The sequence below is a fragment of the Oxalicibacterium sp. genome (assembly GCF_057353965.1).
This window is the reverse complement of record NZ_JBMQZD010000001.1, coordinates 568819-624739: the sequence shown is the minus strand read 5'-3', so window position 1 is coordinate 624739 and position 55921 is coordinate 568819. Positions and strand designations below refer to the sequence as shown.

The window sequence follows — 55921 nt, the reverse complement described above, 5'->3', positions numbered from 1 at the left end:
CGACCGTTTCGCCAACGGTCTGACACGTCCGTTCTTCGGTTGGGTGTCTGATCGTATCGGACGCGAGAATACGATGTTCATCGCATTCGGCATGGAAGGCGTGGCGATGACGTTGTGGCTGATGACGACGGATAACCCGGTGCTGTTCGTGCTGTTGTCGGGCGTGGTGTTCTTCGGCTGGGGAGAGATTTTTTCGCTGTTCCCGTCGATCCTGACCGATACTTTCGGCACCAAGCATGCGACGACGAACTACGGTTTTCTCTATATGGCACAGGGTGTGGGATCGGTCATCGGCGGTCCGCTGGCGGCGATACTGCATGACGCGACCGGTTCGTGGACGCCGGTTTTTGCAACTGTGATCTGCATGGACTTTGCCACGGCAATTCTGGCAATGGTCGTATTGAAGCCGTTGCGCAGAGGTTTTCTGGAACAAACCAGAAAACTCGCCGGGCGATAGACGACACGGTTAGCCATTGCATGCCTGGAGGAAGGATGTTTTCTCCTCCAGGCAACATTCGGAAAGTTTTGTTTTCGTCCTCTCTCCGTTCGCGGAGAGATTGGTTTTTTTATTGATTTTTTAAGGTTTGAAACATGCTTAATACGACCCACGCTACTCGTGGTATGGCGGTTGCGCCACATTCACTTGCATCGCAAGCTGCCTTGGCAGTTCTGAGGGAAGGCGGCAACGCCATTGAAGCAATGGTTGCAGCAGCGTCGACCATTGCCATCGTTTATCCCCATATGAACGGTATCGGTGGCGATGGGTTCTGGGTAATTTCCGAACCGGGTAAACCGGTCTTGGCGATTGAAGCATGCGGTGTCGCGGGCGCCGCGATATCACAAGAGTTCTATAGCAGCCGCCAGCTGACCAGCATTCCCATGCGTGGCCCGATTGCGGGTAACACGATGGCCGGCACCATCAGCGGCTGGCAGGAAGCGTTGAACATCAGCGCGGGCTGGGGCGGCAAGCTGCAGTTGTCCGACTTGCTGAAAGACGCAATCCATTATGCGGAAGAAGGCATTGCCGTCACTGCATCGCAGTATGCGAGCACCAGTGCCAAGCTGGATGAATTGGTAGTGCAGCCGGGTTTCAAGGAGACCTTCCTGGTAGACGGCAAGATACCGTCTGCAGGTAGCCGTTTCGTGCAGCCGCGCCTGGGCAAGACGTTGCGCAGGCTGGCTGCGGACGGATTGGACAGCTTCTACCGCGGCGCATTGGCCGAAGACATTGCAAAGGATCTGGCAGAGATCGGCAACCCGATTACGCTGGAAGACTTCCGCGCCTATCGCGCGCGTACCTGCGAAGCGATTCATCTGGATCACAGCGTAGCGGATATTTACAACACGGCGCCGCCGACGCAAGGCGTGATTTCGCTGATCATTCTGGCGATTCTGGACAAGCTGAATCTCAAGCAATATCAGCAGGACAGCCCGGAATACATTCATCTGGTGGTAGAGGCGACCAAGCAGGCCTTTGCCATCCGCGATCAGTACGTTGGCGATCCTGCCTACATGAAGGTCGATCCGCAGTCGCTGCTGACGGAAGAGTTCCTTGCACCGTATGTCGCGAAGATCAGCATCGACAAGGCACAGCCATGGGGCAAGGGTAAAGGCCCTGGCGACACGATCTGGATGGGTGTGATCGACGGCGAAGGACGCGCGGTCTCCTTCATTCAAAGCATCTATCATGAATTTGGCAGCGGTGTCGTTCTGTCACGCACCGGTATCAACTGGCAGAACCGCGGCTGCTCGTTCTCGCTGGACCCGGAGCATATCAATTGCCTGATGCCGGGGAAAAAACCGTTTCACACGCTCAATCCTGCATTGGCCCGTTTCAAGGACGGACGAACCATGGTGTATGGCACGATGGGCGGGGACGGCCAGCCGCAGACTCAGGCTGCCGTATTTACCCGTTACGCCATCTTCAACCAGTCTATCCAGCAGGCGATTACCGCGCCGCGCTGGCTGCTGGGCCGTACCTGGGGGAAAAGCTCGGAGTCTCTGAAAGTGGAGAGCCGCTTTACCGAAGGTGTCATTCGCCGTTTGCGCTCCCTGGGACATGAAGTGGACGTGCTGGCTGACTTTGACGAAATGGTCGGCCATGCAGCCGCAATCGTGCGCGATCCGTCGGGGGTGTTCGAAGGTGGATGCGATCCGCGCAGCAACGGCGGCGTTGCCGGGTTCTAAACCGGCATGAGGAGCATGGGGTGATGTAGCGCGAAGCGTTACATCCCGCCCATGAAGTGCAGCGTCTTGCGCGTGTATTCCTCGACGTAGTCGATCAGCTTGTCTGCCGCATCGCGTGCGCCGGGTTCGTCGTTGGCGGCGATGGCGCGTGCGATGCCGGCGTGCAGTGTTGCCACGCGTTGCAGATCGCCGAACCGCTTGAAGTGCAGATACCAGAAACGTCGTGTCTGCGCCTCGATCGGGCCGATGGCGTAGGCGAGATATTTGTTCTGTGCGGTATCGATGCACAGGCCGTTGAATTCCCGATCCGTTTCGATGAACAGTGTGCCGTCGTCCTGCCGTGCGGCACGATCGAAGTCGTCTGCCAGCCTGAGGAAGGTCTGGCGTTGATCGTCCATCGCCAGACGCGCGGCACGGCCGGCGATGATCTTTTCCAGTTCGCGTCGTACTTCGATCATGTTCAACTGATCGGCCAGATCGATCTCGGATACGATGACACCGGAGCGCGGCAGAATCTTCACGTTGCCTTCGATGGCCAGGCGCTGCAGCGCTTCGCGCAACGGTGTACGACCGAAACCGAGCGAACGGTTCAACGCCTTCTCGGAAATCTTGCTGCCCGGCGGCAGCTTCAGCGTGACGATCATCTCTTCCAGGATGCGATAGGCCATCTGGGCCTGGTTCTCGCCATTCCCTTCCATTTCAGATTGCAGTGCCTGTATCTGTTCTTCCGTGATCATGTGCTCAGCCCCGATATTCCGCTCCGATTGTCGTCGCTGTTGATGGACGGTATCGATTATACGTTTGCCGCCGGAACAAGGGCTTTTTTGATGCAGGAAGAAATATCTGTCGTACGAATAGCGAATGGAAGTCGTGCTGCTTGCGATGCGCAGATCGCATCAGGAAGCGGCCGGGTAGTTTGACGGGAGAAGCTGGGTCTGGTCCCGCCGACAGGAATCGAACCTGTATCTAGCGCTTAGGAGGCACTCGTTCTATCCATTGAACTACGGCGAGACGCGGGGAGACGGGCGGCGTTGCTCGTCGTTTCCGTCCGGGATTATAGCCGATGGCATGTGCAACGACGGTATGGAATGCGCGTGTGGAATGACGTGTGCGGTCGCAGCTGCGCTGCGCGACCGGTACAATGTGAACTTCGTTGTCCAATCGCGTGTCATGCGCGCCTCTTTTCCTTTCTTATGGCAGTCATTTCCCTTTCCGATGCGCAGCTGGCGTTCGGCCATGTTCCTCTGCTCGACCATGCCGAGTTTTCCCTTGAAGCAGGCGAGCGCGTCGGCCTGATCGGACGCAACGGCACCGGCAAATCGTCGCTACTGAAGATCATCGCCGGCAGTTCGCGGCTGGACGATGGCTTGCTGGTCATGCAGCAGGGCATCAAGATCGCCTACGTCGAGCAGGAGCCGCAGTTTGCGCCGGACAGTTCCGTCTTCGACGCGGTAGCTTCCGGCATGGGCGATCTGCAGGCGTTGCTGGCCGAATACGATGGGCTGACGCAACAGTTCGGCAGCGGCGATGACGATGCATTGATGGCGCGCATGCATGACATTCAGGTCAGACTGGATGCAGCCGATGCCTGGAATCTGAACCACAAGGTGGAAGCCACGCTCGATCGTCTGAACCTTGTCGGCGATGCGGCGATGGGCACCTTGTCCGGCGGCATGCAGAAACGCGTGGCGCTGGCGCGCGCCTTGGTTGGTGCACCGGATGTATTGTTGCTGGACGAACCGACCAACCATCTGGATTTCACTTCCATCATGTGGTTGGAGGGATTGCTGCGCGAATTCAGGGGCAGCGTGCTCTTCATCACGCACGATCGTCGATTTCTGGATAACGTGGCGACCCGCATCATCGAACTGGATCGCGGCCGGCTGCTTTCCTTCCCGGGGAATTTCAGTACCTACCAGGCGCGCAAGGAAGAGTTGCTGGCGAACGAGGAGGTCGAGAACGCCAAGTTCGACAAGCTGCTGGCGCAGGAAGAAGTGTGGATACGCAAGGGCGTGGAAGCACGCCGCACACGCAACGAGGGCCGCGTGCGCCGGCTGGAGGAATTGCGCCGCATCCGTGGCGACCGGCGCGAACAGCAAGGGCAGGTCAAGCTGGATATCGCGACCGGCGATCGCTCGGGCAAGATCGTGGCGGAACTTGAACATGTGAACAAGGCGTTCGGTGACAAGGTCGTCGTGCGCGATTTCAGTACAACCATTCTGCGCGGCGACAAGGTCGGCCTGATCGGACCGAATGGCGCCGGCAAGACGACGCTGCTGAAGATCATCCTCGGCGAGGACGCGCCGGACAGCGGCACGGTCAAACAGGGTTCGCGCCTGCAGATCGCCTATTTCGACCAGATGCGCGCGCAACTGAACGAAGAAGCCAGCCTGGCCGACACGATTGCGCCGGGCAGCGATTGGGTCGAAATCAATGGCCAGCGCAAGCATGTGATGACGTACCTGTCCGACTTCCTGTTCGCGCCGGAGCGGGCGCGTTCGCCCGTGAAGTCGCTATCGGGCGGTGAACGCAACCGCCTGCTACTGGCGCGCTTGTTTGCCAAGCCGGCCAATGCGCTGGTGCTGGACGAACCGACCAACGATCTGGACATCGATACGCTGGAATTGCTGGAGGAACTGCTGGAAGACTACAAGGGAACGGTTTTCCTCGTCAGCCACGACCGAACTTTCCTCGACAATGTGGTGACGCAGGTGATCGTTGCCGAAGGCGACGGGCGCTGGCAGGAATACATCGGCGGCTACAGCGACTGGGAACGCGTGCGGCCGGCAACGCCGGCGGCAGTCACGTCACCGAAACCGGCTCCCAAGGCAGAGGCAAAACCCGCGGCACAGGCGACTGCGCCTGCCGCGAAGCCGAAGAAGCTCAGCTACAAGGAGCAGCGCGATCTCGAACAGTTGCCGACGATGATCGCGCAACTGGAAGAAGAGCAGAAGGGCATCACGGAAAAGCTTGCCGATCCGGCCTTGTACACGCAACAGCCGGATGAAGTGAAACGCCTGAATCAGCGTTTCGAAGAAATCGATGCGTCGCTGCTGGAGATGCTGGAGCGCTGGGAAGACATCGAAAAGCGCGCAAAAGGATAACGGCATCAAGCCGGCAGCATGCCGGCACCTGCGAACGGCGGTACAGGATGATTCAGTTCATCCTGTCGATCGCATCCCGCAGTTCCGGCAGTCTTGCCTGTACCTCTGCCGCATCCATCGCATACGGGCGTTGTGCGAGATAGGCCTCCAGATCCTGCAATGCCGCCTGCGGGCAATCCAGATGCGCGAATGCCAGTCCGCGATCGCGGCGCTCGGTAATGTCGTGCGGCAGCAGGACCAGCAGTCTTTCCTGCACGGACAGTAAATGCTGCCAGCGTTTTTGCTGCATGAACAATGCCTTCAGGTTGCGCAGCATGCGTACCAGGATGTCGCGCGGCGTGGCTGACGACAGATAGGCGCCGAGCTGGAAGTCGTCGGGAAATTCCTGTTGCAGGATGTAAGGTTCGACGCGCTCTTCCAGTTCCTCGCGCGACAGGCTGGTGCCGTTGAACGGGTCCAGCACGACCTGCCCGGATTGCACCGACAGTTTCATCAGGAAGTGGCCGGGGAAGGAGATGCCCTGCACATCCAGATCGATCTGCCGCCCGAGTTCCATGTACACGACGGCCAGCGAGATCGGAATGCCGCGTCGCGTGTGCAGCACGCGGTGCAGATAGCTGTTGTCGGGATTGTAGTAATCGTTGACGTTGCCGCTGAAGCCGAGCTCGTTGTAGAAGTACTGGTTCAGTACGCGCAGCTTTTGCAGATTCGATGCATCGGCCGGCAGTCGCTGGCGCAGGCGGTCGGCAAGCTCGTCGATTTCGGTCTGGGGCTCGTCCAGATCGAGATTCGGATAGACGTCTTGTGCGATCGACAGCGCGGCCTCGAAGAGCGGGATGCTGTCGTCCTGTTGCACGAGCATGGCAAAGTATTCAAGGGACTGAGTCGTCATATGCCTCCCATTCGATGAGAACGCCATGTCAGTCACATGTTACGCGATCAATTTGCAATGCGCTTGAAATCCCGAAAACGAAATCCCATGGCCAGCAACGCGCCGAAGTAGCTGATCCCGCAAGCCGCGAGAACCAACACCAACGCGCCGACACGCTGGAACGGCACCGCGTGTAACGCTACCCAGTCGAACTGGGCCGCCGTCCATGATGCGACGCCGGCCATCAGTAGCAATGCACCGGCCAAGCGAATGAAGAAGATGCGCCAGCCAGGCAGTGCCGTATAGATGCCACGGCGACGCAGGCCCCAGTAGAGGAAGCCTGCATTCAGGCATGCGCCCAATCCGATCGACAGCGCCAGCCCGGCATGCGCGAACCATGGAACGAAAACCAGATTCATCAACTGCGTGGCGATCAGCACGCCGACGGCAATTTTGACCGGTGTCTTGATGTTTTGTTGGGCGTAGAAGCCGGGCGCCAGAATCTTGACGAGAATCAGGCCGAGCAGCCCGACACCGTAGGCAACCAGCGCCTTCGACGTCATCGCAACCGACAGCGCATCGAATTTTCCGTAATGGAAGAGTGTCGCCGTCAGCGGCTGCGAAATCGTCGCCAGCCCGACAGCGCAGGGCAGCGCCAGTAAAAAGGTCAGCCGCAGCCCCCAGTCGAGCAGCGCCGAATATTCTTCCTTGTTGCCTTCGAAATTCGCCTTCGACAAGCTGGGCAGCAGGATGGTCCCGAGCGCCACGCCCAGCAGTGCCGTGGGAAATTCCATCAGGCGATCCGCATAAGACAGCCACGACACACTGCCGCTTTGCAGCCGCGAGGCGATGTTCGTATTGATCATCAGACTGATTTGCGCGGCAGAAACGGCAAAAACGGCTGGCCCCATCTTGCGCAAAACCTTGCGCACGCCCTCATCGCGCAGGCTCGTCAGCGGATTTATCGCGAGCCGCGGCAACATGCCGATGCGCATCAAGGCGGGAATCTGGATGGCCATTTGCAGAATGCCGCCGATCAGCACGGCAATCGCCATCGCATAGATCGGTTGTTGCAGGTGCGGCGCCAGAAAGAGTACCCCGCCGATGAAAGTCAGGTTCAGCAGCACGGGTGTGAATGCCGGAATCTTGAATTCGCGCCAGGTGTTCAGAATGCCGCCGGAAAGCGCGACGAAAGCCATGAAGCCGATATACGGAAACATCAGGCGCGTCATCCAGACGGAGGCATCGAATACTTCCTTGTTGCCCTTGAGTCCGGTGGCGATCAGATAGATGATGACTGGTGACGCAACGATGCCGAGCAGGCAGGTCGCCAGCATTGTCCATATCAGGACGGTTGCCACATGATCGACCAGGTTCTTGGCGGCTTTTTCGCCTTGCTGGCTTTTGTATTCGGCCAGAATCGGGACGAAAGCCTGGGAAAAAGCACCTTCGGCGAACAGGCGGCGCAACAGATTGGGAATGCGGAAGGCGATGTTGAATGCATCGGTATAGGCCGACGCGCCGAATGCACGGGCAAACAGAATCTCGCGGATCAGTCCCGTCACACGAGAAACCATGGTCATGCCGGAGACTGCTGCAAGCGTTTTGTGCAAGTTCATGGAGCGCGATTATAGTCTGTCGGCCGCCGATGATGGCAGCTTGGAGGTCGGGCGACCGGAGCAGTCAGGATCGAAGAATAATGATTTTTTGATATTTTTCCTGCATTTCCCTTCGAGGAAGCGCGGAGCGGCAGGGAAGCAACATTCATTTGCCCGATCTGCAAAATGCCGCTATAATCCAATGCTTTACCGAATTCCGTCTCACTTACGGATGCGTACTTTGCAAATGCGTGCAAATGCGTGTCGACCAGTTTTAGGATAATTTATTCATGGCAAATACCGCACAAGCACGCAAACGCGCTCGTCAGGCAGTCAAGCTGAACGCTCACAATTCCAGTCAGCGTTCCACCTTGCGCACCGCTATCAAGGCTGTTCGCAAGGCAATCGATGCAGGCGACAAGGCTGCAGCTTCCCAGGTTTTCCTGGCTTCCGTGTCGACGATCGATCGTATCGCTGACAAGAAGATCATCCACAAGAACAAGGCAGCTCGCCACAAGAGCCGTCTGGCAGCTGCCCTGAAAGCACTGGCCTAAGCAATTTTGCTCTGATCGCCATCCGGCGATCGGTACATGAAAATCCCGCCTGATGTAATGCATCAGGCGGGATTTTCTTTTGGTGTTTTCAGAAGAAATTGCCAATCAACGTGCCGGCGGCAATCCGTCGATGATGGCACCGGGTTTGATATTTCTGCTCTTGAACCAACCGGCATTCATTTCCAGCGCGTAGTACACCTGCCCTTTGGAACAATGCGATTCCAGTGATTGCGGTTTCATCTCTTCAATGTTTGCAATCCGTCCGTTGCGGTCAATGAAGGCGACCGAAAGCGGGATCAGCGTATTTTTCATCCACATGCAGGCACTGGCCGGTGCGCCGAACAGGAAAACCATGCCTTCGTTCGTCCCCATACTTTCGCGAAACATCAGCCCCTGCTCGCGCTGTGCCGCGCTGGCAGCCACTTCTGCATGAATGACATTCATGCCGGCCGTCAGCTGAATGACAGGGAATTTCGTGATTTGCTGGGCAAATGCGGTAGGAAGCGCAACGGCTGCGAGTGCGAAGGCTGTTGCATATGCACCAAAAAATTTTTTCATGAGTGACGGTTGCAAGTTGAAGGGCATCGGCGAGTGTAAAGGAAAAGCGTGATCTCCGTTTTGAGGTGCGGGCGCATTATTTTCGGACGGAAGGGGAATCGAATCCAAGTTCCGCTACCGAAATTTCCCGCCATTCGCCGGGCCACAACGGGTGTGTCTGTAGCGAAACGGGGCCGATGCCGATGCGAATCAGCCGCAAGGTGGGAAAGCCGATCGCACCAGTCATGCGCCGTACCTGTCGATTCTTGCCTTCGGCCAGTGTAATCGCCAACCAACTGGTGGGGATGTCGGCGCGCGCACGAATCGGCGGATTGCGCGGCCATAGCCAGCCTGGTTCTTCGACGCGTCGGGCATCGCAGCCTTGCGTGACGAAGTCACCAAGATCCAGCGGCGCGCGCAGTCGCGTGAGCGACGCGGTATCCGGTATGCCTTCCACCTGGGCCAGGTAGGTTTTCGTCTGTTTGTGATCGGGGTGGCTGATCTGATGCTGCAATTTCCCGTCGTCCGTCAGCAACAGCAACCCTTCGCTGTCGGCATCGAGCCGGCCGGCGGGATAGATGCCGGGGATGTCCAGGTAGTCGGCCAGGGTGTCGCGCGTGGGGTGCGGCGAAAACTGGCTCATGGTCTGGAAAGGTTTATTGAACAGAATCAGGTGCATGGGCGCAATGATAGGTGGGATGCAGGCAGTCGAATATTCCATTGCCATAAAAAAACCCCGCCTTGGCGGGGTTTTTGTAAGCCACAACAAATCAAGGAGTTTGAATGTTGGAAGCTTGCTTGCCTTTAGGGCCTTGCGTGACTTCGAACTGGACTTTCTGACCTTCTTTGAGCGTCTTGAAGCCGTTCATCTGGATTGCGGAAAAGTGTGCAAACAGATCTTCGCCGCCGTCGTCCGGCGTGATAAAGCCGAAGCCTTTAGAATCGTTGAACCACTTGACTGTACCTGTTGCCATAAAAAGCGTCTTTCTTGATATAGACTTAATCACACGAGCCGCAAAAGTAAGAAGCCTCGCCTAACCGTTGCCCCTTCTTAGAACTTGCTCACTTCTTTTTTTATTGACACCGCAGATGTTGTCAAGGATGTCAATAGATTCATTCTTTACGTAAAAAATGTAAAAGTCAAGAAGTTTTGATGGCGATTTTACAAGTCTGTTTCGACCTCGAAAGTATCCCTAAAACGACTGTCCCGCCCCTTGATTTTGGCTCGTCTAGCGTCATCTGCATCGACAGAAGAAAACGCGTAAGATTTGAACTGACGATTTATTTCTTCGCTCTTCCGGGCATTGTGCGTCTGGGCGAACGTATTAGAATAAGCCTATGACAATCAAGCATGACGAAGGAACGGTTCTTCAGCGGCAGGAGCAGAAACTCAAGCCGCCGTCGATGTACCAGGTGTTATTGCTGAACGATGACTACACGCCGATGGAATTCGTCGTGATGATTCTTCAGGAATACTTTAATAAAGATCGTGAGAATGCGACGCAAATCATGCTCATGGTTCACCGCGACGGAAAAGGGATTTGTGGCGTTTATCCAAAGGATATTGCGTCTACAAAGGTTGAGCTGGTTTTGAACCACGCCCGAAAGGCGGGACACCCCCTGCAGTGCGTGATGGAGGAAGTATGATTGCGCAGGAATTGGAAGTCAGTTTGCACATGGCGTTTGTCGAGGCAAGACAGGCGCGTCATGAATTCATTACCGTCGAGCATCTGCTGCTGGCATTGCTCGACAATCCGTCAGCGGCGGAAGTCCTGCGCGCCTGCGCCGTCAATATCGACGATTTGCGCAAGACGCTGACGAACTTTATCAACGACAACACGCCAACCGTGCCGGGCACGGCTGAGGTGGATACGCAGCCGACGCTGGGATTCCAGCGCGTGATTCAGCGCGCGATCATGCACGTGCAGTCTGCGTCCAACGGCAAGAAGGAAGTGACCGGCGCGAATGTGCTGGTCGCCATCTTCGGCGAGAAAGATTCGCACGCAGTTTACTACCTGCACCAGCAGGGCGTAACGCGGCTGGACGTCGTCAATTTCATTTCCCACGGCGTACGCAAGGATCAGCAGCCTGATGCGCAGAAGGCATCGGAAGGCGCGGAAGATGCGGCACCGGTCGAAGGCCAGCAGAAGGAAAGTGCGCTCGACCAGTTCACCCAGAATCTGAACAAGATGGCCGCCGAAGGCAAGATCGATCCGCTGATCGGTCGCGAGGGCGAGGTTGAACGTGTGATCCAGACGCTGTGCCGCCGTCGCAAGAACAATCCGCTGCTGGTCGGCGAAGCCGGTGTCGGCAAGACGGCGATCGCGGAGGGGTTGGCATGGCGCATCACGCAGGGCGATGTTCCTGAAGTGCTGCAGAATGCAGTCGTTTATTCGCTCGACATGGGTGCCTTGCTGGCCGGTACAAAGTATCGCGGCGATTTCGAGCAGCGCCTGAAGGCCGTTCTGAAACAGCTGAAGGACAATCCGAGCGGCATCCTGTTCATCGACGAGATTCATACGATCATCGGTGCCGGCTCGGCGTCGGGAGGCACGCTGGACGCATCCAATCTGCTGAAGCCGGCATTGTCGAACGGCCAGCTGAAATGCATCGGCGCGACCACGTTCACCGAATTCCGTGGCGTATTCGAGAAGGATCATGCGCTGTCGCGTCGTTTCCAGAAGATCGACGTCAACGAGCCGAGCGTCGAACAGACCGTGCAGATACTGCGTGGCCTGAAGTCGCGTTTCGAGGAACATCACGGCGTCAAGTATTCGTCTTCCGCACTGAGTTCGGCGGCGGAGCTGGCTGCGCGCTACATCAACGATCGCCATTTGCCCGACAAGGCGATTGACGTGATCGACGAAGCCGGCGCGGCACAGCGCATCTTGCCGAAGTCGAAGCAGAAGAAGACGATCGGCAAGTCCGAGATCGAGGACATCATTTCGAAGATTGCGCGCATCCCGCCGCAAACTGTCAACCAGGACGATCGTTCGAAACTGCAGACCATCGAGCGCGACTTGAAGAACGTCGTGTTCGGACAAGATCCGGCGCTGGAGGCATTGGCGTCGGCGATCAAGGTCGCGCGTGCAGGCTTGGGCAAGGCGGACAAACCGATTGGCGCTTTCCTGTTCTCTGGTCCGACGGGTGTTGGTAAAACCGAAGCTGCCAAGCAGCTGGCCTTCATCATGGGCATCGAGCTGATTCGCTTCGACATGTCGGAGTACATGGAACGCCATGCGGTGAGCCGTCTGATCGGCGCGCCGCCGGGATACGTTGGTTTCGACCAGGGTGGCCTGTTGACCGAGGCGATCACGAAGAAGCCGCATGCGGTGCTGCTGCTCGACGAGATTGAAAAGGCGCATCCGGATATCTTCAACATCCTGCTGCAGGTGATGGATCACGGCACGCTGACCGACAACAACGGTCGCAAGGCGGACTTCCGCAACGTGATCATTGTCATGACGACCAATGCCGGCGCGGAAAGCCTGCAGAAGCGTTCGATCGGCTTTACCGAGAAGAAAGAAGCCGGCGACGAGATGGCCGACATCAAGCGGATGTTCACACCAGAGTTCCGCAATCGTCTGGATGCGATTATCAGCTTCCGTGCGCTGGACGAGGAAATCATCCTGCGTGTGGTCGACAAGTTCCTGATGCAACTGGAAGAGCAGTTGCACGAGAAGAAGGTCGAGGCGATCTTCAGCGAGAACCTGCGCAAGTTCCTGGCGCGCAAGGGCTTCGATCCGTTGATGGGTGCGCGGCCGATGTCGCGCCTGATCCAGGACATGATCCGCAAGGCGCTGGCCGACGAATTGCTGTTCGGACGTCTGGTTTCCGGCGGCAAGGTGACGGTCGATCTCGACGACAAGGAACAGATCAAGCTGGACTTCAGCGAAAGCGATACGACGCCGCCGACGGCTGCACCGGAAACGGTGGAAGTGGAATAAGCGCCAGCCAGACTGTTCACATGCAAAAAAGCCCAAACATCGTTTGGGCTTTTTTATTACCGGCCACCAGTCGTGGTGCGGTGAATACGATGGGGCGATTACCGTCCATGCAGGGAGGCCGCGCATTCCCGCACCAGAGCCGGACCTTGATAGATCAATCCCGTATAGAGCTGGACCAACGAGGCTCCTGCCTCGATTTTTGCTTGAGCGTCGTCACCGGAAAGAATGCCGCCGACGCCAATGATAGGTAGCGCATCTCCCACTTCCTTCTTCAATGCACGAATCACGGCATTCGAGGCTTCGAAAACCGGTGCGCCGGAGAGTCCGCCGGTTTCTTCGGCATGTTTCAAGCCCTGCACGGCTTCGCGACTGATCGTGGTGTTGGTGGCGATGATGGCATCCATCTTGTGATGTAGCAGCGCTTGCGCGATCGTCTGGATTTGTTCGTGATCAATATCCGGTGCAATCTTCAGCGCGATCGGCACGTAACGTTTGTGTTGATCGGCCAGGCGCTGTTGCGCATCCTTCAGACGGGAGAGCAAACCGTCGAGTTCGGATGCGCCTTGCAGTTGTCGCAGATTCTTTGTGTTCGGCGATGAGATGTTGACGGTCACATAGCTTGCATACGGATAGACCTTCTGCAGGCAGATCAGGTAATCGTCGACCGCGCGTTCGATCGGCGTATCGGCATTCTTGCCGATGTTCAGGCCGAGCACGCCTTCCTTGTTCTGGTAGAAGCGCGAAGCCTGGACATTGGCAACGAAGGCGTCGACGCCGCCATTGTTGAAGCCCATGCGATTGATGATCGCCTTTGCGGCTGGCAGACGAAACATGCGTGGCAGCGGATTGCCCGGTTGCGGGCGAGGCGTGACTGTGCCGACTTCGATGAAGCCGAAGCCCAATGTTGCCAAGCCGTCGATGTAGGCGCCATCCTTGTCCAGTCCCGCAGCCAGTCCGACCGGATTCGGAAAGGTGATGCCCATCACGGTGCGCGGATCATCGGTCGGGCGCGTGAACGAGGATGTCAGGCCCCACGATGCGGCGCGGCGCAGAGCCGGCAAGGTCAGATTGTGAGCTGCTTCCGGATCGATGGAAAACAGGAAGGGGCGAGCAAGGGAATAGAAAAATTTTTCGGACACGATGTATGCGCCATCAGGCGATGAGCAAGGCGGCTACCGGGCGGCTTGCCGTAAAGTCGGCATTTTAACGCGGACGGACCCGATTCAGTCCGGCAGCAGAGGCTGCCATTCTCCCTGCCGTAGCGCTTCCAGCGGCTGGAAGTTGATCTTGTACGACATCTTGGGGCTTTCCGCGATCCAGTAGCCGAGGTAGATGTAAGGCATGTTCAGCAGACGTGCCTGCTCGATCTGCCACAGGATGTTGTACGTACCGTAGGATGCGCCGGGAAATTCCGGATCGTAGAAAGTGTAGACGGACGACAGGCCGTCGCCGAGCACGTCGATGATGCTGATCATGCGCAGGGTATCGTCTTCCCCGTCGCGGAATTCGACCAGGCGCGTATTGACCTTGCTTTGCAGCAGAAACTGCGCATACTGCTCGCGGCTGTCCTGATCCATGCCGCCGCCTGCATGGCGCGCCGTCTGATAGCGCAGATACAGGTCGTAGTGTTCCGGCAGATACAGCAGCTTGGTAACCGAAGCCTGCAAGTCGCTGTGCCGAGCCCATGCACGCCGCTGACTGCGGTTCGGTGCGAAGTCATCGACACGAATGCGAACCGGCGTGCATGCCTGGCAGCCGTCGCAATAGGGACGATAGGTAAAGATGCCGCTGCGGCGGAAGCCGTTCCTGACCAATTCTGCATAAACGTCCGCATTGATCAGATGCGATGGAGTCGCAACCTGTGAACGCGCCTGCCTGCCATCCAGATAACTGCACGGATAGGGAGCAGTCGCGTAGAACTGCAGCGTCGAGAACGGTAATTCCTTGGGATGCGTCATGGTTGCTTGCGCGAGGACTATGTTCAGTTGACAGGCAGCGGTGCGATTGGTTTCCAGTCTTCTATTTGCGGTGCATCGACTTGATGGCGCAGCAATGAAACGAATTCGGCACGCGAAATCGGCCGTGCGCCAAGTGAAGCCAGATGCGCAGTTTGCTGCTGGCAGTCTATCATCGAAACACCGTGGCTTTGCAGGAAGCGAACCAGGTAGGCCAGCGCGATCTTGGATGCATCGCTGACACGGGCAAACATCGATTCACCGTAAAACATCCGACCGATACTCACGCCGTAGGCCCCGCCGACCAGCTTGCCGTCGAGCCAGACCTCCGACGAATGGGCATGCCCGCTGCGATGCAAGGCGCTGTAACCGGCGATGATGTCGTCGGATATCCAGGTTCCCGCCTCACCGCGCCGCGGTTGCGCACAATTGCGCATCACTTCCTCGAATGCATGGTCGAAGCGTACTTCCCATGCTCCTGCGGTTGCCATGCTTTGCTGCACCTTGCGCAAGGTTTTGCGCAGACTGTCCGAAATTCTGAATTCGTCGACGAACAACACCATGCGCGGATCCGTGCTCCACCACAAGATTGGCTGGCCGTCCGAAAACCACGGGAAGATGCCGGCCCGATAAGCCGCCAGCAGGCGTTTCGGTGATAGGTCAGCGCCGGCGGCCAAAAGGCCTGCGGCGCCGTCGGCTTCGGTCAGTGCCGTGGAAACGTCCGGAAAAGGATCTTCGGCTTCCAGCCAAGGGATCATGCCCTCTCCCCAAATTGGCTCGTTATTTTGCCCGGCTGTGGTGCGCCTGCCGAAAACTGAAAGAGGATCAAAAAATAACCATTAATAATCATGTGCTTGCAAATATTCCCAAAAAGGAACGATTTTTGCTTTTATGGTGCGTCATTTTGTTTGAGATGCACATTAATTGGGAGATTTTTTGCATGGATGCACTTAAAAACGGCACCGATGCCTTGTTCATCATGCTCGGCGCCATCATGGTGCTGGCGATGCATGCCGGGTTTGCCTTTCTGGAGCTGGGCACGGTACGCAAGAAAAACCAGGTCAACGCGCTGGTCAAAATATTAGTCGATTTTGCCGTGTCGACGATCGCCTATTTCTTTGTCGGTTACGCGGTTGCCTACGGCACCACCTTTTTCAGCAGTGCCGACGTGCTGTCGCAGCGCAACGGATTTGAATTGGTGAAATTCTTTTTCCTGCTGACGTTTGCCGCGGCGATTCCGGCGATTATCTCGGGCGGGATTGCCGAACGCTCGCGTTTTCATCCGCAATTGCTGGCAACGGCATTGATCGTCGGATTCGTCTATCCATTCTTCGAAGGCATCGCATGGAACCAGCATTTCGGCATTCAGGCATGGCTGCATGCGACGTTTTCGGAGGACTTTCATGATTTTGCCGGTTCGGTCGTCGTGCATGCGGTCGGCGGCTGGATCGCATTGCCGGCTGTGCTGTTTCTCGGTGCACGGCGTGGCCGCTACACGAAGGACGGCGCCATTGCCGCGCATCCGCCATCGAGCATTCCCTTTCTGGCGCTGGGAGCCTGGATTCTTACGGTCGGCTGGTTCGGCTTCAACGTGATGAGTGCGCAGACGATGGAGCAGATGAACGGCTTGGTCGCCGTCAATTCATTGATGGCCATGGTTGGTGGCACGCTGGCAGCTTTTCTGGCGGGCAAGAACGATCCAGGCTATGTACATAATGGTCCACTGGCGGGTCTGGTGGCGGTTTGCGCCGGCTCGAATCTGATGCATCCGCTCGGTGCACTGGTGACCGGCGCGATCGGCGGTTTCATCTTTGTCCGGATGTTCGCGTTGACGCAGAATAAATGGAAGATCGACGACGTGCTGGGTGTGTGGCCGCTGCATGGTTTGTGCGGCACGTGGGGCGGTCTCGCGGCCGGAATTTTCGGGGCGAAGGCCTTGGGCGGTTTGGGTGGCGTCTCTTTCATGTCGCAATTGATCGGCACAGCCCTGGGCATTGCGATTGCATTGATTGGAGGCGCGGTGATCTATGGCGTGCTGAAGGCGACGGTAGGAATTCGCCTGGACCCGGAGCAGGAATTCGATGGCGCCGATCTGTCGATCCACAAGATCAGTGCGACACCCGAGCGGGAAACATACTGGTGATACAAATAAAACGGCAGCTGATGGGCTGCCGTTTTTTCGTCATGAGTGCAATGCCGAAATCAGCTTGCAGCGGTCGATTCGGCGTGCGGCATCGGCTTCAGAATGTCCATCGTATGGAAGCGGTAGCCGCCGCTTTTCCTGCGCGCAGCATGGTCTTCCAGGAAAAATTTCAGCGTGTTGCCGACGGTCTGAAAGGCGATGTCGTCCCACGGTATATCTTCCGGTGCGAATAACTTAACTTCGAGACTTTCTGGACCGGCTTCATAGTTCAGGTCGAGCAAGGTTGCGCGATAGAACATGTGTACCTGATGCACGTGCGGTACGTTGAGTAGCGAGAACAGTTCGTGCAATTCGATATTGGCGCCGGCTTCCTCGATGGTTTCGCGCATGGCGGCTTCGGTCGTCGTCTCATTGTTTTCCATGAAGCCGGCGGGAAGCGTCCAGTAGCCGTAGCGTGGCTCGATCGCACGTTTGCACAACAGGATGCGCATGTCGCCATCTTCATCCCAGACGGGAATGGAGCCGAGCACCATTTTCGGATTCTGATAATGAATGGCGCCGCAATTGCCGCATACGTAGCGCGGACGGTTGTCGCCGTCGGGAATTGTCAGCGAAACCGGGTGCGCGCATTCTGAGCAAAAATTCATGGGATGCAAATGTCGAGAAGCTTATTGAAGAAGTAATGCAGGCGTAGCAGTCCGTTATGTCTGCGGGAAGTTTAGCACCGCATGAAGGAACTGCTGCAGAAAGAAACTGCGATGACGATTGCGTTGTTCGTCGATACCATGTATACTTCAAATCTTCAGACGCGGGGTGGAGCAGTCTGGCAGCTCGTCGGGCTCATAACCCGAAGGTCGTAGGTTCAAATCCTGCCCCCGCAACCAAAGTCTTCGAAGTCTTGAATCCCGCCCAACCCAATCTCCTCTAAACGGGCGTCGGAATAAGCAGTATCAACGGGTATCCATGCCGAACATCATCGATGATGATTGTCGTTGAATATAAGCTCTGCAATTACAACCTATAGCCGTCCATATCGTAAATGAACATCGCTGAGGCCAAGAAAGTCCTCGAGACAGCGCTGCTTTGCGCGCACGAGCCATTATCCATCAACGACATGAAGAAGCTTTATGTCGAGACCGAAGGTGGGGAAGATGCTGAAGGTGCGATCGGCGCCGACGATATCCGCCAGATGCTGGATGAATTGCAGGACGATTGGGCGGACAAGGGCATCGAAGTGGTTCATCTTTCTACCGGCTGGCGTTTTCAGAGCCGCCCGGAGATGAAAATTTATCTGGAGCGCCTGAATCCGGAGAAGCCGCCAAAATATTCGCGTGCCACGCTGGAAACGCTGGCCATCATTGCGTACCGCCAGCCCGTCACGCGCGGTGATATCGAGGAAATCCGCGGTGTCACCGTCAACTCGCAGACCATCAAGATGCTCGAGGATCGCGGATGGATCGAAAGCATCGGCCATCGTGACGTGCCCGGCCGTCCGTCATTGTTTGCCACGACCAAGCAGTTCCTGGACGATCTGGGATTGACGTCGCTGGATCAATTGCCACCATTGCAGCAAGTCGAAAAAGGCGAGATGCAGGGCGATGCGCTTCTGGAAATTCAGGGTCTGGAAGCCGGATTTGCTGCCCATTTGGGGCAGGAAGTCATGGATTTGGCCGAGGCCGACAGCGAAGATCAGGATGGACAGGGTGGCGCAGCGCCGGAAGATATGACGGCAGTCGAGACGACGATCGATGAAGTTGCTGTCGTGGTCGAATCCGTCGAAGAACTTTCCATGGCTGGCGACGGTCTGGATCAGGAACAACACCAACAAGACAATACGGCGATCGAAGCGGCGATGCCCGCCGATGCCGAAGAAACCGCCAACGCGGCGGCCGACACGATCATTGACGCTCAAGGTCAATACAACGAAGAACCGAATGATGAATCGCCCAACGAAAAATAATCCGTCCGACATGCCTTCCGATGACACTTCTTCGTCGGAAGGTCAGGACCGAGGCGAAAACGCACAAACCACTGCAACAGGCGACACCGGCGCAAAACCTGCGAAACGCGGCTTGCGCGGTCCGCGCAGCCTGCGTCGCGCGCGCCATGCATCGCGCAAGAACAACGGGGAAAAAGACCAGAGCAGCGATGCCGTGTCGACCGCCCAAGGCGGCGATGGTGTGCGTACTGATGCGCAAGGTGATGCACCGCAGGAGCGCCCGCGTCGTCAGGGGCAAGGCAAGCCTGCCAAGCAAGGTCGTCAGAATCAAAATGCCGGTAACGGAAAGCATGCGAAGAAGAGCGATGCCGACGATGTTTTTTCTTTTGTGACATCCGATGCATTCGATGCAATGGCAGGCGGTGACGATCATGGTGGCAAACGTCGTCAGGAACAAAAGAATGTCCGCCGCGATTTGACGGCAGACGACGATGCGCCAAAATTGCACAAGGTGCTGGCAGAGGCCGGACTGGGATCGCGCCGTGATATGGAAGAGCTGATCATTGCCGGTCGCGTATCGGTCAACGGTGAGCCTGCACATATCGGACAACGTATCCTGCCGACCGACCAGGTGCGTATCAATGGCAAGCTGATTCAACGAAAGGTCAGCAAGCGCCCACCGCGCGTGCTGGTCTATCACAAGCCGGCTGGTGAAATCGTTAGCACGAACGATCCGGAAGGTCGTCCATCGGTCTTCGACCGTCTGCCGACCATGAAGACCGGTAAATGGCTGGCCGTTGGCCGTCTCGATTTCAATACCGAAGGATTGCTGCTGTTTACGACCTCCGGTGATCTGGCGAACCGGCTGATGCACCCGCGTTACGGTATCGATCGCGAATATGCGGTGCGCACGCTGGGTGAACTGGAAGAAGGCATGCGGCAGAAGCTGCTGGCCGGCGTCGAACTGGAAGACGGTCTCGCACAATTTTCGCGCATCGCAGATGGCGGTGGCGAAGGTGTCAACAAGTGGTATCGCGTGACGATCGGCGAAGGCCGCAACCGCGAAGTGCGTCGCATGTTCGAGGCGATCGGCCTGACCGTGTCGCGCCTGATCCGTACCCGCTATGGTTCGATGACATTGCCAAGCAGCTTGAAGCGTGGTCGCTGGGAAGAGATGGACGAGCATGGCGTGCGTGCGCTGATGGCCATGAGCGGACTTGAAAAACAGGCCGGTGGCGGCGACAAGAAACGTAATGCCGCGTCTGGTGGCGGCGGACGTCAGAACGGCAACCGTGCGCCGCGTTTCGACGGTGGACTCGGCCAACCGCAAAGTCCGAGCCAATGGCAGAACATGGGCCAGGGGCGTTCGCAAGGACAGAATCCGGGCAAGACAGGGCGCCAGCAATCGCGCAGCCGTCAGCCGGACCCGTTGCAGACAGCCCTCGGTTTCCCCGGCATGGGACAGCCACGTCGTGGTGGCGGGCAGGGGCGGACAGGTGGTCCGGCACGAGGAAACGGTATGGGCGGCGGCGGGATGCGTCGGCGCTCGAAGGTCTGATTTTCCTGTCTTGCGGGGCCTGAAGCAGCCTAAGTGAATGTTTTTCCGGGCTTTTTCGTTGTTTCTGCCTGTTTTGCCGGCTTGTCGACATTGCGACGACAGCCATAATCGACTATAATTTGACAGTTGATAAAGATCGGCTATCCGGGACACGTATTTTCCTGGGAGGCGGTCCGGTTGTCAGAACGATAAAAAGATGGGCAGATGCCCATTTTTTTTTTTGTTAAACAGTTTGCATGCTGTATTTCGATCCGGTTTTCTATGCGGAGCCGCGATTGATGTTTTCGGAGAGCTTCCTTGCAGTTGTCGGCACTGATTGAAAAAACCCTGGAAGGCATGGGGTACGAACTGGTCAATTTCGAGCAGGCCGCGCGCGGTTTGTTGCGCGTGTACATCGACTTTGCGCCTGAGAACGCCGACAACGGAAACATCACGGTGGAAGACTGCGAAAAAGTCACGCATCAGCTGTTGCATGTGCTGACCGTCGAGGACGCCGCCTACGAACGGCTGGAAGTGTCGTCGCCGGGACTGGATCGCCCCCTGAAGAAATTGTCACACTATGTGCGGTTTGCCGGTGCCGAGGTGCTGGTGAAATTGCGCATGCCGATGCCGGCCGCGGCGAATCGCAAGTCCTTTCAGGGCATCCTGCTGGAACCGGTCGGTGAGACATTGGCACTGGAATTTGAAGGAAAAGACGGGCCGGCGAAGCTGGAATTTACGCTTGCCGATGTGGACAAGGCGCATTTGGTGCCAAAAGTGGATTTTAGGAGTCGCAAAGCATGAGTCGCGAAATTTTGTTGCTGGTCGATGCACTGGCGCGCGAGAAAAACGTCGATAAGGACATCGTCTTCGGAGCGCTGGAGCATGCGCTTGCCCAGGCGACCAAGAAACGTTATGAAGGCGACGTCGATATTCGCGTTTCCATCGATCGCGAAAACGGCGAATTCGAATCCTTCCGCCGCTGGCATGTCGTTCCCGATGAAGCCGGTCTGCAATTGCCCGATCAGGAAATTCTTCATTTCGAAGCCAAGGAACAGATTCCCGATATCGAAGTCGACGAGTACATCGAAGAGCCGATCGAATCGGTCGAGTTCGGACGCCGCTTTGCACAGGACACCAAGCAGGTCGTCCTGCAGCGTATTCGTGATGCCGAGCGCGAACAGATCCTGGCGGACTTCCTGGAACGTGGCGACTCGCTGGTAACGGGCACGATCAAGCGCATGGAGCGCGGCGATGCCATCATCGAATCTGGCCGCATCGAAGCGCGTCTGCCGCGCGATCAGATGATTCCGAAAGAAAATCTGCGCATCGGCGACCGTGTACGCGCTTACATCCTGCGCATTGATCGCAATGCACGCGGCCCGCAGGTGATCCTGTCGCGCACCGCGCCGGAATTCATCATGAAGCTGTTCGAACTGGAAGTTCCGGAAATCGAACAGGGCCTGCTGGAAATCAAATCGGCAGCGCGCGATGCAGGTGTGCGTGCAAAGATCGCCGTCTTCACCAACGACAAGCGTATCGATCCGATCGGCACCTGCGTCGGCATGCGCGGTTCGCGCGTGCAGGCTGTCACCGGTGAACTGGGCGGCGAGCGTGTCGACATCGTGCTGTGGTCCGACGATCCGGCGCAGTTCGTCATCGGCGCGCTGGCGCCGGCGAACGTGTCGTCGATCGTTGTGGATGAAGAAAAGCATGCGATGGACGTTGTCGTCGACGAGGAAAATCTCGCCATCGCAATTGGCCGTGGCGGCCAGAACGTACGTCTGGCTTCCGAACTGACCGGCTGGCAGATCAATATCATGACGGCCGAGGAATCGGCGGACAAATCGCAAGCCGAGACGGCTGCGATCCGCACGCTGTTCATGGAAAAACTCGACGTCGATCAGGAAGTGGCGGACATCCTCGTGGAAGAAGGTTTCGCCACGCTGGAAGAAATCGCCTACGTGCCAATCAGCGAAATGCTGGAGATCGAAGCGTTCGATGAAGATACCGTCAACGAACTGCGCAGCCGTGCGCGCGACGCGCTGCTGACCGAAGCGATTGCTTCGGAAGAAGGCATGGAAGGCATGGACGATGCGCTGGCCAATCTGGAAGGCATGGACCGCACGATCGCCGGCAAGCTGGGTCTGGCCGGTATCAAATCGCTGGATGCCTTTGCCGGACTGGCGTATGACGAATTCGGCGCGATTCTGGCATTGTCTGCCGATCGCGCGCGTCAATTGATTGAAAATGAATTTGAAGATGTGACCGACGATGAAATGAAGCTCATCGATGCCAAATACGATGAGCATGCGAAGGCATTGCAAGCCAAGGCATGGAGCCTCGTGGAAGCGAAGTAATCCGCGGCGATTTTCATCCAACGTGTCACATAGAAAAGAGGACTGAATGGCGAGTAACAACGTAGCCCAATTTGCCACCGAGCTCAAAATGCCTGCAGACGTGCTGTTGACGCAATTGCGCGATGCCGGTGTCGAGAAGAGCTCGGCGTCCGATGAATTGTCCAAGGCGGACAAGGACAAGCTCCTTGACCATCTGCGTCGCGCGCATGGCGCTGCGCCTGAAGGCGAGAAAAGAAAGATCACGCTGACGCGCAAGGAGACGACAGAAATCAAGCAGGCGGATGCCACCGGCAAATCGCGCACGATCCAGGTCGAGGTTCGCAAGAAGCGCACCTTCGTCAAGCGCGACGATATCGCCGAGGAAACGGCCAAGCCGGCAGCAACGCCGGTTATCGATGAGGCAGAGCAGGAACGTCGTGCCGAGGAAGCGCGTCGTCAGGCAGAACTGATCGCGCGTCAGGAAGCCGATCTGCGCGAAAAGCAGGAGCGTCTCGCGAAGCTGGAAGCCGAGAAGGAAGAGCAGGCGCAAGCCTTGAAGGTAGCCGAAGAGGCGGAGAAAGCTGCCGCCGAGCAGTCGGCCAAGGTCAAGGCGGACGAAACCGCGCAGGAAGAAAAGAAACGCCTGGAAGCGGAAGAAGCCAGCAAGAAGGCTGCCAAGGATGCCGCGCGCGAAGCGAGCGAGCGTGCAGCAGCGGCAGAAGCAGCGCGCAAAGCGGTGGCCGACGAGGTTGCCCAGATCAAGGCCATGATGAATGCGCCGCGCCGTGCGATCAAGGCGCCGGAACCGGCACCTGCCGCCAAATCGGCGGAAGGCACGCTGCACAAACCGGCTGACAAGAAGCCGAGCGAGAAGAAGGACGACAAGAAACCGGGCGACAAGAAATCGATCAAGTCGGCCAATGTGTCGTCGACCTGGCAGGACGATGCGAAGAAGCGCAGCGGCGGTCTGAAGACGCGCGGCGGTCCGGCCGGTGGCGGCCGTGACGGCTGGCGTGCGGGTCCGAAGGGACGTCGCCAGTCGCATTCGGACGATCGTGAAAGCAACTTCCAGGTGCCGACCGAAGCGATCGTGCGCGATATCTACGTGCCGGAAACGATTACGGTGGCTGAGTTGGCGCACCAGATGGCTGTCAAGGCTTCCGAGGTCATCAAGCAATTGATGAAGCTCGGTCAGATGGTCACGATCAACCAGGTGCTGGACCAGGAAACCGCGATGATCGTGGTGGAAGAAATGGGCCATACCGCGCATGCGGCCAAGCTGGACGATCCGGAAGCGATGCTGACGACCGGCGAAGAGCATACCGATGCCGAACAACTGCCGCGTGCGCCGGTGGTGACCGTGATGGGGCACGTCGACCACGGCAAGACTTCGCTGCTGGACTACATTCGTCGCGCCAAGGTTGCGTCCGGCGAAGCTGGCGGCATTACGCAGCACATCGGCGCTTATCACGTCGAGACGCCGCGCGGCATGATCACCTTCCTCGATACGCCGGGCCACGAAGCGTTTACCGCAATGCGTGCACGTGGCGCGAAGGCGACCGACATCGTCATTCTGGTGGTGGCGGCCGACGATGGCGTGATGCCGCAGACGAAGGAAGCGATCGCGCATGCGAAAGCTGCCGGCGTGCCGCTGGTCGTGGCGATCAACAAGATCGACAAACAGGGTGCCAACCCGGATCGCGTGACGCAGGAACTGATCGCCGAACAGGTGGTGCCGGAAGAATACGGTGGCGATTCGCCGTTCGTGCCGGTCTCCGCGAAAACCGGCCAGGGTATCGACAGCCTGCTGGAGCAAGTGCTGCTGCAAGCCGAAGTCCTGGAACTGAAAGCCCCGGTCGATGCGCCTGCGCGCGGCCTGGTGGTGGAAGCCAAGCTCGACAAGGGCCGTGGTCCGGTGGCGACGATTCTGGTGCAGGGCGGTACGCTCAAGCGTGGCGACGTCGTACTGGCAGGTTCGGCATACGGCCGTGTGCGTGCCATGCTGGATGAAAATGGCAAGGCGATCACCGAAGCCGGCCCGTCGATCCCGGTCGAGATTCAGGGTCTGACCGAAGTGCCGAACGCCGGCGAGGAAGTCGTCGTGATGGCGGACGAGCGCAAGGCGCGCGAGATCGGCCTGTTCCGTCAGGGCAAATTCCGCGACGTCAAGCTGGCCAAGCAGCAGGCGGCCAAGCTGGAGAACATGTTCGAGAACATGGGCGAAGGCGAAGTCAAGAACCTGCCGCTCATCATCAAGACCGACGTGCAGGGTTCGCAGGAAGCGCTGGTCGGTTCGCTGCAGAAACTGTCGACCAGCGAAGTGCGCGTGCAGGTCGTGCATGCGGCAGTCGGTGGCATCAGCGAATCGGACGTCAACCTCGCGGTGGCATCGAAAGCCGTCATCATCGGCTTCAACGCGCGCGCCGATGCGTCGGCTCGCAAGCTGGCCGAAGCCAACGGCGTCGACATCCGTTACTACAACATCATTTACGATGCGGTGGACGAGATCAAGGCGGCGATGTCCGGCATGCTGGCACCGGAGAAGCGCGAACAGGCGTTGGGTCTGGTCGAGATTCGCCAGGTCATCCTGGTCAGCAAGGTCGGCGCGATCGCCGGTTGCTACGTGCTCGAAGGTCTGGTGCGTCGCGGCGCATCGGTCCGCCTGCTGCGCGACAACGTCGTGGTCTGGACCGGCGAACTCGATTCGCTGAAGCGCTTCAAGGATGACGTGAAGGAAGTGAAGGCCGGCTTCGAATGCGGCCTGACACTGAAGAACTTCAACGACATCAAGGAAGGCGATCAGCTGGAAGTGTTTGAAGTGCAGGAAGTGGCACGGACGCTGTAAGCATTCTGATCGGCGAGCGAATAGGTTTCGCTTGCCGATCAGCGATTATTTTTCACAAGGGCGGCGCATTGATGCGCCGCTTTGTTTCTGGGGCACACCATGGCCAGACACAGCAAATCCATTCCCGGACGCGGCTTGCGCGTCGCCGATCAGATCCAGCGCGATCTGGCAGAACTGATCGCCTTCGAATTGAAGGACCCGCGCGTTGGCATGGTCACGATCACCGAAGTGCAGGTGACGCCGGACTATGCGCATGCGAAGATTTTCTTCACCACGCTGGTCGACGACAAGGACGCGATCCGCAATACGATCGCCGGCTTGTCGGCGGCATCCGGTTTTCTGCGCAATCAGCTCGGCCGTCGCCTGACGATCCATACCTTGCCGGAGCTGCATTTCGTGCACGATACCTCGACGGCGCGCGGTATCGAAATGTCCAAGCTGATCGATGAAGCCAACGCAACGCGCGCGCGCGACGCAGAAGACTGAGCCGTTTTTCATTTCGTTTCCGTTGTTTCGGCATCGATCGTGATGCCGACGACGGCGTTCCGTTCCCATTCATTCCATGTCCTCCTCTCCCAAACGCAAGCGGGTGCCGGTGCACGGTGTGCTGCTGCTGGACAAGCCGGCCGGTCTGTCCAGCAACGATGCGCTGATCAAGGCGAAACGCCTGTTGAATGCGGAAAAAGCCGGCCACACCGGCACGCTCGATCCATTCGCCACCGGCTTGCTGCCGTTGTGTTTCGGCGAGGCGACCAAGTTTGCTCAGGATCTGCTCGATGCGGACAAGACCTACGAAACAGTCGTTCATCTCGGCATCACGACGACGACGGGCGATACGGAAGGTGAAGTGGTCGAAACGCGTGCCGTCGATATCGATCGCGAACGCATCGCGGAAGTGCTGACGCGTTTCACGGGCGACATCGAACAGGTGCCGCCCATGCACTCGGCGCTCAAGCGCGACGGCAAACCTTTATACGAATACGCGCGGGCCGGCATCACGCTGGAGCGCGAGGCGCGTGCCGTGACGATTCATGCGTTGCAACTGCTGGACTGGCAAACGCCGTATCTGACGCTGCGCGTGTGCTGCAGCAAGGGCACATATATACGCGTGCTGGGTGAAGACATCGGTGCGGCGCTGGGTTGCGGTGCGCACCTTCAAGCCCTGAGGCGTATACACGTTGGCAATCTGGCGATCGATACGGCACTGACATTGGACGCCCTTGCGGAAAAACCGGAGCAGGAAAGAGAGACAGCACTGGCGCCGGTAGATGCCTTGTTGACATCGTTTCCTTCCGTGCAACTGCCGGAAGCGCTCGCCAGACGATTCCTGCATGGGCAGCGCCTGGCACTGGGCAAGGAAAACGTTGCCTATCCGGAAGGCGGCGGTCGGGTGCGCGTCTATCGGCAGGAAGATCGCGCGCTACTGGGCACCGGTCTGCTACAGACATGGGGCGTGCTGGCGCCCGAACGCTTGATCGCGACTGCGAGCCTCTGAACCCGAATTTTAGATTGTCATCGTTGCATTTTTGTCGACAGGCATGCCGAGGTCGTGACATGTCATCGGCAGGTCATCATGTTGGCATTCAATGCATGGCAAGCCATTGAAATTCCAAGGATTTTCTCAATTCAAACAAGGCGGCATGCTATAATTTTCGGTTTCCCGCATTCAGGCTTCACGAACCATGTCAAATTCCAAACGCGCCATCCGCAACATTGCCATCATCGCCCACGTCGACCATGGCAAAACCACTCTTGTCGATCAATTGCTGCGTCAATCGGGCACCTTCCGCGAGAACCAGCAGGTCGATACGCGCGTGATGGATTCGAATGACATCGAGAAGGAACGCGGCATCACCATTCTGTCGAAGAACTGTGCGGTCGAATACAAGGGCACGCACATCAACATCGTCGATACGCCGGGACACGCGGATTTCGGTGGTGAAGTCGAGCGCGTGCTGTCGATGGTCGATAGCGTGCTGTTGCTGGTTGATGCGCAGGAAGGTCCGATGCCGCAGACGCGCTTCGTTACGCGCAAAGCGCTGGGACTTGGCCTGAAGCCGATCGTCGTGCTGAACAAGATCGATCGTCCGGGCGCGCGTCCTGAATGGGCGATCAACGCGACGTTCGAACTGTTCGACAAGCTGGGCGCGACGGAAGAACAACTGGACTTCCCGGTCGTCTATGCATCCGGCCTGAACGGTTATGCAGGTCTCACTCCGGAAGTACGTGATGGCACGATGGAGCCGTTGTTCGAAGCGATCCTGGAGCACGTGCCGGCGCGCGAAGACGATCCGGATGCGCCGCTGCAACTGCAGATCACGTCAACCGAATATTCTTCCTATGTCGGCAAGATCGGCGTCGGCCGCATTCTGGCCGGCCGCATCAAGGGCGGTCAGGACGTGGTCTGGATGAACGGGCCGGAAGACAAGCCGACCAAGGCGCGCATCAATCAGGTGCTGAAATTCAAGGGCCTGGATCGCGTGCTGGTCGACGAAGCGGAAGCCGGCGACATCGTGCTGATCAATGGTATCGAGGATATCGGCATCGGTTCGACGATCTGCCATCCCGATTCGCCGAATGCGCTGCCGATGCTGAAGGTCGACGAGCCGACGCTGACGATGAACTTCATGGTCAACACGTCGCCATTGGCCGGCCGCGAAGGCAAGTTCGTGACGACGCGCCAGATTCGCGATCGCCTGGACCGTGAGCTGAAATCCAACATGGCCTTGCGCGTGAAGCAGGCGGACGGCGACGACTCGACGTACGAAGTGTCGGGCCGCGGCGAACTGCATCTGACGATTTTGATCGAGAACATGCGCCGCGAAGGTTTTGAACTGGCCGTGTCGCGTCCGCGCGTGGTCTTCAAGATGGTCGACGGTGTGCGTCACGAGCCATATGAAAACCTGACGGTCGACGTCGAGGAAGGTCATCAGGGCGGTGTGATGGAAGAACTCGGCCGTCGTCGCGGTGATCTGCGCAATATGGAACCGGATGGCAAGGGCCGTGTGCGTCTCGAATATCACATTCCTGCGCGCGGCCTGATCGGCTTCCAGGGCGAATTCATGACGCTGACGCGTGGCACCGGTCTGATGAGCCACGTGTTCGACGACTATGCGCCGGTCGATCCGTCGAAAGGCGATCTGGGCAGCCGTCGCAACGGCGTGCTGATTTCGCAGGATGACGGTGCAGCCGTCGCCTACGCGATCTGGAAACTGCAGGATCGCGGCCGCATGTTCGTCAATCACAACGATCCGGTCTATGAAGGTATGATCATTGGCATCCACTCGCGCGAGAACGATCTGGTTGTCAACCCGATCAAGGGCAAGCAGCTGACCAACGTGCGTGCATCCGGTACCGACGAAGCGGTGCGTCTGGTGCCGCCGATCGAACTGTCGCTGGAATACGCGGTCGAATTCATCGACGACGACGAACTGGTGGAAGTGACGCCGAAGAGCATCCGTCTGCGCAAGCGCTTCCTGAAGGAACACGAGCGCAAGAAGGCGAGCCGCGACGCAGCGTAATATCGGGTGACGAGATAATCGTCGTCTGCTGAAAAAAGACCGCTGGCAGCAGCGGTCTTTTTCGTTCAGGAATCGGCAGGAAATTACTTCAGCGTTTTCAGGATGGCAGCCAGGCCGTCGAACAGTTCGGTGATCTGTTCCTTGCTGATGATCAGCGGCGGTGACAGTGCGATCACATCGGCGGTAACACGTATCAGCAAGCCTTTTTCCCAGAAAGCCCTGTTGAAGACTTCATAGGCGCGTGCACCCGGCTTGCCGGGTATGCCTTCCAGTTCGATACCGCACACCAATCCCAGATTGCGGATGTCCTTGACAAAGGGCAGACCCTTCAGGCTGTGCGCGGCATCTTCGAAGCGGGGGGCCATCTCGGCAGCGCGCTGGAACAGATTTTCTTCCTGATAGACCTGCAGCGTCGCCAGCAGAGCGGCTGCGGCAAGCGGATGGCCGGAATAGGTGTAGCCGTGCGCGAATTCGATCGCGTTGTCCGGCGCCGCGTGCATGAAGGTGTCGTGGATATCCTGGCGGACGGCGACGGCGCCCATCGGTACGGCGGCATTCGTCATTCCCTTGGCGCAGACGATCATGTCCGGTTCGATACCGAAATACTGCGCGGCGAAGGGAGCGCCGAGACGGCCGAAGCCGGTGATGACTTCGTCGAAGATCAGCAGGATGCCGTATTTGTCGCAGATGGCGCGGATCTTTTCCAGATAGCCGCGCGGCGGCATGATGGCGCCGGTGGAACCCTGTACCGGTTCGACGATGACAGCAGCGACGGTGGACGGATCGTGCAATGCCAGCAGGCGTTGTTCCAGTTCATCGGCCATTTCGGCGCCATGCAGCGGCAGGCCGCGCGAGAAAGCGTTGCGGGAAAGATCGAGCGGATGGCGCAGATGATCTGTCCCTGCCAGCGTGGGGCCGAATTGTTTTCGATTGCCCGCGATGCCTCCGACTGCGATGCCGCCGAAGCCGACGCCGTGATAGGCGCGTTCGCGGCCGATCAGGCGTGTGCGGCCGGCTTCGCCGCGTACGCGATGATAGGCGAGCGCGATCTTCAGGGCGGTGTCGACGCCCTCGGAGCCATCGTTGCAGAAGAATACGCGGTTCAGCGCAGGCGGTGTGATGGACGTCAATGCGCTGGCCGCTGCAAAGGCATCCGGATGACCCATCTGGAATAACGGAGCGTAATCGAGTCTGGCGGCTTGCTGCTGCACTGCCTGCACGATCTTCGGATGGCAATGTCCGGCATTGACGCACCAGAGTCCGGCAGTGCCGTCGAGGATCTTGCGGCCGTCATCCGCTGTGTAATACATACCGGATGCGGAAACCAGCTGCCGGGGGTGATCCTTGAACTGGCGGTTGGCGGTGAACGGCATCCACAGATGATCGGTATCGACAGGCTGGTTCATTACGCATGTGGCGAAGTGAAGGATGAACAATCTTATTATGTTTTTGGCGCTCGTCGACAATCGTGATGCCGGGAAGAGCGGATGCGTGTGCATGCCGGCGGTTTCGGGCCATCTTGCGTATACTTCTGTCTGTGCTTCCGTCTGTGTCCGGCCGGTTCGCGCCGTATCGATCATTCAATGGAAATTCGCTGCATGAAACAAGCAGAAAAACCGTCACGCCGTATCACTGTCGCTCCGATGATGGACTGGACGGACAGGCACTGCCGCATGTTTCATCGGCAGATCACACGTCATACCTGGCTCTATACCGAAATGGTGACGACCGGCGCGCTGCAGTACGGCGACGTGCCGCGCCATCTGGATTTCAACGATGAAGAGCATCCGGTTGCATTGCAGCTGGGTGGCAGCGAACCGGCCGATCTGGCAAAGAGCGCGCAGCTGGGCGAGCAGTGGGGTTACGACGAGATCAATCTGAATTGCGGCTGCCCGTCGGAGCGCGTGCAGAAGGGTGCTTTCGGCGCCTGCCTGATGAAGGAGTCGACGCTGGTTGCCGATTGCGTGAAGGCGATGCGCGATGCGGTGCAGATCGATGTCACCGTCAAGCATCGTATCGGCGTGGATGACGTGACCTCATACGATTTCGTGCGCGATTTCGTCGGCACGGTTGCGGATGCCGGCTGCGAAACCTTCATCGTTCACGCGCGCAACGCGATCCTGCAGGGATTGAGTCCGAAGGAGAATCGCGAGATTCCGCCGCTGCGCTATGAATTTGCGTATCGGCTGAAAAAGGATTTCCCAGAACTGGAAATCATCGTCAATGGCGGCATCAAGACATTGGAGGAAATCGATGCGCATCTGGCACATGTCGATGGCGTGATGCTGGGGCGAGAGGCTTATCACAACCCGTATCTGATGGCGGCATTCGATGCGCGCTATTACGGCGACGATGCTCAGCCGCGTTCGCGCAGCGACGTGATTCAGGCAATGATTCCTTATATTCGTCAGCAACTGGCACGATACGGCAGCAAGGATGAAAAGGGCGGCCTAAAGCTCAACAGCATCACGCGGCACATGCTGGGTCTGATGGCGGGCCTGCCGCATGCACGCGGCTTCCGCCAGACCTTGTCCGATTCCAAACAGCTCGCACTCGGCGATCCGGATCTGCTGCTGCAAGCCTTGCAGCGCATGCAGCCGCTGGCGGCCTGATGCTGCGGCTTTTGCCGCATATGGTCTTTCCTGGCTGTAAGAATTTCTTCTCCCTGTAACTTTTACCGGTCGGGAGGCGCATGTTTGTCTATGCGGAATTCCTTTCGAACCTTCTGAAAAAAGTGTGGTCAAGAAGATAACCGATTTGATTTTGGGCATGTTGCATCAGGCCAAATCGGATTGCGATTCAATGTGCGCGCCATGCACTTTTGGCTCGGGCATGAGAATCCTCTTTGCCAAGAAAGGAAAAATCATGATCAAAACATTGCCGAACAATTCGAAAGTCGCCATCGGTGCCGCTTTGCTGGCCGTGCTGTTTGCAAGCGGTTGCGAACGCCGTACGGAGGCGCCGGCAGATACCACGAGCAGCAGCCCGTCTGCCCCTGCCACGACGCCGGAAACTGCACCGGCTGCACCGTCTCCGACCATGCCGGCCGATACGACGCCTGCAGGTGAGGAAAGCAAGTCCGCCGGCGCCGTGATCGACGATACGGTGATCACCACCAAGGTAAAAACGGCATTGCTGGCCGACTCCGACATCAAGGGGTTGGATGTGAACGTCGATACTGCACAGGGCGTTGTGACGCTGAAGGGCGAAGTCGCCAACCAGACCCAGATCGATCGTGCAGGCAAGATCGCGGGTGAGGTGGAAGGCGTCAAGTCCGTCGTCAATAACCTGTCGATCAAGAAGTAAGGATCGGGAAGTCAAGCCGACGGCGCATCGGTCGATATGAGAGATGTCGAGGTGTGTTGCGGTTATCCCGGTACGTTGCCGTATGAAGAGCGCACGGCGGGAAACAATGCAAAAAGGGCGTGACCGTGTCACGCCCTTTTTGCATGCATACTGGATTAATTGCCGCTGGCGGCATCCTGCACTTTTTCGCCGCCTCGTTCCACGTCCTTGCCGAATCCCTGGACGGTGTTGCAGGCAGTGAGTGCAAAACCCATTGCAAGAACGCACATGATGGAAATGATTTTTTTCATGATGATTTTCCTTTTCAAGTTGAAACGAAGCGTGCGGTGGCCTCTCTTTTGTGATCTCCGAACGGAGCGAGCCGCGGCCAGTTTTGGAAACTGAACAGCAGCATTCCTTAGGGCATTTTCTTGCCTAAAAGTTCACTTTCTGAATTGGGATTATGGCCACGGAGCCGGATTGCTGTTGACGTATTGCGGGCCGTTTTCCGACGGTTCGGGAATCTCGGCATTGCGTTCGCCGATGTCGGTGCCGCCTTCTGTCAGGCGCATCAGCTCCTGCCTGATCTTGTCGAAATCCGCGTGAGTGAGCGAACGTGTTTTGTCGGGCCAGTTCTCTAATGCCCACGCGACCAGCGCTTCGAAACGCTGCTTCATTTCGGCTTCAAATGGTGTGATGTCGTTTGCCATGTGCCCTCCGTTACGGTCGGACAGTGGAAAAGAAGAATGATTCCGGCGGCGAGATGCTACACCGTTGTGTGGGCGTCGTTGTGCGCTTCTTCCGTGCTTAATGCATTAGCTAATCTAGCCTGCTTGATGTGGACGTCGTTGAGCAGCACCATGTAATCGCCGCGGCGCGACTCGGGAATTTCTTCGGCCAGATAGTTCAGGCATCGCACGATGGCGCGATTCATGCGCGTAACTTCCTGTGCCAGTTCTTCCACGGTAGCTGCGCTCATTGCGATTCTCCGACTGAAGTGTGGGAAAAGCATTCTAATCCCGATTCCGAATATTGAGAATGATTCTCTTCGGAAAGCAATCTGGAGAGGGAGGCGGCATGCGCGAATGGCATGCGGAGAATACAAAAAGGGTCTGGACTTGTGATCCAGACCCTCTGTATTTGGTAGGCCGTGCTGGGCTCGAACCAGCGACCAACGGATTAAAAGTCCGCTGCTCTACCAACTGAGCTAACGACCCGAAAGACAGCTATTATAGAGAAGCAATATCCTTAGTGTCAATCACCTCTGCACTTTTTTCTTCAAAACTTTTCTGCCGACGGCGGCGTTTTTTCCTTATGCCTGTCTTGTATCCGAAAAAGACGCCGCTCAAAAATAAAATCGCCCCGATGAAGAGGCGATTTTTATTCTGCTGTCATCGTTCCGGTACGCCCCTACTGCAGCATGCTCAGGGTGATGACGTTCCACTTGCCTACTTGAGCAGATCCAGCCTTTCCTTTGCCGTCTGTGCAGCGGGTGCATTCGGATACTTCGATACCAGCGATTGCAACGTCTTCTTCGCCGCGGCGCGATCCTTCAGTTCCATGTAGGAGCTGGCGATGTTGAGCATCGCATCGGCGGCCTTCGGATTGTCCGGATACTTTTTCAGCAGCGTCTGCTGGGCAGAAATCGCATCGCGATAATCGCGCTGCGCATACAGCGCATTGCCGATCCAGTATTGTGCGGACGGCGCATAAGCCGATTGCGGATAGCGCTGGATGAAGTCGGTAAACGCAGCACCGGACTTCTTGTAGTCGCCGCCCTTGAACAAGGTGAGCGCCGCATCGTAATCCTTCTGTTCGGACTGGCCGACCAAAGCGTCCTGACCGTCGACGCTGACGGTCTGCGGTTCGAGTTTGCGCAGACGATTGTCGAGATCGGTATAGAAGTCCTTTTGCCGCTGCTGAGCAGTGGACAATTCATTGGTCAGCACTTCGATCTGCCCGTTCAGACGCGCGATTTCCCGGCGCAGCTGCTCGTTCTGGTTTGCCAGGTCGAGCAGGGCAGAGGCATCGGCCTTGCTATCCAGCTTGGTACGGACTTCGAGGATGGCGCGACGCGCCTCGTCGTCGCCGAACAGCGCTGCATGCGCCGTCAGCGACGCCAAAGAAAATGCGGCCACGAAGGCCGCAGAAAGGATGTTTTTAATCATCGGAAACGGAGATTAATAAACGATATCGGCACGGCGGTTTTCAGCCCACGATGCTTCGTCGTGACCCAGTGCCTTCGGTTTTTCCTTGCCCAGCGAAACGGCTTCCATCTGCGATTCCGCTACACCCAGCAGCGACATCGACTTGCGTACGGCTTCCGCACGTTTCTGGCCAAGCGCCAGGTTGTATTCCGCGCCACCGCGTTCGTCGGTGTTGCCCTGGATGATGATCTTGCGATCCTTGTGCGATTTCAGGTAGGCAGCATGGTTTTCCACGACCGGCTGGTATTCGCTCTTGACCGAGTAGCTGTCGAAGTCGAAGTAGACGCTGCGCTTGGCCAGAACGCCTTGCGGATCGTTCAGCGGATCGGCGGAGGCGTTGACGGTACCAACCGAGCGAGCGTCCGCGCCGGCGCGGTCCTCGACAGGTGCTTTGTCGTCCAGTTTGGTGGACGAGCAGGCTGCCAGCAGCATGGCACTGGACAGGATCAGAACGGAAGAAAGTGCGCGCATGATATTCCTCTTAAGTGGAAGTGTTGGTGTGTAAGAAAAACAACCGCATTATTTCATAAACGGGCCCCAAGTGGGCTCCTGGATATCGCCTGCCTGCATCGTCAGTGTCTGTTTTACGCGACCGTCCACCGAGACGACGCCCAGCGTGCCGCGGCCGCCGGATTTGGTGGCATACAGCAGGTACTTGCCGTTCGGAGCGAAGCTTGGCGATTCATCCTGGACGGTATCGGACAGCCGCTGTTCCTGGCCGTTGGTCAGGTCCAGCAGGTAAAGCTGGAACTTGCCGTCGCGGCGGGAAATGTAGGCCAGCGATTTGCCGTCGGCCGAGATGCGCGGGCTGATGTTGTAGTTGCCGTTGAACGTGATGCGGCGGGCATCGCCGCCGTTGGCGCTCATGCGATAGATTTGCGGGCCGCCGCTGCGATCGCTGGTGAAGTAGATGCTCTGGCCGTCTGCCGAGAATTGCGGTTCGGTGTCGATGCCCGACGAATTGCTCAGGCGGCGCAGGCCGGTGCCGTCGGCATTGACCGAGTAGATTTGCGTCAGGCCGCCGCGCGACAGGGCGACTGCCAGCTTGCTGCCATCAGGCGACCAGGCGGGTGCCGAGTTGCTGCCCTTGTAGTTGGCGGCGACGGAACGCTGGCGCGTGACCAGGTTCTGCACATAGACGACCGGCTTGCGGTTTTCGAACGAGACATAGGCGACCTTGGTGCCATCGGGCGACCAGGCCGGCGAGATGATCGGCTCGTTCGAACGTAGCGCGACCTGCATGCCCTGGCCGTCGGAATCGGCGACTTCCAGGTGATATTCGCGGCCGCTGCGGGAAACGTAGGCGATGCGGGTGGCGAAGATGCCGGGGATGCCGGTCAGCTTCTCGTAGATGTCATCGGCGACCTTGTGGGCGGAGACGCGCAGGAATTGCGTCGGTGCAGCCAGTGCCAGTGAAGACAGCTGCGCTGCCTTGACCGTGTCGAACAGGCGGTAGCGCACGTCGAAGCGGCCGTCCGCCAGTTTCTGCACGCTGCCGACGACGACCGCATCCGCGCCGCGCGATTTCCAGTCGGCAAGATCGACTTGCGAATTTTCGGTCAATACAGCATTCGTCTCGATGATGCGGAAGTAGCCGCTGCGCTGCAGATCGGCCTTGATGATGGCGCTGACCTGCTGGGGCGCGATCGATTCGTTGCCGAAGGCTGCGATAGCAATCGGAATCTGGTTGGCGCCTACGCCGGCGATTTCCACACGCAGTTGAGCATGCGCAAGATTGCCGGCCAGCAGGCCGGCCAGAAGCGCCACGAAGGCGAACAGGCGAGGAAACATGCGTGTGATGGAGAGATGTGTCATGGGTCTCACTGGTCTTTGGGTTTGTGAACAACGGTCAGGCGGCCGGGAACGGTGCCGGACTGGTCCGGAGGGAAGGGTTGCGAACGTTCGATTGCGCGCTTGACCGCCTCGTCGAAACCGGAAATGCCGGACGATTTGCGCATGCGCAAGCCGCGCAGCGAACCGTCGGGCAGCAGTTCGACATCGAATTCCACTGCAGGATTCCCGCTCAGGTTTTCCGGCACGTTGAATACCGTATTAGAGCGGATTTTCGCGGCAATCTTCTGCATGTAGCTGGCGTCGGCACGGCCGCTGCCGGTCGACTTCGCGGCTTGGCCGGTGCCGCCGCTGCCGACAGCGCCGGTCAGGCGCTTCATTTCTTCGGCGCGCGCCTGTTCGCGCAGCTTGGCGTCAATCGCGTCCTGCTTTTTCTTTTTTTCCAGCTCGGCTTTTTTCTTTTCGTCAGCCTTTTTCTTTTCCTCGGCCAGCTTGCGTTCCTGTTCTTCCTTCTGTTTCTTTTCTTTTTCCAGTTTTTCCTGCTTGGCGAGCTGTTCCTTGCGTTCCTGCTCCTTGCGCTTTTTCTCCTGTTCCAGCGCGATGTCGACTTTCGGCGGAGGCGGGGTAACCGGCTTCGGTTCGGGTTTCGGCGTTTCCTTCACGACCGGCTTGGGTTCGGGCTTGGGTTCAGGTTTCGGTTCCGGCGCGGGCGGCAGCGGCGCGGCTTCGCGCGCCTGCATATCCCAGATTTCCGCCTTGATGGCTTGCGGTGTTTCGCTCTGCCAGTCAATGCCGATCCAGAAGAACAGCAGCAATGCGAGATGGACGGCAGCCGCCAGCGTGATGGCACGCCAGCGGCCGGGTTCTTTCGGTACGGAGTAAGGCTTGTCGCGGTCAGTCATGAAGGCAGTTCATCGGGGCAGTTCAGCGGGTCAGTTCATCGCGTAGCGAGTCCGACACGATCGATTCCAATTTTCTTTGCTTCCGAGATGGCCTGGATCACTTCGTCGTACTTGATCTCCTTGTCGGCGGCGATCATGACGGGCATCTCGGGATGGTCGGCGTGCAGCGCCTGCAGTTTCTGCGCCAGCTCGGCACGGTTGGCGGCGGTTTCCTTGCGCGGCGCGCCCTTGCCGCCGGCGATCACCATGGTCGCCGAGGCATCCGGCTTCAGGTCGATGCGGATGTATTCGGTCGGCGGTTGCGTCGATTGCGCGGCATTCGGCAGCTGGATCTCGCCCGGATCCTTCATCGGCGCGGACACCATGAAGATGATCAGCAGCACCAGCATCACGTCGATGTAGGGAACGACGTTGATTTCCGACTTGAACTTGCGTGCGCGTCCGCCGCGCAGGCCTCCGGAGGAAAGTGACATGGCCGCTCCTTACCGCGCCTGCCGCTGCAGGATGTTCAGGAATTCCTCGACGAAGGTTTCGAAGCGGATCGAGAGCCGGTCGATGTCGTGCGAGTAGCGGTTGTAGGCGACTACGGCCGGGATTGCGGCGAACAGGCCGATGGCGGTGGCGATCAGCGCTTCGGCGATGCCGGGGGCGACGGCCGCCAGCGTGGCCGACTGCACGTTGGCCAGGCCGCGGAAGGCGTTCATGATGCCCCAGACCGTGCCGAACAGGCCGACGTACGGCGAGACCGAACCGACCGAGGCAAGGAAGGCCAGGTGTGATTCCAGCGCATCCATTTCGCGCTGGTAGGCGGCGCGCATCGCGCGGCGGGCGCCGTCGAGGCGGGCGCTGGCGTTGAGCGTGTCGGTTGAGGCGCGCGCCTTGTTGAATTCGCTCATGCCGGATTCGAAGATGCGTTCCAGTGCGCCGGTGCCGCTGCGGCGGCGCGACGACGTGGCTTCGGCATACAGGGCATTCAGGTTGCCGCCGGACCAGAATGCGCGCTCGAATTCCTCGGTCTGCGCCTGCGCGTTCTTGATCGTGAACATCTTGCGGAAGATGTAGGTCCAGCTCATGACGGAAACGCCGAGCAGGAGCACCATGACGAGCTGCACGAGTACCGAGGCGTTGGTGATGAGATGGACGAAGGAGAGGTCTTGGGTGACGGTCATGTTGTGCTTGCGAGGTCGATGTTGGTCGTCAAATGTTGTACTGCGTCTGTCGTTTGCATGCTGTGGCCGATGCCGGCCGAATGCGGTCAAACCGCCATTCTACGCGTTGCCGGCAACGTATTCGCATGCATACGGTTGACAGACGCGATTTTGTTTTGCGTCATTCCGGTGCGCACCGCGGCAACGCCTTATGTGCGTGGGTCAAGCTGCCGGATGGCGGCGAGTACTTCCGCCGGAATTTCGCTGGGCCGGAAGCGCTGCGCATCCACGCAGCCCACTTTGATGCGCCCGGTGGCAAGCAGTTCTTCGCGGCCGTCCGCAAGGCGGAAGGCTTGCTGGACGAACTGCACCGAGGCGCGGCCCATCTTTTCGACTACGACAGTCAATTTCAGTTCATCGTCCAGCCGTGCCGGCGCGTGATAGTCGAGCGCCGTGCTCTTGACGACGAACATTGCGCCGTGAGTTGCGGTCATGATCTGCTGGCTGATACCGGCGGCGCGCAGCCACTCGGTACGTGCCCGTTCGAAGAATTTCAGATAGTTGGCGTAGAAGACGACGCCGCCGGCGTCGGTATCTTCATAGTAGACGCGGATGGTCCACGTGAAATCGGACATGATATTTGGCGCGGAAGTCGGGTTCAGCTCGCAGAGGGCAGGCGTTTGATGTTCATCGGTCCGAAGCCCTGGCAGGTCGGCATCACCTCGATGTGGTTGACGTTGACGTGCGGCGGCAGCGTGGCGATCCAGTAGGCGGTTTCGGCAATGTCGGCGGCCGATAGCGGCGTCGTGCCTTCATAGACCTTGGCGGCAGCCGCGTCGTCCTTCAGGCGCACGTTCGAGAATTCGGTGCCGCCGGCCAGGCCCGGCGCAATGTTCGACGAGCGCACCGGCGTGCCGACCAGATCGGCACGCAGATTGCGCGAGAACTGGTCGACGAAAGCCTTGGTCGCGCCGTAGACGTTGCCGCCGGGGTAGGGATGCGCACCGGCACCGGAACTGATGTTGATGATGTGGCCGCGACCGCGTTCCAGCATGGCGGGCAGCAGGAAGCGCGTGATCGTGACCAGCCCCTTGCAGTTGGTGGCGATCATGGTTTCCCATTCTTCCAGCGAAGCCTGCTGCGCCGGCGCGACGCCCAGCGCGAGGCCGGCATTGTTGATCAGCACGTCGATCTCTTTCCAGTCGGCCGGCAGGTTGTTCAAAGCGGATTCGATGGAGGCGCGCTCGGTCACGTCCATGACGACCGGCAGCAGCGACGGGCCGACTTCTGCAGCCAATGCATCCAGCCTTTCCTTGCGGCGGCCGGCGGCGATCACGCGATGGCCGTGGCGGGCGAATTTGCGCGCCATTTCAGCGCCGAAACCGGAGGTGGCGCCGGTGACGAGAACGATCATGGTTTTCCCCTGCAAAATGAAATCGGAGAATATCGGAGAATAAAAGCGGCCGCGTCTGGCGCGGCCGTTGTGTCGGATCAGCGTGCCGGTTTGTTGGCCGACTTGACGCTGGGTTTGTTATCCGATTGCGCGCGGTTGATCAGGAAAGTGGTCAGCAACGGCACCGGGCGGCCGGTCGAGCCTTTCGCCGCACCGCTTCTCCATGCGGTACCGGCGATGTCCAGGTGCGCCCACGTGTACTTCTTCGTATAACGCTCGAGGAAGCAGGCTGCGGTGACGGCGCCGGCCGGCGGACCGCCGATGTTGGCCATGTCGGCGAAGTTGGATTTCAGCTGTTCCTGATAGCTGTCCTCGATCGGCATGCGCCAAGCGGTGTCGCCCGCCTGCTTGCCGGCGGCCAGCAGTTCGTTCGCCAGCGCATCGTGCGCGTCGTCGCCGCGCGTGAACAGGCCGGAATTGTGATGGCCGAGCGCGGTGATGCAGGCACCGGTCAGCGTGGCGACGTCGATCACGGTGGTTGGCTTGAAGCGTTCCGCATAGGTCAGCGCATCGCACAGCACGAGGCGGCCTTCGGCGTCGGTGTTCAGAATTTCGATGGTCTGGCCGGACATCGACGTGACGATGTCGCCCGGCTTGGTGGCGCTGCCGGACGGCAGGTTTTCGCAGGACGGGATCAGCATGAAGACGTTTAGCTTCAGCTTCATCTCGGCGATTGCGCGCATCGTGCCCAGCACGGAAGCGGCGCCGCCCATATCGTACTTCATCTCGTCCATCGCCGCCCCTGGCTTCAGCGAAATGCCGCCGGAATCGAAGGTGATGCCCTTGCCGACCAGCACGATGGGCGCATCCTTGGATTTGCCGCCCTTGTGTTTGAGTACGATGAATTTCGGCGGCTGCACGCTGCCGTTGGTGACGGACAGGAAGCTGCCCATCTTCAAGGCTTCGAGCTGCTTGCGGTCCAGCACTTCGACTTCCAGCTTGAATTCCTTGGCGATCTTCTTGGCCGTGTTCGCCAGATAGGTCGGCGTGCAGACGTTGGCCGGCAGGTTGCCGAGATCCTTGGTCAGGTCCATGCCATTGGCGACAGCGGTCGCCTGCGCAACGGCCGCCTTGGCGGCATCGGCCTGCGCTGCCGGCACGGCGAAGGCGATCTTGCCGACGCCGGCTGGTGCCGGCTCCTTCTTGCTCTTCAGCGTATCAAAGCGGTAGGCGGCTTCACGCGCGGCCAGCACATAGCTGCGTACAGCCCAGGCCGTGTCGCGGGATTTGACGACGTCGAACGGCAGCGCCAGTGCCGCATCGCCGGTGCCCAGCGCGGAAAAGGTGCGCGCAACGGCTTGCAGCGACGACAGGAAATCCTTTTCCGTCACGCCGTCTTCCTTGCCGAGGCCGACCAGCAGAACGCGCTCGGCGCTGGCGCCGGCGAGGTTGCGCAGCAACAAGGTGGAACCGGCCTTGCCGGTGATGTCGCCGGACTTCAATGCGGCGCTGATTTCACCCTTGCCGTCGAGGGCGCGGGCAGCGGAAGAGAGGATCTTGTTTTCGAAGACGGCGACTGCGATGCAGCCCGTTTTCAGACTGGCGAAGCCGCTTTTTGCGTCCAATGGTTTTATGCTAAAGTCCATGCGTTGCTCTCCTTGACGATCCCTCGATTATAGCCTTCCGATGATTTTTCAGCGCGCGCTCCGACGCGACTTGCTTAGTACCGCTGGCGCCGTCTTCACCACTCTCTTCACGATCACGATCACGATCACGCTGATCCGGATTCTGGGCCAGGCTGCGGGCGGCAAGATTGCATCAGGAGACGTCGTCGCACTGCTCGGTTTCTCCGCGCTCAACTATCTGCCCATCATCCTGAATCTGACCGGCTTCGTGTCGGTGCTGCTGGTCGTCACGCGCAGCTATCAGGATTCCGAAATGGTCGTCTGGTTCGCATCCGGCCTCAGCCTGTCGCGCTGGATCAAGCCAGTGCTGATGTTTTCCGTGCCGCTGGTGGCGACGACGGCCGCGCTCAGTTTTTTCCTGACGCCATGGTCCAACCAGCAGAGCGCAATCTACAAGGAACGCTACGCGAACCGTGAAGACATCGCGCGCGTGTCGCCCGGCAAGTTCCAGGAGTCGTCGTCGGCCGATCGTGTCTTTTTCGTCGAGGGTGTGACCGGCGATTCGACGCGCGTCAAGAACGTCTTCGTCAGCAGCCAGCGCAATGGCAAGACCAGTGTGGTGGTGGCGAAGGAGGGGACGGTCGAAGTCGACAAGAACGGCGACAAGTTTCTCGTCATGAGCAAGGGGCGCCGCTATGACGGCGTGCCGACGCAATCCGATTTCGAATTGATGGAGTTCGACCGCTACGGTGTGCTGGTCGGCCGCCAGTCGCAGGCTACAGTGGGCGATACGTCGGCCCGTGCGCTGCCGACGATCGAACTGATCCGCAATCGTTCCAACTTCAATGATGGCGAACTGTTGTGGCGCATGTCGCTGCCGCTGATGGGTGCGTTGCTGATGCTGCTGGCAATTCCGTTGGGTTTCGTCAATCCGCGCGGCGGCCGGTCGGCCAATCTGCTGATTGCGCTGTTCCTGTTCGTCTTCTACAGCAACATGCTGAACTATGCACAGGCGACCGTGGTGCAGCAGAAATCGACTTTCCTGATCGCATGGTGGCCGGTGCATCTGGTCGCCGGCATCGTGATCACGGTGTTCTTCCTGTGGCGCCTGAAAGTCAACAGCCGCTGGCATCCGCTGGCAGTCTGGTCCAAGTTCAAGCGCGCACTGTTCGGCAGGAGGATGGCGGCATGAAGATCTTGCAACGCTATTTTGCACAGGAGATCGGCCGCAACGTACTGTTCGTGCTGATTGCCTTCCTCGCGCTGTTTGCCTTCTTCGACATGGTCAACGAGCTGAAGTCGATCGGGCGCGGCGGCTATACGCTGCAGCAGGCAACCATGTATGTGTTTCTGGGGCTGCCAGGTTATGCCTACGAACTGATGCCGATCGCTGCGCTGATCGGTTCGATCTGGGCGCTGTCGCAGTTCGCGGCGCGTTCCGAGTTCACGATCATGCGCGCCTCCAGCATGTCCACCGGCATGGCAGGCGTGATCCTGGCGAAAATCGGTGTGATCTTCGCATTGGCGACGTTTGTGCTGGGCGAGTTCGTCGTGCCCTATAGCTCGACGGCTGCGGAGCGGGTGCGTCTGGAGGGAATGGGGCGATCGGTGTCGCAGGAATTCCGTTCGGGCCTGTGGACCAAGGACGTGATCCGCACTGATGGACTCACCGGCGAACAGATCGGTTCACGCTTCCTGAACATCCGTACGGTGAAACCGAACGGACAGATGAGCGGTATCAAGATCTACGAATTCAACAACAACTTCCATCTGCTTTCGCTGATCACCGCTGCACAGGCCGAATACCGCGGCAACAACACGTGGGAACTGCTGAACGGCGCCGAAGCGCGCTTTGCTGAAAATGAACTGCAGAACGTGACGACCGCGGCCGAGCTGACGACCGCGATTTCGACATCCAGATTCGACAGCCGGAAGATGATTTCGGAGGTCACGCCGGAAATCCTGTCGGTCGGTTTTTCCGATCCGGAGCGCATGTCGGCGATCGATCTGGTCAGCTACACGAAATACCTTTCCGAGAACAAGCGCGATACGGTGCGCTACGAAATCGCCTTCTGGAAGAAGGTGGTTTATCCGTTCGCGGTATTCGTGATGATGGCGCTGGCGTTGCCGTTCGCCTATCTGCATTTCCGCTCGGGCGGCGTCAGTCTGAAGATCTTTACCGGCATCATGATCGGCGTCAGCTTCCAGATGATCAATAGCCTGTTTGCGCATCTGGGTTTGCTCAATACCTGGCCGCCGTTCGCGACAGCGATTCTGCCTAGTTTGCTTTTCATGCTGACGGCGATTGCTGCGCTGATGTGGGTGGAGCGTCACTGATGAACGGCAGACGCGCATTGGTACTGTTCGCGCATGGCGCGCGCGATCCACGTTGGGCGGAGCCGTTCCGGCGTTTGCAGGAGATCGTACGCAGGCAGTCGCCCGAACTGGTTGTCGAACTGGCTTTCCTCGAATTGATGTCACCACGCCTGCCGGAATTGGCGGCGACGCTGGCGGAGCAGGGCGTATCGGATGTGACGATCGTGCCGGTCTTCCTTGGGCAGGGTGGCCACGTGATGCGTGATCTGCCTGGCATCGTGGAAGAATTGCGGCAGACATACCCCGACGTACAGTTCCAAGTGGCGGGCGCCGTCGGTGAGGATGACAGCGTGCTGCAGGCGATGGCTGCGTATTGTCTGCATTCGATTCGGGACTGAAGCTGTTTGTCTGCTAAGTAGTTTTGTGCGGAGCCGCTTGGCTTCGTGGGAATGCTCAGGATTTCTTGTTCGGCGATGTCTCGCGTTCCGCCATCGCTTCGCCGATCATCACCAGCACCGGCCCCTGTCTTTCCCCCAGTCCCTGTTCCAGATCGCGCAAAGTCATGCGCGAGATATGTTCGTTCGGCAGGCTGCAGTTCTCGACGACGACGACTGGCAACGCCGGTGAACGTCCTTGCTCCAGCAGTTTCTTCGCGGTGATGATGGCTTCGCGACCGCCCATGTACTGGATCAACGTATCGGTACTCGGGATGGTCGACAGATCCGGTTCGCCCGGTGCGGTGGCAGAGGTGAAGAAGGCAATGCTGCGTGCGATGCCGCGCTTGGTCAGCGGTTGCAGCGTGGAGGCTGCTGCGGCGAATGCCGTGGTGATGCCGGGAACCACTTCGACCGTGATGCCGTGCGATTCCAGCGCCGTCAGTTCTTCATCGGCGCGGCCGAACAGCATCGGGTCGCCGCCTTTCAATCGCACGACCAGTCGGTACTTGCGCGCACAATCGACCAGCAGTTCGTTGATGGCAATCTGCGCCGTCGAACGCTGTCCGCTGCGCTTGCCGACGGGAATCAGTTCCGCCTGCGGGCACAACGCGAGAACCTCTTGCGTGACGAGTGCGTCATACAGCACGACGTCGGCTTGCGCCAGAATGCGCACCGCGCGTACCGTCAAAAGATCGGCGGCGCCGGGACCGGCGCCGATCAGATAGACCTTGCCAGTTCCAGGCGCCGCCGTGTGCTGCGTCATGATGCGTTCGTGTTTCCGATAAGGATGATCAGAGACGAATCATGCCGGCTGCCACCGTCTGATGCGTGACTTCATCGATCAGGATGAAGGCGCCCGTTGAGCGGCTGGCATCGTAGGCATCGGCCGCCAGCGGCTGCTGCACGTTGATCGAGACGGTCGCGATGCCATTCAGCTTGACTTCATCGGCTGCATGACGCTGCTGCGTATTGATGTCGAGCAGCGATTCGATCTTCGATACGCGTGCAGCAACCCGACGCGTCGTGTGTTTCAGCCAGTATTTGCGACGCAGATCCAGCGGTTCTTCCGACAGCCAGCAGATTTCGGCATTGACGGTCTTCAGCAGCGTGGCCGGACGTGCCGCTTCGGCCAGCATGTCGCCGCGCGAAATGTCGACGTATTCATCCAGCAACAGCGTAACGGACTGGCCTGCGGTCGCTTCGTTCAGCGAACCGTTAAACGTTTGGATGTCCTTGACTGTTGCACTTTGGCCGCCCGGTTGCACGACGATCTTGTCACCCTTGGCGATGCGGCCGGCTTCGATGCGGCCCATGTACCCGCGGAAGTCGTTGGCTTCGTGACCGTTATGGCGTGCGACCAGCTGCACCGGGAAGCGGAACGGTTCGCCGCAGTCTTCGTCGTAGACGGAGAGGGATTCCAGCAGTTCGATCAGCGTCGGGCCGTTGTACCACGGCAGGTTGTCGCCGCGCACGACGACGTTGTCGCCAGCCAGTGCAGACAACGGGATCGGACGAATATCCTTCAGGCCCAGCGTCTTCGCGAATTCGGAATAGGCAGCGATGATGCGGTCGTAGACGGTCTGGTCGTAGTTCACCAGATCCATCTTGTTGACGGCCACGATCACGTGCTCGATCTGCAGCAGGTGTGCGATCGTCGAGTGACGCTTGGTCTGGATCAGCAAGTCCACGCTGCCGTCGTCGTTCAGTTTCACCTTCGATACGTCGATCAGGATGATGACGGCGTCGGCAGTCGATGCGCCGGTCACCATGTTGCGGGTGTACTGCTCGTGGCCCGGGGTGTCGGCGATGATGAACTTGCGCTTCGGCGTGGCGAAGTAGCGGTAGGCGACGTCGATCGTGATGCCTTGTTCGCGTTCGGCTTCCAGGCCATCGGTCAAGAGCGACAGATCGATCGTGTCGCCGACGGTGCGCTTGTTCTTGGCGCGCGAAACGGCGGCCAGCTGGTCGGCGAAGATGCCTTTGCTGTCAAACAGCAGGCGGCCGATCAGCGTGCTCTTGCCGTCGTCGACGGAGCCGGCAGTGATGAAGCGCAGCAGGCCGCGCTCGGCCGTTTGTTGGTCCGCCACGGCGGTATTCAATTGGGCGCTCATCAGAAATATCCTTCCTTCTTGCGTTTTTCCATCGATGCTTCGGACGTCTGATCGTCCATGCGGGTTGCGCCGCGTTCGGTAATTTGCGTGACGGCGGTCTCGGCGATGATGGCCGCGACCGAATCAGCATCGGACGAGACCGGGCAGGTGCACGAGATATCGCCGACGGTACGGAAGCGCACGGTCTGTGTTTCGACCTGTTCGCCTTCTTTCGCCGGCGTCAACGGCGTCAGCGGCACCAGCAGGCCGTTGCGCGGAATCACCTGGCGCTGGTGCGCGAAGTAGATCGACGGCAGTTCCAGTTTTTCGCGAGCGATGTATTGCCACACGTCGAGTTCGGTCCAGTTCGAGATCGGGAACACGCGCATGTTTTCGCCCGGATGGACGCGGGTGTTGTACAGATCCCAGAGTTCGGGGCGCTGCGCCTTCGGATTCCACTGGCCGAATTCGTCGCGGAAGGAGAAGATGCGCTCCTTCGCGCGAGCCTTTTCCTCATCGCGGCGCGCGCCGCCGATGCAGGCGTCGAACTTGTGTTCGGCGATGGTTTCCAGCAGCGTCACGGCTTGTGCAGCGTTGCGCGAATCGGTCTGTGGATTGCGCAGGCGCACGGTACCACGCTTCATCGAATCTTCCACATGGCCGACGATCAGGCGCTCGCCGAGTTCGGCCACGCGCTTGTCACGGAACTGGATGACTTCGTCGAAGTTGTGGCCGGTATCGATGTGCACCAGCGGAAACGGGAATTTGCCCGGACGGAAAGCCTTTTCGGCCAGGCGCAGCAGCACGACAGAATCCTTGCCGCCGGAAAACAGCAGTGCAGGGTTCGTGCATTCGGCAGCGACCTCGCGCATGATGTGGATCGCTTCCGATTCCAGCCAGTCCAGATGCTTGCTGCTGGCGGCGTCGAGAAAGTGTTTGTCGACTGCAGTGTTCATGAGGTTCTCAACAAAAATTAAGCAGAAGGTGAAACCGATTTGATGCGGATCAGCTTGCCATCGACGACGTGCAGGCCGCATTCTTTCGAGTCCGCGTTTTCCCACCACCAGCGGCCGGCGCGAACGTCCTCGCCGGGCTGGATCGCACGCGTGCACGGTTCGCAGCCGATCGACGGATAACCGCGATCATGCAATGCGTTGTACGGCACGTTGTTGCTGCGGATGTAGTGCCAGACGTCTTCTTCCGACCAGTCCGCCAGCGGGTTGAATTTTTCCATCGCGTGCGCATCGTCATGTTCCTGCACGGCGAGTTCTGCACGCGTGGTCGATTGTGCGCGGCGCTGGCCGGTGATCCATGCACGCTTGTCCTGCAGTGCGCGGTTCAGCGGCTCAACCTTGCGGATGTGGCAGCACTCCTTGCGCAACTCCACGCTGTCGTAGAAGGCATTCAAGCCTTTGTTCTTGACGTACGCTTCGACGGCTTCCGGCTGCGGACGATACAGTTCGACGTCGTAGCCGTAGGTTTCCTTGATCTTGTCGATCACGGCGAGCGTTTCCGCATGCAAGCGGCCTGTTTCCAGCGTGAAAATGCCGATGCGGTCCTGCAGCTTGTGACGCAGCACGATGTCGGTCAGCACCTGGTCTTCTGCGGCCAGGCTGGATGCCAGCACGGCCGGCGCGAACTGGTCGGCGACGCGTTGCAGTGTCTCGACGGTCTTCGCGACCAGCGCGTCGAAATCGACGGTGTCTGCGGCAGTGTTTGCGGCGTTTGTCATTTCGGTGCCACTGCTTGACGATCGACGCGACGGAACAGCGGCGACTTGCGATCCACCGAGATCTGGTAAGCCTCGGAAAAATCGGTCAACGCCTTCAGCGCGTCGTGAATGTTGCGGTCTGGGCGCGTTGCGAAGGCATTGAAGCCGACGCGCTGCATGTAATACATCTGATCGCGCAATACGTCGCCGATCGCGCGCAGTTCGCCTTCGTAGCCGAGGCGCGTACGCAGGTTGTAGGCGATCGAATAGCCGCGGCCGTCCGAGAATTTCGGGAAATCGACGGCGATCACTGCGAATTTGTCGACTTCGCCTTTCAGTTCTTCCGGGCGCTCGTCGCTGGCAATCCATACGCCGATTTCGGCGCGGCCTTGCAGCGCATCGCGCTGTGCATGCCATACGGTCAGCGGCACGATGATCTTGCCGGCCGGGACGGTGACGCTTTCTGCGGTTTCGCCTTCGGCCAGTCGCAACACTTCCCAATCGTCATTGACGACGGCCTTGTCCTTGATGATTTCACGCATATGCATCCTCGCCGGCGTTCTGTTGAATATTGATCGGGGTCGCATAGACCTGCGTCTTGAACGGTTCGACGCCGACACGGCGCACCGTATCGATGAAGCGTTCGCCGTCGACGCGGTTCGTCACATAGGTCTGCAGCAGGCGGTCGATCACTTCCGGCACCTGTTGCGCGGAGAACGACGGGCCGATGATCTTGCCGATCGCGCTGTCGTTGCCTTGCGCACCGCCCAGCGAGATCTGGTACCACTCGGAACCGTCCTTGTCGACGCCGAGAATGCCGATGTTGCCGATGTGATGATGGCCGCAGGCGTTGATGCAGCCCGACATGTTGAGTTCGATCTCGCCGATGTCATGCTGGAAATCGATGTTCTCGAAGCGCTCGGTGATTGCCGCCGCGATCGGAATCGACTTGGCATTTGCCAGTGAGCAGAAATCGCCGCCGGGGCAGCAGATGATGTCGGTCAGCAGGCCGATGTTCGGCGTGGCGAGTTGATGCGATTTTGCTTCCTGCCACACGGTAAACAGGTCGGCCTGCTGCACGTCGGCCAGCACCAGATTCTGTTCGTGGGTGACGCGCAGTTCGCCGAAGCTGTAGCGGTCGGCCAGGTCAGCGACGAAATCCATCTGTTCGGCAGTGGCATCGCCCGGCGGCACGCCCGGTTTTTTCAGCGACAGCACGACGGCTGCGTAGCCCGGAACCTTGTGCGGCTTGACGTTGCGCTTCATCCAGTTGTCGAAGCCCTTGTGCTCGCTGCGCTGCTGTTGCAGCAAGGCGTCTTCGTTGGTCAGTGCGGCGTACGGCGGCGGCGCGAAGTAGGCGGCGATACGCGCGACTTCGTCTTCCGTCAGCGTGCCCGGACCATCGGCCAGATCGGCCCATTCGGCCTCGACCTTGCTGGCGAATTCTTCCGGTCCGATCGCCTTGACGAGGATCTTGATGCGTGCCTTGTACTTGTTGTCGCGGCGGCCGTACTGGTTGTAGACGCGCAGGATGGCTTCGATGTAGGTCAGCAGGTGCTGCCACGGCAGGAACTCGCGGATCACGCTGCCGAGGATAGGCGTGCGGCCCAGGCCACCGCCGACCAGCACGCGGAAGCCGAGTTCGCCCTGTTCGTTCTTGACGACGGTGATGCCGATGTCGTGCATCGCGGTGGCAGCACGGTCTTCGGCTGCAGCGTTGAAGGCGATCTTGAATTTGCGCGGCAGGTAGGCGAATTCCGGATGGAAGGTACTCCATTGACGGATCAGTTCGGCATACGGACGCGGATCGACCAGCTCGTCCGGCGCCACGCCGCAGAATTCGTCGGCGGTGGTATTGCGCACGTCATTGCCCGAGGTCTGGATCGAGTGCATCTCGACCGAGGCCAAGTGTTCCAGCAGGTCCGGCGAGTCTTCCAGGTTGATCCAGTTGAACTGGATGTTCTGGCGCGTCGTGAAGTGGCCGTAGCCGCGGTCGTACTTGCGTGCGATGAAGGCCAGCTTGCGCAGCTGCGTCGACGACAGCAGGCCGTAAGGAATGGCGATGCGGTACATGTAGGCATGGCGCTGCATGTACAGGCCGTTCTGCAGGCGCAGCGGCAGGAATTCTTCCTCTGTCAATTCGTCCGCAATGCGGCGGCGCACCTGATCGCGGAACTGTGCGACGCGCTCCTTGACGATTTGATGGTCGTATTGGTCGTAGCGATACATCTTGATGTCCTCAAAAAACGAGCTTGATAGCGACGGTCGTCAGCGTGGTGGCCAACAGGACGCGCAGGATTTTTTCCGGTATGGCTCGCGATACCAGCGAGCCGAGCGTGATGCCGGGCACGGAACCCAGCAACAAGGTCGCCAGCAATACCCAATCGATGGAACCGAGCCACCAGTGACCGAGCGCCGCGATGAAGGTCAGCGGCACGGCGTAGGCGATATCGGTGCCGGCGATTTCGGCCGGCGTCAGGCGGGGATAAAGCAGAACCAGAATCGTTGCGCCGATGGCACCGGCGCCGATCGATGAGATTGTAACCAATGTGCCGAGAATCGCGCCAGAAAGAATCGTCGCGAACAACAGTTTGCCGCCGTGCAGCTGGCGGTTCGGGTGCTGCGCCATCCAGTTCTGCAGGCGGGTGCGGAAAATCAGCGCGATTACGGTCAGGCCTACCGAACCGGCGATCGAATAACGGATGATGTGCGCGGCTTCAGGGCCGAGTCCGCCGAAATGCTTGAGCGCGAACGTGGTCACGACGGCAGCCGGCAGCGCGCCCAGGCATAACTGGCGAACGACGTTCCAGTGGACGTTGCCCTTGTAGCGGTGCGCGGCGGTGCCGGCGACCTTGGTCACGGACGCGAAGGCGAGGTCGGTCCCGACCGCGACCGACGGCGAAACGCCGAACAGCAGCGTCAGCAGCGGTGTCATCAGCGACCCGCCGCCCACGCCCGTCAGACCGACCAGCAGGCCGACGGCGAATCCGGAAACCATATAAGAAACAGACATAAGACCTCGCGCAAAGTAGGGCGAATGGTAATAAACTTATGTCTTATTCCAAACTATTTACTAATTATTTGCTTATATGCGATTTGTTTATAAGCAACCACGGAAAACGACGATGCGGAAGATGCCGGGAGGAAAATCGTGAATCTTCATCAACTACGTTTCGTCCGCGAAGCGGTACGCCAGAATTTCAATCTGACCGAAGCGGCCAAAGCGCTGTTTACATCGCAGCCGGGCGTGTCCAAGGCCATCATTGAACTCGAGGAAGAGTTAGGTGTTGACATTTTTACACGTCATGGCAAGCGCATCCGCGGCCTGACCGAACCCGGCCGTGCCGTGCTGAAGTCGGTCGAGACCATCATGCAGGAAGTCGACGGCCTGAAGCGCATCGGTAACGAATTCGCCGCGCACGATAGCGGCAGCTTCACGATCGCCACCACGCATACGCAGGCGCGTTATTCGCTGCCCAAGGTGGTACAGGCTTTTTCGCAGAAATTTCCCAAGGTGCGGCTGTCGCTGCTGCAGGGCAATCCGAAGCAGGTGGCCGACATGGTGCTGATGGATCAGGCCGATCTGGCGATCGCGACCGAATCGATCGCCGATATCGACGGCCTGATTTCGCTGCCGTGCTACCAGTGGGAACATCTGGTGGTGGTGCCGCCCGAGCATCCGCTGCTGAAATCGAAAACGGTGACGCTGGAGGAAATTGCCGCCTATCCGCTGATCACCTACGACAACGCATTCACCGGCCGCAACAAGATCGACCACGCCTTCCAGCTGCGCGGCCTGAAGCCGGACATCCTGCTGGAAGCGATCGATGCCGACGTCATCAAGACCTATGTGGAACTCAACCTGGGCGTTGGCATCATTGCCGGCATGGCGTTTGATGCCGAGCGCGACAAGAACCTGTGTGCAATCCCGGTCGGTCATCTGTTCGGTACCAATGTGTCGCGGCTGGCGCTGAAACAGGGCGCATATCTGCGCGGTTATGTATTTACTTTTATCGAACTGCTGGCGCCGGCGCTGAACCGCAAGCTGGTGGAGCAGGTGCTGAGCGGCGAGAAAGACGTCTATGAACTGTGACAGTAGTGGCGACGCCAGTAGCAAAGGAGTGAAATGAGCGATACGGTCAAAACCGACATAGCCGAGTACTATGCGCGGCGCGACAACTTCGACGAAGAGGATGTCGAGAATCCGGATGCAGCCGATGCGCTGGACGACATCATGGACAGGCTGCGCGAACTGATGGCAGGCCAGCGCGTGCTGGAGTTGGCCTGCGGCGACGGCTATTGGACCGACGAGCTGGCTGAATACGCGGAATCGGTGCTGGCGACCGATATCAACCCGAATTTGCTGGAGCTGGCGCAGACACGCGAGCTGCCGGAAGAGGTTGTGCAGTTTGCCGTTGCCGATGCGCTCGATCCGCAACTGGAAAATGCTCAGACAGGCGATTTCACCGCATGCTTCGCCGGTTTCTGGTGGTCGCATGTGCGGCGGCAGGATCAGGCAGATGTCATTGCGCGTTTGACGAAGATCGTCGGTAAGGGCGGGCTGCTGGTGCTTGTCGATAATTCCTTCATTGAAGGCGAGACTGTGATCGCGCGTACCGATGCGGAAGGCAATACCTACCAGATTCATACCGTGCCGGGCGGCGACCGCTACGAGATCGTCAAGAATTATCATACCGACAGCACGCTGCGCAAACGGTTGGGTCCGTTGCTACGCGACATGCGCGTGCACCGTCATGATCATTACTGGATGCTGACCGCCAGATTGAAATAGGCGGTAACAAGGAGCAGGCATGAGATCCACCAAGGCCACGGCCGCCGTCGAGCGGCTGAAGGAACGCAGCGGCAACGAACATTACGCAATGGTGATGACCGGCGACGGCCTGTTCTATCTGGTCGATCGCTCAGGAGACGGCGAGCCGCAGGTCGTTAGCGAACGTTTGCCGCTGGAAGAGTTCGTCGTCTTCGTCAAGGCCTTCGGTCCGCAGAAACCGCGCAAGGCGACGAAAGCCGATCTGGCGTTCGAAAAGCAGCTGGCCAAAAAATAGCCCGACGATGGTGCAGCAGGGTTTCGATACGATCAGTCTGGATCGTGTGTCCGGCGAATGCGTGCTGACGCTGATCGATCATCTGCCCTGGGATGCGCAGCATCTATACGACTTGCAGCAGCGTATCAATCTTTGCCTGCGGGCGATCGAAAGCGGCGAACTGTTGCTTTCTCATCCCGAGGCCGTGGATGGTGATTTTGGTGAGTTCGTCATCCAGCTGCGCTGCATTCATGAGCCCGATGCAGAGGCGCGTGCTTTTCTGGAACAGGCGAACAAGGTGCTGGACGAAGCAGGCTACCGGTTGCGTTTCGGCCCGCTCGGTTCGGCATATGCCGACGCCTCCGCATAGCGTATTGCCGACATCCGTTGCCGGATACGGTATGCTTCAGCCACGGACGCATCGCCGCACCCCGGTGCTGCGCACGCATCCCGAATATCCCAAAGCCTGAAGCGTGATTCACTTTTACAAGGACACAACATGAGACAAGCATCCCGCGGCAGCAAACTTCTTCTTTGCGCCCTGGCGGCAGCCAGTTTTTCCGCCAGCGCCTTGGCACAGAGCTGGCCGAATTCCACCGTCACCGTCGTCGTTCCCTGGCCGCCGGGCGGCCCGTCGGACATTGCGGCGCGTCCGATCGCCAAGCGCCTGACGGAAGATCTGGGCCAGCCATTCGTCATCGACAATCGCGGCGGCGGTGGCGGCAATATCGGCAGCGCCGTGGTGGCGCGTGCCCATCCGGACGGCAACACGCTGCTGATCACATCGAGCGCGCCTATCGTCATCAATCCGAGCCTGTACAAGCGGATGCCGTTCGATCCGTCGAAGGACCTGACGCCGATCACCAATCTGTTGCGCGTACCGCTGGTGCTGGTGGCCAATCCGTCGGTGCCGGCCAACAACTTGAAGGAACTGATGGCCTACATTCAGTCGAAGAAGGGCGATTTCTCTTATGCGTCTGCCGGCTCGGGTACGCCGCAGCACATGACGGGCGAACTGTTCAAGAGCGTTACGCATCTCGACATGACGCACGTGCCGTACAAGGGTTCGGCACCGGCGATTTCCGATCTGCTGGGCGGCCACGTGCCCATCATGTTCGACAGCATGATCGCCATCATGCCGCACATCAAGAGCGGCAAGGTCAAGGTGATTGCCGTCTCCAGCGACAAGCGCTCGCCGTTGCTGCCTGACGTGCCGACCTTCGCCGAATCAGGCCTGCCGCAGGTGGTGTCGTATGCATGGTATGGCTTCTTCGCACCAGCCGGCACGCCGAAAGACGTGGTCGACAAGATCAATGCCGAAACGCTGAAGGCGATGAAGGCGCCGGAATTCCAGCGCATTCTGGCCGATACCGGTTCGGATTTTGTCGGCGATACGCCGGAGAATTTTGCGAAATTCGTCAAGGCCGAATCGATCAAGTGGTCGAAGGTCGTCAAGGAAAGCGGTGCGACGGTCGATTGATCTGGCTGCCCCGAAAGCAAACAAAAAGCCCGTCCTCGTGACGGGCTTTTTATTGCAGATGCATTGTCAAACTGAATCGATGCGCGTGACGGCAGCCGGATCGCGAAGTCGACGGCGACAACGCGCGATGGACGAATGCGTTGTGCGTATTTAGTCGTTCAGTGTCGCCACCACAGGCGCGTGATCGGAAGGTTGTTCCCATTTGCGCGGCACCTTGTCGATCACGCATTCGGTACAGCGATCCGCCAGCGGCTGCGTCAAGAGGATGTGGTCGATGCGCAGGCCCATGTTGCGGCGGAAAGCCATCTGGCGATAGTCCCACCAGCTGTAGAGTTTTTCTGGCTGCTCGAACATGCGAAAGGCATCCTTCATCTCCAGCGACAGCAGATCGCGGAAGGCATTGCGTTCCGGTTCGGACACGTGCGTCTGGCCTTCCCATGCGGCGGGATCGCAGACGTCGCGGTCTTCCGGCGCGATGTTGTAGTCGCCCAGCAGCGCCAGTTGCGGATGCGTGGCGCATTCGGCTTTGAGCCAGTCGTGCAGCGCCTTCAGCCATTGCATCTTGTAGGTGAATTTCTCCGAATCCAGCGACTGGCCGTTCGGGATATAGACACAGACGATGCGCATGCCTGCAATGGTGGCGGCGATGATGCGCTGATGATCGTCGGGGAACAGCGGATTGTTCTTTACCACGTCGGCAATCGGATGGCGCGACAGGATGGCGACGCCGTTATAGGTCTTCTGGCCGGTGAAGGCAGCGTGATAGCCGGCGGCCTCGATTTCGGCGATCGGGAATTTGTCGTCGGTGAGCTTGAGTTCCTGCAGGCACAGGATGTCGACCGGATTTTCCTCCAGCCATTTCAGCACGTGCGGCAGGCGGACCTTGAGGGAATTGACGTTCCAGGTGGCGATCTTCATGTGATGGAAAATTTCCTTTTTCTTCAAATGCTTATGGATGCGAGGTGCACGCGTTGCATCGTCTGGCTACCCGGGCCCGGCAGATTGGCAGTTGCCGATTTTATTGGAATGCAAGGTGGAGCCGGCGTTGCAGAACGTGGCTTCAGGTGCGCGGCAGATCGGTCGGCAGCTTGTCCGGACGATTGCCCATCTGCCATGCGTACCACAGGCTTTGCGCGATACGCTGAGCGGCTCCCTTGGCACGTTCGCGCAGCGCTGCATTGGGTTGTGCCGCCAGCGTTTCGTCGAACAGCGACAGCCAGCGTTCGAACATCGCGGGATTCAGTTCGGGCAGCGCGACGTGCTTCTGCATCGGTGTGCCGGAATAACGGCCGGTACCGCGCAGGATGGAAGTCCAGAAATCGGTGAGCAGCGCGAGGTGATGGTCCCAGTCCTCGATGCGGGCATTGAAGATCGGCCCGATCAAATCGTCGCGCCGGACCTTTGCATAAAATTT

At 58.8% G+C, this 55921-nt stretch carries 57 protein-coding genes and 3 tRNA genes (2 of these 60 running past the window's edge); 26 read left to right on the top strand and 34 right to left on the bottom strand.

Translation table 11 applies throughout. The features are described from left to right. Positions 1 to 457, top strand: partial view of an oxalate/formate MFS antiporter gene (gene oxlT, locus ACO1VH_RS03105; protein ID WP_486242360.1) — the end only. Its footprint begins 848 nt before the window's first position; only the last 457 of its 1305 coding nucleotides appear in the window; its start codon lies beyond the left edge, outside the window; it ends in the stop codon at positions 455 to 457. 134 nt (positions 458 to 591) lie between these two features. Then, entirely contained in the window at positions 592 to 2187 is a 1596-nt protein-coding gene (gene ggt / locus ACO1VH_RS03100) for a gamma-glutamyltransferase (RefSeq protein WP_486242359.1), read from the top strand. Positions 2188 to 2225: 38 nt separating this feature from the next. Here ggt and ACO1VH_RS03095 read toward each other — a convergent pair whose 3' ends face one another. Next, complete coding sequence (locus ACO1VH_RS03095; RefSeq protein ID WP_486242358.1) at positions 2226 to 2924, bottom strand: GntR family transcriptional regulator; 699 nt, start codon at positions 2922 to 2924, stop codon at positions 2226 to 2228. A 199-nt stretch (positions 2925 to 3123) separates the two neighbouring features. Next, positions 3124 to 3198 (bottom strand) — tRNA-Arg (locus tag ACO1VH_RS03090). 182 nt (positions 3199 to 3380) lie between these two features. Here ACO1VH_RS03090 and ACO1VH_RS03085 point away from each other — a divergent pair. Then, positions 3381 to 5291 (top strand): ATP-binding cassette domain-containing protein, encoded by a 1911-nt coding sequence (locus ACO1VH_RS03085; RefSeq protein ID WP_486242356.1) that lies wholly within the window; start codon positions 3381 to 3383, stop codon positions 5289 to 5291. Between the two features lie 52 nt (positions 5292 to 5343). On the opposite strand, the gene ACO1VH_RS03080 is transcribed toward ACO1VH_RS03085, so the two are convergent. After that, positions 5344 to 6183, bottom strand: a complete 840-nt coding sequence (locus tag ACO1VH_RS03080) for a SirB1 family protein (RefSeq protein WP_486242355.1) — start codon at positions 6181 to 6183, stop codon at positions 5344 to 5346. Between the two features lie 47 nt (positions 6184 to 6230). Then, positions 6231 to 7781, bottom strand: a complete 1551-nt coding sequence (gene murJ / locus ACO1VH_RS03075) for a murein biosynthesis integral membrane protein MurJ (RefSeq protein WP_486242353.1) — start codon at positions 7779 to 7781, stop codon at positions 6231 to 6233. A gap of 269 nt (positions 7782 to 8050) precedes the next feature. Between murJ and rpsT the strand changes: the two genes are divergently transcribed. Next, complete coding sequence (gene rpsT / locus ACO1VH_RS03070; RefSeq protein ID WP_486242352.1) at positions 8051 to 8314, top strand: 30S ribosomal protein S20; 264 nt, start codon at positions 8051 to 8053, stop codon at positions 8312 to 8314. Between the two features lie 105 nt (positions 8315 to 8419). Here rpsT and ACO1VH_RS03065 read toward each other — a convergent pair whose 3' ends face one another. The 3 genes from ACO1VH_RS03065 to cspE all read right to left on the bottom strand — a co-directional run bounded on the left by ACO1VH_RS03065 (position 8420) and on the right by cspE (position 9825). Then, the gene (locus ACO1VH_RS03065) at positions 8420 to 8872 is read right to left on the bottom strand and encodes a DUF192 domain-containing protein (RefSeq protein ID WP_486242350.1); all 453 of its coding nucleotides are present in this window, start codon (positions 8870 to 8872) and stop codon (positions 8420 to 8422) included. Positions 8873 to 8948: 76 nt separating this feature from the next. Beyond that, positions 8949 to 9530: a pseudouridine synthase gene (locus ACO1VH_RS03060; protein WP_486242349.1), complete on the bottom strand. Its 582-nt coding sequence runs from the start codon at positions 9528 to 9530 to the stop codon at positions 8949 to 8951. Between the two features lie 91 nt (positions 9531 to 9621). Then, positions 9622 to 9825, bottom strand: a complete 204-nt coding sequence (cspE, locus tag ACO1VH_RS03055; protein WP_486242347.1) for a transcription antiterminator/RNA stability regulator CspE — start codon at positions 9823 to 9825, stop codon at positions 9622 to 9624. Between the two features lie 364 nt (positions 9826 to 10189). Between cspE and clpS the strand changes: the two genes are divergently transcribed. Then, positions 10190 to 10498, top strand: coding sequence for an ATP-dependent Clp protease adapter ClpS (gene clpS / locus ACO1VH_RS03050; RefSeq protein ID WP_486242346.1), 309 nt, complete (start codon positions 10190 to 10192; stop codon positions 10496 to 10498). Further along, positions 10495 to 12798 carry an ATP-dependent Clp protease ATP-binding subunit ClpA gene (clpA, locus tag ACO1VH_RS03045; RefSeq protein WP_486242344.1) on the top strand — a complete coding sequence of 768 codons (2304 nt, stop codon included), beginning with the start codon at positions 10495 to 10497 and terminating at the stop codon, positions 12796 to 12798. The genes clpS and clpA overlap by 4 nt, the downstream gene beginning before the upstream one ends. 98 nt (positions 12799 to 12896) lie before the next feature. On the opposite strand, the gene ACO1VH_RS03040 is transcribed toward clpA, so the two are convergent. The 3 genes from ACO1VH_RS03040 to aat all read right to left on the bottom strand — a co-directional run bounded on the left by ACO1VH_RS03040 (position 12897) and on the right by aat (position 15511). Then, positions 12897 to 13937 (bottom strand): quinone-dependent dihydroorotate dehydrogenase, encoded by a 1041-nt coding sequence (locus tag ACO1VH_RS03040; RefSeq protein WP_486242343.1) that lies wholly within the window; start codon positions 13935 to 13937, stop codon positions 12897 to 12899. A gap of 84 nt (positions 13938 to 14021) precedes the next feature. After that, complete coding sequence (locus tag ACO1VH_RS03035) at positions 14022 to 14756, bottom strand: arginyltransferase (RefSeq protein WP_486242341.1); 735 nt, start codon at positions 14754 to 14756, stop codon at positions 14022 to 14024. Positions 14757 to 14779: 23 nt separating this feature from the next. Then, positions 14780 to 15511 (bottom strand): leucyl/phenylalanyl-tRNA--protein transferase, encoded by a 732-nt coding sequence (aat, locus tag ACO1VH_RS03030; protein WP_486242339.1) that lies wholly within the window; start codon positions 15509 to 15511, stop codon positions 14780 to 14782. Between the two features lie 182 nt (positions 15512 to 15693). Here aat and ACO1VH_RS03025 point away from each other — a divergent pair, with 182 nt between their 5' ends. After that, positions 15694 to 16896: an ammonium transporter gene (locus ACO1VH_RS03025; RefSeq protein WP_486242338.1), complete on the top strand. Its 1203-nt coding sequence runs from the start codon at positions 15694 to 15696 to the stop codon at positions 16894 to 16896. Positions 16897 to 16955: 59 nt separating this feature from the next. Here ACO1VH_RS03025 and ACO1VH_RS03020 read toward each other — a convergent pair whose 3' ends face one another. Continuing rightward, positions 16956 to 17543: an NUDIX hydrolase gene (locus tag ACO1VH_RS03020; RefSeq protein ID WP_486242336.1), complete on the bottom strand. Its 588-nt coding sequence runs from the start codon at positions 17541 to 17543 to the stop codon at positions 16956 to 16958. A gap of 160 nt (positions 17544 to 17703) precedes the next feature. Here ACO1VH_RS03020 and ACO1VH_RS03015 point away from each other — a divergent pair. The 9 genes from ACO1VH_RS03015 (at position 17704) to typA (ending at position 29077) form a co-directional block, all read left to right on the top strand. Next, positions 17704 to 17780, top strand: a tRNA-Met gene (locus ACO1VH_RS03015). A 155-nt stretch (positions 17781 to 17935) separates the two neighbouring features. Continuing rightward, complete coding sequence (scpB, locus tag ACO1VH_RS03010; RefSeq protein WP_486242334.1) at positions 17936 to 18856, top strand: SMC-Scp complex subunit ScpB; 921 nt, start codon at positions 17936 to 17938, stop codon at positions 18854 to 18856. Then, positions 18834 to 20393 (top strand): 23S rRNA pseudouridine(2605) synthase RluB, encoded by a 1560-nt coding sequence (gene rluB, locus ACO1VH_RS03005; protein WP_486242841.1) that lies wholly within the window; start codon positions 18834 to 18836, stop codon positions 20391 to 20393. The genes scpB and rluB overlap by 23 nt, the downstream gene beginning before the upstream one ends. A gap of 297 nt (positions 20394 to 20690) precedes the next feature. Continuing rightward, a complete protein-coding gene (rimP, locus tag ACO1VH_RS03000) occupies positions 20691 to 21176 on the top strand; it encodes a ribosome maturation factor RimP (protein ID WP_486242332.1) in 486 nt (161 codons plus the stop codon). After that, a complete protein-coding gene (gene nusA, locus ACO1VH_RS02995; protein ID WP_486242331.1) occupies positions 21173 to 22732 on the top strand; it encodes a transcription termination factor NusA in 1560 nt (519 codons plus the stop codon). Before rimP ends, nusA begins: the two co-directional genes overlap by 4 nt. A 46-nt stretch (positions 22733 to 22778) precedes the next feature. Beyond that, positions 22779 to 25556: a translation initiation factor IF-2 gene (infB, locus tag ACO1VH_RS02990; protein ID WP_486242329.1), complete on the top strand. Its 2778-nt coding sequence runs from the start codon at positions 22779 to 22781 to the stop codon at positions 25554 to 25556. Positions 25557 to 25655: 99 nt separating this feature from the next. Further along, a complete protein-coding gene (gene rbfA / locus ACO1VH_RS02985; protein ID WP_486242328.1) occupies positions 25656 to 26042 on the top strand; it encodes a 30S ribosome-binding factor RbfA in 387 nt (128 codons plus the stop codon). A gap of 76 nt (positions 26043 to 26118) precedes the next feature. Beyond that, a complete protein-coding gene (gene truB, locus ACO1VH_RS02980; protein WP_486242326.1) occupies positions 26119 to 27051 on the top strand; it encodes a tRNA pseudouridine(55) synthase TruB in 933 nt (310 codons plus the stop codon). A gap of 187 nt (positions 27052 to 27238) precedes the next feature. Next, positions 27239 to 29077, top strand: coding sequence for a translational GTPase TypA (gene typA / locus ACO1VH_RS02975; RefSeq protein ID WP_486242325.1), 1839 nt, complete (start codon positions 27239 to 27241; stop codon positions 29075 to 29077). An 83-nt stretch (positions 29078 to 29160) separates the two neighbouring features. On the opposite strand, the gene aptA is transcribed toward typA, so the two are convergent. Beyond that, entirely contained in the window at positions 29161 to 30483 is a 1323-nt protein-coding gene (aptA, locus tag ACO1VH_RS02970) for an omega-aminotransferase AptA (protein WP_486242324.1), read from the bottom strand. Between the two features lie 192 nt (positions 30484 to 30675). On the opposite strand from aptA, the gene dusA reads away from it, so the two are divergent. Beyond that, positions 30676 to 31689: a tRNA dihydrouridine(20/20a) synthase DusA gene (gene dusA, locus ACO1VH_RS02965; protein ID WP_486242322.1), complete on the top strand. Its 1014-nt coding sequence runs from the start codon at positions 30676 to 30678 to the stop codon at positions 31687 to 31689. Positions 31690 to 31942: 253 nt separating this feature from the next. After that, positions 31943 to 32383, top strand: a complete 441-nt coding sequence (locus ACO1VH_RS02960; protein WP_486242320.1) for a BON domain-containing protein — start codon at positions 31943 to 31945, stop codon at positions 32381 to 32383. Between the two features lie 155 nt (positions 32384 to 32538). Here ACO1VH_RS02960 and ACO1VH_RS02955 read toward each other — a convergent pair whose 3' ends face one another. From ACO1VH_RS02955 to ACO1VH_RS02895, 13 genes are all read right to left on the bottom strand, one after another. Continuing rightward, the gene (locus tag ACO1VH_RS02955) at positions 32539 to 32673 is read right to left on the bottom strand and encodes an entericidin A/B family lipoprotein (protein WP_486242318.1); all 135 of its coding nucleotides are present in this window, start codon (positions 32671 to 32673) and stop codon (positions 32539 to 32541) included. A gap of 150 nt (positions 32674 to 32823) precedes the next feature. After that, positions 32824 to 33072, bottom strand: a complete 249-nt coding sequence (locus tag ACO1VH_RS02950; protein WP_486242317.1) for a hypothetical protein — start codon at positions 33070 to 33072, stop codon at positions 32824 to 32826. A 56-nt stretch (positions 33073 to 33128) separates the two neighbouring features. Next, complete coding sequence (locus ACO1VH_RS02945; RefSeq protein ID WP_486242315.1) at positions 33129 to 33341, bottom strand: hypothetical protein; 213 nt, start codon at positions 33339 to 33341, stop codon at positions 33129 to 33131. Positions 33342 to 33503: 162 nt separating this feature from the next. After that, a tRNA-Lys gene (locus tag ACO1VH_RS02940) sits at positions 33504 to 33579 on the bottom strand. Positions 33580 to 33810: 231 nt separating this feature from the next. Further along, the gene (gene ybgF, locus ACO1VH_RS02935; RefSeq protein ID WP_486242314.1) at positions 33811 to 34530 is read right to left on the bottom strand and encodes a tol-pal system protein YbgF; all 720 of its coding nucleotides are present in this window, start codon (positions 34528 to 34530) and stop codon (positions 33811 to 33813) included. A gap of 12 nt (positions 34531 to 34542) precedes the next feature. After that, positions 34543 to 35040, bottom strand: a complete 498-nt coding sequence (gene pal / locus ACO1VH_RS02930) for a peptidoglycan-associated lipoprotein Pal (protein ID WP_486242312.1) — start codon at positions 35038 to 35040, stop codon at positions 34543 to 34545. A 48-nt stretch (positions 35041 to 35088) separates the two neighbouring features. Next, positions 35089 to 36384: a Tol-Pal system beta propeller repeat protein TolB gene (gene tolB / locus ACO1VH_RS02925; protein WP_486242310.1), complete on the bottom strand. Its 1296-nt coding sequence runs from the start codon at positions 36382 to 36384 to the stop codon at positions 35089 to 35091. A gap of 5 nt (positions 36385 to 36389) precedes the next feature. Further along, positions 36390 to 37262 (bottom strand): energy transducer TonB, encoded by an 873-nt coding sequence (locus tag ACO1VH_RS02920; RefSeq protein ID WP_486242309.1) that lies wholly within the window; start codon positions 37260 to 37262, stop codon positions 36390 to 36392. A gap of 35 nt (positions 37263 to 37297) precedes the next feature. Next, positions 37298 to 37735, bottom strand: coding sequence for an ExbD/TolR family protein (locus tag ACO1VH_RS02915; RefSeq protein ID WP_486242308.1), 438 nt, complete (start codon positions 37733 to 37735; stop codon positions 37298 to 37300). 9 nt (positions 37736 to 37744) lie between these two features. Beyond that, positions 37745 to 38431, bottom strand: coding sequence for a protein TolQ (tolQ, locus tag ACO1VH_RS02910; RefSeq protein ID WP_486242306.1), 687 nt, complete (start codon positions 38429 to 38431; stop codon positions 37745 to 37747). A gap of 188 nt (positions 38432 to 38619) precedes the next feature. Beyond that, positions 38620 to 39045 (bottom strand): tol-pal system-associated acyl-CoA thioesterase, encoded by a 426-nt coding sequence (ybgC, locus tag ACO1VH_RS02905; RefSeq protein ID WP_486242304.1) that lies wholly within the window; start codon positions 39043 to 39045, stop codon positions 38620 to 38622. A gap of 23 nt (positions 39046 to 39068) precedes the next feature. After that, positions 39069 to 39824, bottom strand: coding sequence for an SDR family NAD(P)-dependent oxidoreductase (locus tag ACO1VH_RS02900; protein WP_486242303.1), 756 nt, complete (start codon positions 39822 to 39824; stop codon positions 39069 to 39071). A gap of 77 nt (positions 39825 to 39901) precedes the next feature. Then, complete coding sequence (locus ACO1VH_RS02895; protein ID WP_486242301.1) at positions 39902 to 41449, bottom strand: leucyl aminopeptidase; 1548 nt, start codon at positions 41447 to 41449, stop codon at positions 39902 to 39904. A 40-nt stretch (positions 41450 to 41489) separates the two neighbouring features. On the opposite strand from ACO1VH_RS02895, the gene lptF reads away from it, so the two are divergent. The 3 genes from lptF to ACO1VH_RS02880 are packed head-to-tail and all read left to right on the top strand — an operon-like array spanning position 41490 to position 44142. Then, positions 41490 to 42620 carry an LPS export ABC transporter permease LptF gene (gene lptF, locus ACO1VH_RS02890; RefSeq protein WP_486242299.1) on the top strand — a complete coding sequence of 377 codons (1131 nt, stop codon included), beginning with the start codon at positions 41490 to 41492 and terminating at the stop codon, positions 42618 to 42620. After that, entirely contained in the window at positions 42617 to 43765 is a 1149-nt protein-coding gene (lptG, locus tag ACO1VH_RS02885; protein ID WP_486242297.1) for an LPS export ABC transporter permease LptG, read from the top strand. The genes lptF and lptG overlap by 4 nt, the downstream gene beginning before the upstream one ends. Beyond that, positions 43765 to 44142, top strand: a complete 378-nt coding sequence (locus ACO1VH_RS02880; RefSeq protein ID WP_486242296.1) for a sirohydrochlorin chelatase — start codon at positions 43765 to 43767, stop codon at positions 44140 to 44142. Before lptG ends, ACO1VH_RS02880 begins: the two co-directional genes overlap by 1 nt. Positions 44143 to 44197: 55 nt before the next feature. On the opposite strand, the gene cobA is transcribed toward ACO1VH_RS02880, so the two are convergent. Genes cobA through ACO1VH_RS02845 form a run of 7 tightly spaced genes read right to left on the bottom strand, consistent with a single transcriptional unit; the run spans position 44198 to position 50995 of the window. After that, positions 44198 to 44944, bottom strand: a complete 747-nt coding sequence (gene cobA, locus ACO1VH_RS02875) for a uroporphyrinogen-III C-methyltransferase (protein ID WP_486242294.1) — start codon at positions 44942 to 44944, stop codon at positions 44198 to 44200. Between the two features lie 28 nt (positions 44945 to 44972). Next, positions 44973 to 46292, bottom strand: coding sequence for a sulfate adenylyltransferase subunit 1 (locus ACO1VH_RS02870; RefSeq protein WP_486242293.1), 1320 nt, complete (start codon positions 46290 to 46292; stop codon positions 44973 to 44975). Continuing rightward, entirely contained in the window at positions 46292 to 47227 is a 936-nt protein-coding gene (gene cysD, locus ACO1VH_RS02865; RefSeq protein ID WP_486242291.1) for a sulfate adenylyltransferase subunit CysD, read from the bottom strand. Before cysD ends, ACO1VH_RS02870 begins: the two co-directional genes overlap by 1 nt. 17 nt (positions 47228 to 47244) lie before the next feature. Further along, the gene (locus tag ACO1VH_RS02860; protein ID WP_486242290.1) at positions 47245 to 48003 is read right to left on the bottom strand and encodes a phosphoadenylyl-sulfate reductase; all 759 of its coding nucleotides are present in this window, start codon (positions 48001 to 48003) and stop codon (positions 47245 to 47247) included. Further along, positions 48000 to 48524 carry a DUF934 domain-containing protein gene (locus ACO1VH_RS02855; RefSeq protein ID WP_486242288.1) on the bottom strand — a complete coding sequence of 175 codons (525 nt, stop codon included), beginning with the start codon at positions 48522 to 48524 and terminating at the stop codon, positions 48000 to 48002. Before ACO1VH_RS02855 ends, ACO1VH_RS02860 begins: the two co-directional genes overlap by 4 nt. Then, complete coding sequence (locus ACO1VH_RS02850) at positions 48517 to 50211, bottom strand: nitrite/sulfite reductase (RefSeq protein ID WP_486242287.1); 1695 nt, start codon at positions 50209 to 50211, stop codon at positions 48517 to 48519. Before ACO1VH_RS02850 ends, ACO1VH_RS02855 begins: the two co-directional genes overlap by 8 nt. Before the next feature lie 10 nt (positions 50212 to 50221). Further along, a complete protein-coding gene (locus ACO1VH_RS02845; RefSeq protein ID WP_486242285.1) occupies positions 50222 to 50995 on the bottom strand; it encodes a sulfite exporter TauE/SafE family protein in 774 nt (257 codons plus the stop codon). Between the two features lie 138 nt (positions 50996 to 51133). Here ACO1VH_RS02845 and ACO1VH_RS02840 point away from each other — a divergent pair, with 138 nt between their 5' ends. The 5 genes from ACO1VH_RS02840 (at position 51134) to ACO1VH_RS02820 (ending at position 54507) form a co-directional block, all read left to right on the top strand. After that, a complete protein-coding gene (locus ACO1VH_RS02840; protein ID WP_486242283.1) occupies positions 51134 to 52075 on the top strand; it encodes a CysB family HTH-type transcriptional regulator in 942 nt (313 codons plus the stop codon). 33 nt (positions 52076 to 52108) lie between these two features. Further along, on the top strand, positions 52109 to 52774 hold the full coding sequence (locus tag ACO1VH_RS02835) for a class I SAM-dependent methyltransferase (protein WP_486242282.1): 666 nt from the start codon (positions 52109 to 52111) through the stop codon (positions 52772 to 52774). Positions 52775 to 52793: 19 nt separating this feature from the next. Then, positions 52794 to 53048, top strand: a complete 255-nt coding sequence (locus ACO1VH_RS02830; protein ID WP_486242280.1) for a hypothetical protein — start codon at positions 52794 to 52796, stop codon at positions 53046 to 53048. 7 nt (positions 53049 to 53055) lie between these two features. Continuing rightward, the gene (locus ACO1VH_RS02825) at positions 53056 to 53397 is read left to right on the top strand and encodes a DUF6572 domain-containing protein (RefSeq protein WP_486242279.1); all 342 of its coding nucleotides are present in this window, start codon (positions 53056 to 53058) and stop codon (positions 53395 to 53397) included. A gap of 129 nt (positions 53398 to 53526) precedes the next feature. After that, a complete protein-coding gene (locus tag ACO1VH_RS02820; protein WP_486242277.1) occupies positions 53527 to 54507 on the top strand; it encodes a Bug family tripartite tricarboxylate transporter substrate binding protein in 981 nt (326 codons plus the stop codon). 150 nt (positions 54508 to 54657) lie between these two features. Here ACO1VH_RS02820 and xth read toward each other — a convergent pair whose 3' ends face one another. Then, entirely contained in the window at positions 54658 to 55425 is a 768-nt protein-coding gene (xth, locus tag ACO1VH_RS02815; protein ID WP_486242276.1) for an exodeoxyribonuclease III, read from the bottom strand. A gap of 142 nt (positions 55426 to 55567) precedes the next feature. Then, positions 55568 to 55921, bottom strand: partial view of a group III truncated hemoglobin gene (locus tag ACO1VH_RS02810; RefSeq protein ID WP_486242274.1) — the 3' portion only. The gene runs 51 nt beyond the window's last position; only the last 354 of its 405 coding nucleotides appear in the window; its start codon lies off the right edge, out of view; its stop codon occupies positions 55568 to 55570.

Coding starts and splice junctions, on each gene's coding strand:
- ACO1VH_RS02895 (WP_486242301.1), bottom strand. CDS start 41,449: ATGGACTTTAGCATAAAACCATTGGACGCAAAAAGCGGCTTCGCCAGT.
- ACO1VH_RS02900 (WP_486242303.1), bottom strand. CDS start 39,824: ATGATCGTTCTCGTCACCGGCGCCACCTCCGGTTTCGGCGCTGAAATG.
- ACO1VH_RS02845 (WP_486242285.1), bottom strand. CDS start 50,995: ATGTCTGTTTCTTATATGGTTTCCGGATTCGCCGTCGGCCTGCTGGTC.
- ACO1VH_RS02830 (WP_486242280.1), top strand. CDS start 52,794: ATGAGATCCACCAAGGCCACGGCCGCCGTCGAGCGGCTGAAGGAACGC.
- truB (WP_486242326.1), top strand. CDS start 26,119: ATGTCCTCCTCTCCCAAACGCAAGCGGGTGCCGGTGCACGGTGTGCTG.
- cspE (WP_486242347.1), bottom strand. CDS start 9,825: ATGGCAACAGGTACAGTCAAGTGGTTCAACGATTCTAAAGGCTTCGGC.
- cysD (WP_486242291.1), bottom strand. CDS start 47,227: ATGAACACTGCAGTCGACAAACACTTTCTCGACGCCGCCAGCAGCAAG.
- pal (WP_486242312.1), bottom strand. CDS start 35,040: ATGCGCGCACTTTCTTCCGTTCTGATCCTGTCCAGTGCCATGCTGCTG.
- ACO1VH_RS03025 (WP_486242338.1), top strand. CDS start 15,694: ATGGATGCACTTAAAAACGGCACCGATGCCTTGTTCATCATGCTCGGC.
- nusA (WP_486242331.1), top strand. CDS start 21,173: ATGAGTCGCGAAATTTTGTTGCTGGTCGATGCACTGGCGCGCGAGAAA.
- infB (WP_486242329.1), top strand. CDS start 22,779: ATGGCGAGTAACAACGTAGCCCAATTTGCCACCGAGCTCAAAATGCCT.
- rluB (WP_486242841.1), top strand. CDS start 18,834: ATGAATCGCCCAACGAAAAATAATCCGTCCGACATGCCTTCCGATGAC.
- ACO1VH_RS02915 (WP_486242308.1), bottom strand. CDS start 37,735: ATGTCACTTTCCTCCGGAGGCCTGCGCGGCGGACGCGCACGCAAGTTC.
- rbfA (WP_486242328.1), top strand. CDS start 25,656: ATGGCCAGACACAGCAAATCCATTCCCGGACGCGGCTTGCGCGTCGCC.
- ACO1VH_RS02955 (WP_486242318.1), bottom strand. CDS start 32,673: ATGAAAAAAATCATTTCCATCATGTGCGTTCTTGCAATGGGTTTTGCA.
- ACO1VH_RS02860 (WP_486242290.1), bottom strand. CDS start 48,003: ATGACAAACGCCGCAAACACTGCCGCAGACACCGTCGATTTCGACGCG.
- ybgF (WP_486242314.1), bottom strand. CDS start 34,530: ATGATTAAAAACATCCTTTCTGCGGCCTTCGTGGCCGCATTTTCTTTG.
- ACO1VH_RS02835 (WP_486242282.1), top strand. CDS start 52,109: ATGAGCGATACGGTCAAAACCGACATAGCCGAGTACTATGCGCGGCGC.
- ACO1VH_RS02870 (WP_486242293.1), bottom strand. CDS start 46,292: ATGAGCGCCCAATTGAATACCGCCGTGGCGGACCAACAAACGGCCGAG.
- ACO1VH_RS03080 (WP_486242355.1), bottom strand. CDS start 6,183: ATGACGACTCAGTCCCTTGAATACTTTGCCATGCTCGTGCAACAGGAC.
- tolQ (WP_486242306.1), bottom strand. CDS start 38,431: ATGACCGTCACCCAAGACCTCTCCTTCGTCCATCTCATCACCAACGCC.
- ACO1VH_RS02945 (WP_486242315.1), bottom strand. CDS start 33,341: ATGAGCGCAGCTACCGTGGAAGAACTGGCACAGGAAGTTACGCGCATG.
- ACO1VH_RS03020 (WP_486242336.1), bottom strand. CDS start 17,543: ATGAATTTTTGCTCAGAATGCGCGCACCCGGTTTCGCTGACAATTCCC.
- clpS (WP_486242346.1), top strand. CDS start 10,190: ATGACAATCAAGCATGACGAAGGAACGGTTCTTCAGCGGCAGGAGCAG.
- scpB (WP_486242334.1), top strand. CDS start 17,936: ATGAACATCGCTGAGGCCAAGAAAGTCCTCGAGACAGCGCTGCTTTGC.
- ACO1VH_RS03085 (WP_486242356.1), top strand. CDS start 3,381: ATGGCAGTCATTTCCCTTTCCGATGCGCAGCTGGCGTTCGGCCATGTT.
- dusA (WP_486242322.1), top strand. CDS start 30,676: ATGAAACAAGCAGAAAAACCGTCACGCCGTATCACTGTCGCTCCGATG.
- ACO1VH_RS02960 (WP_486242320.1), top strand. CDS start 31,943: ATGATCAAAACATTGCCGAACAATTCGAAAGTCGCCATCGGTGCCGCT.
- lptF (WP_486242299.1), top strand. CDS start 41,490: ATGATTTTTCAGCGCGCGCTCCGACGCGACTTGCTTAGTACCGCTGGC.
- aptA (WP_486242324.1), bottom strand. CDS start 30,483: ATGAACCAGCCTGTCGATACCGATCATCTGTGGATGCCGTTCACCGCC.
- ggt (WP_486242359.1), top strand. CDS start 592: ATGCTTAATACGACCCACGCTACTCGTGGTATGGCGGTTGCGCCACAT.
- lptG (WP_486242297.1), top strand. CDS start 42,617: ATGAAGATCTTGCAACGCTATTTTGCACAGGAGATCGGCCGCAACGTA.
- ACO1VH_RS02855 (WP_486242288.1), bottom strand. CDS start 48,524: ATGCGTGAAATCATCAAGGACAAGGCCGTCGTCAATGACGATTGGGAA.
- xth (WP_486242276.1), bottom strand. CDS start 55,425: ATGAAGATCGCCACCTGGAACGTCAATTCCCTCAAGGTCCGCCTGCCG.
- aat (WP_486242339.1), bottom strand. CDS start 15,511: ATGATCCCTTGGCTGGAAGCCGAAGATCCTTTTCCGGACGTTTCCACG.
- ACO1VH_RS02950 (WP_486242317.1), bottom strand. CDS start 33,072: ATGGCAAACGACATCACACCATTTGAAGCCGAAATGAAGCAGCGTTTC.
- ACO1VH_RS02850 (WP_486242287.1), bottom strand. CDS start 50,211: ATGTATCGCTACGACCAATACGACCATCAAATCGTCAAGGAGCGCGTC.
- ACO1VH_RS02820 (WP_486242277.1), top strand. CDS start 53,527: ATGAGACAAGCATCCCGCGGCAGCAAACTTCTTCTTTGCGCCCTGGCG.
- ACO1VH_RS03035 (WP_486242341.1), bottom strand. CDS start 14,756: ATGACGCATCCCAAGGAATTACCGTTCTCGACGCTGCAGTTCTACGCG.
- ybgC (WP_486242304.1), bottom strand. CDS start 39,045: ATGTCCGATTTCACGTGGACCATCCGCGTCTACTATGAAGATACCGAC.
- ACO1VH_RS02920 (WP_486242309.1), bottom strand. CDS start 37,262: ATGACTGACCGCGACAAGCCTTACTCCGTACCGAAAGAACCCGGCCGC.
- tolB (WP_486242310.1), bottom strand. CDS start 36,384: ATGACACATCTCTCCATCACACGCATGTTTCCTCGCCTGTTCGCCTTC.
- ACO1VH_RS03060 (WP_486242349.1), bottom strand. CDS start 9,530: ATGCACCTGATTCTGTTCAATAAACCTTTCCAGACCATGAGCCAGTTT.
- ACO1VH_RS03095 (WP_486242358.1), bottom strand. CDS start 2,924: ATGATCACGGAAGAACAGATACAGGCACTGCAATCTGAAATGGAAGGG.
- murJ (WP_486242353.1), bottom strand. CDS start 7,781: ATGAACTTGCACAAAACGCTTGCAGCAGTCTCCGGCATGACCATGGTT.
- cobA (WP_486242294.1), bottom strand. CDS start 44,944: ATGACGCAGCACACGGCGGCGCCTGGAACTGGCAAGGTCTATCTGATC.
- typA (WP_486242325.1), top strand. CDS start 27,239: ATGTCAAATTCCAAACGCGCCATCCGCAACATTGCCATCATCGCCCAC.
- ACO1VH_RS02825 (WP_486242279.1), top strand. CDS start 53,056: ATGGTGCAGCAGGGTTTCGATACGATCAGTCTGGATCGTGTGTCCGGC.
- rpsT (WP_486242352.1), top strand. CDS start 8,051: ATGGCAAATACCGCACAAGCACGCAAACGCGCTCGTCAGGCAGTCAAG.
- clpA (WP_486242344.1), top strand. CDS start 10,495: ATGATTGCGCAGGAATTGGAAGTCAGTTTGCACATGGCGTTTGTCGAG.
- ACO1VH_RS03065 (WP_486242350.1), bottom strand. CDS start 8,872: ATGAAAAAATTTTTTGGTGCATATGCAACAGCCTTCGCACTCGCAGCC.
- ACO1VH_RS02880 (WP_486242296.1), top strand. CDS start 43,765: ATGAACGGCAGACGCGCATTGGTACTGTTCGCGCATGGCGCGCGCGAT.